35 protein-coding genes and 3 tRNA genes (1 of these 38 running past the window's edge) are annotated in these 42318 nt (G+C 38.9%); 17 read left to right on the forward strand and 21 right to left on the reverse strand.

Going from position 1 to position 42318, the window contains the following annotated elements; genetic code table 11:
- Window positions 1–202, reverse strand: the 5' portion of a protein-coding gene (locus tag AC1M9M_RS03720; protein ID WP_092765941.1) for an SCP2 sterol-binding domain-containing protein. Its footprint begins 182 nt before the window's first position; only the first 202 of its 384 coding nucleotides appear in the window; its start codon is at window positions 200–202; its stop codon lies beyond the left edge, outside the window.
- A 339-nt stretch (window positions 203–541) separates the two neighbouring features.
- The gene (gene ttcA, locus AC1M9M_RS03725) at window positions 542–1465 is read right to left on the reverse strand and encodes a tRNA 2-thiocytidine(32) synthetase TtcA (RefSeq protein ID WP_035266955.1); all 924 of its coding nucleotides are present in this window, start codon (window positions 1463–1465) and stop codon (window positions 542–544) included.
- A 514-nt stretch (window positions 1466–1979) separates the two neighbouring features.
- Here ttcA and AC1M9M_RS03730 point away from each other — a divergent pair.
- Window positions 1980–2837, forward strand: coding sequence for a lytic transglycosylase domain-containing protein (locus AC1M9M_RS03730; RefSeq protein WP_481595671.1), 858 nt, complete (start codon window positions 1980–1982; stop codon window positions 2835–2837).
- A 124-nt stretch (window positions 2838–2961) separates the two neighbouring features.
- Entirely contained in the window at window positions 2962–3867 is a 906-nt protein-coding gene (gene htpX, locus AC1M9M_RS03735; protein ID WP_035266954.1) for a protease HtpX, read from the forward strand.
- A 61-nt stretch (window positions 3868–3928) separates the two neighbouring features.
- Here the strand turns inward: htpX and AC1M9M_RS03740 are convergent, their stop codons facing one another.
- The 3 genes from AC1M9M_RS03740 to AC1M9M_RS03750 form a co-directional block, all read right to left on the reverse strand.
- Window positions 3929–4504 (reverse strand): DUF4112 domain-containing protein, encoded by a 576-nt coding sequence (locus tag AC1M9M_RS03740; RefSeq protein ID WP_481595642.1) that lies wholly within the window; start codon window positions 4502–4504, stop codon window positions 3929–3931.
- Window positions 4505–4544: 40 nt separating this feature from the next.
- On the reverse strand, window positions 4545–5882 hold the full coding sequence (gene mgtE, locus AC1M9M_RS03745; protein WP_481595672.1) for a magnesium transporter: 1338 nt from the start codon (window positions 5880–5882) through the stop codon (window positions 4545–4547).
- Window positions 5883–6040: 158 nt separating this feature from the next.
- Complete coding sequence (locus tag AC1M9M_RS03750) at window positions 6041–9148, reverse strand: multidrug efflux RND transporter permease subunit (protein WP_481595643.1); 3108 nt, start codon at window positions 9146–9148, stop codon at window positions 6041–6043.
- Between the two features lie 329 nt (window positions 9149–9477).
- Here AC1M9M_RS03750 and AC1M9M_RS03755 point away from each other — a divergent pair, with 329 nt between their 5' ends.
- Window positions 9478–10707: a hypothetical protein gene (locus tag AC1M9M_RS03755; RefSeq protein WP_481595644.1), complete on the forward strand. Its 1230-nt coding sequence runs from the start codon at window positions 9478–9480 to the stop codon at window positions 10705–10707.
- Between the two features lie 35 nt (window positions 10708–10742).
- Here the strand turns inward: AC1M9M_RS03755 and AC1M9M_RS03760 are convergent, their stop codons facing one another.
- From AC1M9M_RS03760 to AC1M9M_RS03780, 5 genes are all read right to left on the reverse strand, one after another.
- Window positions 10743–11912, reverse strand: a complete 1170-nt coding sequence (locus AC1M9M_RS03760) for a LuxR C-terminal-related transcriptional regulator (RefSeq protein WP_481595645.1) — start codon at window positions 11910–11912, stop codon at window positions 10743–10745.
- A gap of 149 nt (window positions 11913–12061) precedes the next feature.
- On the reverse strand, window positions 12062–13696 hold the full coding sequence (groL, locus tag AC1M9M_RS03765) for a chaperonin GroEL (protein WP_035266940.1): 1635 nt from the start codon (window positions 13694–13696) through the stop codon (window positions 12062–12064).
- A gap of 69 nt (window positions 13697–13765) precedes the next feature.
- On the reverse strand, window positions 13766–14056 hold the full coding sequence (locus AC1M9M_RS03770; protein ID WP_004810787.1) for a co-chaperone GroES: 291 nt from the start codon (window positions 14054–14056) through the stop codon (window positions 13766–13768).
- A 169-nt stretch (window positions 14057–14225) separates the two neighbouring features.
- Entirely contained in the window at window positions 14226–15002 is a 777-nt protein-coding gene (locus tag AC1M9M_RS03775) for a metallophosphoesterase family protein (RefSeq protein WP_481595646.1), read from the reverse strand.
- The gene (locus tag AC1M9M_RS03780) at window positions 14999–15922 is read right to left on the reverse strand and encodes a diacylglycerol/lipid kinase family protein (protein ID WP_180028129.1); all 924 of its coding nucleotides are present in this window, start codon (window positions 15920–15922) and stop codon (window positions 14999–15001) included. The genes AC1M9M_RS03775 and AC1M9M_RS03780 overlap by 4 nt, the downstream gene beginning before the upstream one ends.
- Before the next feature lie 407 nt (window positions 15923–16329).
- Between AC1M9M_RS03780 and AC1M9M_RS03785 the strand changes: the two genes are divergently transcribed.
- Complete coding sequence (locus tag AC1M9M_RS03785; protein WP_481588545.1) at window positions 16330–18159, forward strand: phosphoenolpyruvate carboxykinase (GTP); 1830 nt, start codon at window positions 16330–16332, stop codon at window positions 18157–18159.
- A 143-nt stretch (window positions 18160–18302) separates the two neighbouring features.
- On the forward strand, window positions 18303–18734 hold the full coding sequence (locus AC1M9M_RS03790) for a hypothetical protein (RefSeq protein WP_035266928.1): 432 nt from the start codon (window positions 18303–18305) through the stop codon (window positions 18732–18734).
- Window positions 18735–18745: 11 nt separating this feature from the next.
- On the opposite strand, the gene AC1M9M_RS03795 is transcribed toward AC1M9M_RS03790, so the two are convergent.
- Together AC1M9M_RS03795 and folD are read right to left on the reverse strand one after the other, a co-directional pair.
- Entirely contained in the window at window positions 18746–19426 is a 681-nt protein-coding gene (locus tag AC1M9M_RS03795) for a class I SAM-dependent methyltransferase (RefSeq protein ID WP_481595647.1), read from the reverse strand.
- A 173-nt stretch (window positions 19427–19599) separates the two neighbouring features.
- Entirely contained in the window at window positions 19600–20448 is an 849-nt protein-coding gene (gene folD / locus AC1M9M_RS03800; protein ID WP_481595648.1) for a bifunctional methylenetetrahydrofolate dehydrogenase/methenyltetrahydrofolate cyclohydrolase FolD, read from the reverse strand.
- A gap of 153 nt (window positions 20449–20601) precedes the next feature.
- Between folD and AC1M9M_RS03805 the strand changes: the two genes are divergently transcribed.
- The 3 genes from AC1M9M_RS03805 (at window position 20602) to AC1M9M_RS03815 (ending at window position 21621) form a co-directional block, all read left to right on the forward strand.
- Window positions 20602–20675, forward strand: a tRNA-Cys gene (locus AC1M9M_RS03805).
- Between the two features lie 9 nt (window positions 20676–20684).
- A tRNA-Leu gene (locus AC1M9M_RS03810) sits at window positions 20685–20770 on the forward strand.
- 119 nt (window positions 20771–20889) lie between these two features.
- Complete coding sequence (locus tag AC1M9M_RS03815; protein ID WP_180028125.1) at window positions 20890–21621, forward strand: hypothetical protein; 732 nt, start codon at window positions 20890–20892, stop codon at window positions 21619–21621.
- Window positions 21622–21629: 8 nt separating this feature from the next.
- Here AC1M9M_RS03815 and AC1M9M_RS03820 read toward each other — a convergent pair whose 3' ends face one another.
- Entirely contained in the window at window positions 21630–23393 is a 1764-nt protein-coding gene (locus AC1M9M_RS03820; RefSeq protein ID WP_481595649.1) for an alkaline phosphatase D family protein, read from the reverse strand.
- A 217-nt stretch (window positions 23394–23610) separates the two neighbouring features.
- Here AC1M9M_RS03820 and AC1M9M_RS03825 point away from each other — a divergent pair.
- Window positions 23611–23696: transfer RNA gene (locus AC1M9M_RS03825), tRNA-Leu, on the forward strand.
- Between the two features lie 108 nt (window positions 23697–23804).
- Here AC1M9M_RS03825 and AC1M9M_RS03830 read toward each other — a convergent pair.
- The 4 genes from AC1M9M_RS03830 to rlmE all read right to left on the reverse strand — a co-directional run bounded on the left by AC1M9M_RS03830 (window position 23805) and on the right by rlmE (window position 27913).
- Complete coding sequence (locus AC1M9M_RS03830; RefSeq protein WP_035266912.1) at window positions 23805–24116, reverse strand: DUF5713 family protein; 312 nt, start codon at window positions 24114–24116, stop codon at window positions 23805–23807.
- Between the two features lie 162 nt (window positions 24117–24278).
- Entirely contained in the window at window positions 24279–25133 is an 855-nt protein-coding gene (folP, locus tag AC1M9M_RS03835; RefSeq protein ID WP_481595650.1) for a dihydropteroate synthase, read from the reverse strand.
- Between the two features lie 102 nt (window positions 25134–25235).
- The gene (ftsH, locus tag AC1M9M_RS03840; protein WP_035266907.1) at window positions 25236–27125 is read right to left on the reverse strand and encodes an ATP-dependent zinc metalloprotease FtsH; all 1890 of its coding nucleotides are present in this window, start codon (window positions 27123–27125) and stop codon (window positions 25236–25238) included.
- Between the two features lie 137 nt (window positions 27126–27262).
- Window positions 27263–27913: a 23S rRNA (uridine(2552)-2'-O)-methyltransferase RlmE gene (rlmE, locus tag AC1M9M_RS03845; protein WP_035266905.1), complete on the reverse strand. Its 651-nt coding sequence runs from the start codon at window positions 27911–27913 to the stop codon at window positions 27263–27265.
- Between the two features lie 196 nt (window positions 27914–28109).
- Here rlmE and yhbY point away from each other — a divergent pair, with 196 nt between their 5' ends.
- From yhbY to greA, 5 genes are all read left to right on the forward strand, one after another.
- Window positions 28110–28433, forward strand: a complete 324-nt coding sequence (gene yhbY, locus AC1M9M_RS03850; RefSeq protein WP_035266903.1) for a ribosome assembly RNA-binding protein YhbY — start codon at window positions 28110–28112, stop codon at window positions 28431–28433.
- A 15-nt stretch (window positions 28434–28448) separates the two neighbouring features.
- Window positions 28449–28985 (forward strand): DOMON-like domain-containing protein, encoded by a 537-nt coding sequence (locus tag AC1M9M_RS03855; RefSeq protein WP_092765927.1) that lies wholly within the window; start codon window positions 28449–28451, stop codon window positions 28983–28985.
- Between the two features lie 806 nt (window positions 28986–29791).
- The gene (carA, locus tag AC1M9M_RS03860) at window positions 29792–30934 is read left to right on the forward strand and encodes a glutamine-hydrolyzing carbamoyl-phosphate synthase small subunit (protein ID WP_035266900.1); all 1143 of its coding nucleotides are present in this window, start codon (window positions 29792–29794) and stop codon (window positions 30932–30934) included.
- Between the two features lie 14 nt (window positions 30935–30948).
- Window positions 30949–34182: a carbamoyl-phosphate synthase large subunit gene (gene carB, locus AC1M9M_RS03865; protein WP_481595651.1), complete on the forward strand. Its 3234-nt coding sequence runs from the start codon at window positions 30949–30951 to the stop codon at window positions 34180–34182.
- A 95-nt stretch (window positions 34183–34277) separates the two neighbouring features.
- Complete coding sequence (greA, locus tag AC1M9M_RS03870) at window positions 34278–34754, forward strand: transcription elongation factor GreA (RefSeq protein ID WP_035266896.1); 477 nt, start codon at window positions 34278–34280, stop codon at window positions 34752–34754.
- A 49-nt stretch (window positions 34755–34803) separates the two neighbouring features.
- Here the strand turns inward: greA and AC1M9M_RS03875 are convergent, their stop codons facing one another.
- Window positions 34804–35421 carry an FMN-binding negative transcriptional regulator gene (locus AC1M9M_RS03875; protein WP_481595652.1) on the reverse strand — a complete coding sequence of 206 codons (618 nt, stop codon included), beginning with the start codon at window positions 35419–35421 and terminating at the stop codon, window positions 34804–34806.
- Window positions 35422–35525: 104 nt separating this feature from the next.
- On the opposite strand from AC1M9M_RS03875, the gene AC1M9M_RS03880 reads away from it, so the two are divergent.
- The gene (locus AC1M9M_RS03880) at window positions 35526–36155 is read left to right on the forward strand and encodes a CatB-related O-acetyltransferase (protein WP_481595653.1); all 630 of its coding nucleotides are present in this window, start codon (window positions 35526–35528) and stop codon (window positions 36153–36155) included.
- On the opposite strand, the gene AC1M9M_RS03885 is transcribed toward AC1M9M_RS03880, so the two are convergent.
- Window positions 36139–36702: a hypothetical protein gene (locus AC1M9M_RS03885; RefSeq protein WP_481595654.1), complete on the reverse strand. Its 564-nt coding sequence runs from the start codon at window positions 36700–36702 to the stop codon at window positions 36139–36141. The genes AC1M9M_RS03880 and AC1M9M_RS03885 overlap by 17 nt on opposite strands.
- A gap of 442 nt (window positions 36703–37144) precedes the next feature.
- Here AC1M9M_RS03885 and AC1M9M_RS03890 point away from each other — a divergent pair, with 442 nt between their 5' ends.
- Window positions 37145–37585, forward strand: coding sequence for a universal stress protein (locus tag AC1M9M_RS03890; RefSeq protein WP_481595655.1), 441 nt, complete (start codon window positions 37145–37147; stop codon window positions 37583–37585).
- 32 nt (window positions 37586–37617) lie between these two features.
- Here the strand turns inward: AC1M9M_RS03890 and AC1M9M_RS03895 are convergent, their stop codons facing one another.
- Window positions 37618–37941: an MGMT family protein gene (locus tag AC1M9M_RS03895; RefSeq protein WP_035266885.1), complete on the reverse strand. Its 324-nt coding sequence runs from the start codon at window positions 37939–37941 to the stop codon at window positions 37618–37620.
- A gap of 105 nt (window positions 37942–38046) precedes the next feature.
- Between AC1M9M_RS03895 and AC1M9M_RS03900 the strand changes: the two genes are divergently transcribed.
- On the forward strand, window positions 38047–39009 hold the full coding sequence (locus AC1M9M_RS03900; RefSeq protein ID WP_481595656.1) for an alpha/beta fold hydrolase: 963 nt from the start codon (window positions 38047–38049) through the stop codon (window positions 39007–39009).
- Window positions 39010–39106: 97 nt separating this feature from the next.
- Here AC1M9M_RS03900 and AC1M9M_RS03905 read toward each other — a convergent pair.
- The coding region (locus AC1M9M_RS03905) for a BapA/Bap/LapF family large adhesin (protein WP_481595657.1) at window positions 39107–42318 on the reverse strand (3212 nt) is incomplete at its 5' end.

The raw sequence follows: 42318 nt of genomic DNA on the forward strand, positions 1-42318 counted from the left end.
AGTTTAAAGTTGTTTTAGCATTCGCAGAAGCGCCTTTTTGGATCTTACCGCTATCAAGCGCTAATTCAGTCGTTCCTTCGCTACCTGTTACTACAAGATTCAATGCTAGATTTGCTAATGATGGTGGTAAGTTCAAATCACCAGCTTCAGCTGTAAGTTTCTCAACGTTTGCAAACCAATCATCAGTTAAAAATGCAGGCATGTTCTTTCCTCGATGTATTTATTCAATTTATTGCGTTACCTATCCAAGATAACAACATGTAGAAGCTTTACGCTTGAGAGAGTTATAGCATGATATTTTCCAAATGCGATACGTTTTTTTGTACTCTGCGTTCGATTTTTTTTGTAAATAAAACTAATCGCCTAAATATCATCAAATCTTTATTTTTTCACAAGTTTGTCAATGATTTTTTGTATCGGTACTACGACCTAAAGTGACAAAAAACATCATTTTGTAAATCGACTCAACACCTTCATTAAAATGTAAAAATCTAAGAAATAAAAAAAGCACTTCGAAAAGTGCTTTTTTTATTAAGACGAATTACTCAGCAGCAAAACCGAGATTGACCATGCTAATACGCTTATTTGGTGTGTCCCCTTCGGCTGTTGAACAAGTTACATCAAAATCAACTTCACGTTGTCCATCTAAGGCTTCAAAATCGAAAAGATCTCGGTCAGCCAATTGCGATGGCGAGACATTCTGTAACGCGCCAAAAATGCTGTGTAAACGTTTTGGATGAGCTTTATCCCATTCACGCAACATATCATTGATGATTGCGCGCTGTAAGTTTTCCTGCGAACCACACAAGTTACATGGAATAATTGGGAATTTGCGCATTTCAGCGTATTTGATGATGTCTTTCTCTTCAACATACGCCAAAGGACGAATCAAAATATTCTTTTTATCCGATGAAAGTAGTTTTGGTGGCATCGCCTTTAAACTACCGCCATGGAATAGGTTCAAGAAGAACGTTGCCATAATATCATCACGATGATGACCTAAAGCAACTTTGGTCGCGCCAATTTCTTGAGCAAAACCATATAAAGAACCACGGCGCAAGCGTGAGCACACTGCACAATAGGTTTTACCTTCAGGTGTAAGCTTTTTGGTAATGCTATATGTATCTTTTTCTAAGATGTAGTACGGAATGTTATTTTCTTCTAAATAACGGGGTAATACATCCTCAGGGAACCCTGGTTGTTTCTGATCAAGATTCACAGCTACAACATCAAAATTGATTGGTGCTATGCGTTTAAACTGCAGGAGAATGTCCAGCATGGTATAGCTATCTTTACCACCTGAAATACATACCATGACCTTATCGCCATCCTCAATCATTTTGTAGTCACGGATTGCATGACCTACTTGACGACGAAGTTTTTTTAATAAACGATAATATGCAGAACTTGTAGGTGGCTCTGGCTTAAAATTAAATCCTTGGTTGGATTCAACTGGCGAGTACATAGACGACATTAACCATAAAAAAAATACTGCGCAATTTTAGCCGATTCAGTGCTTAATCGCATCTAAAGAATCTGTTTTTTACATCTAATTTTTATTTTTTCATAACACTGTCTTATTCACACATCTAAAATGGACGCTTGGGTTCATTTTTTAGTCGAATTGCTTATCTTTTGGACTTTTCCACAGTTTTCCACAAAACCTGTGGATAAAATTGTGGACTTTTTAGGGGTTGACAAAGGTTTGGCAAGATAAGATGGTGCTTTCCCTTAGATTGATCATTTTTTAACCACTATTCTATATCCTTAAAATTCAATAACTTATATGTGTCAAGCAGTTGTTTATAAATAAAAATAAATAATTTTTTTGGATATTAAGCCAACAATTAAGACTTGATTTTTTTACAACGAATTGTTAAAAAACATTACATAGTCGAGAGACATCTCCATTGCAGAAAATCACCCACATATCATTTAGGGACAAAAATAGTGTTCGAATGATGAAAACTACAAATAAAATAAAAGTCATAGCGTTATTTGGGTGTGTGAATTTTCTAATATTCTCGCCACAGGCTTCTGCAGGTCAAACAATCTATCAGCTGAAAGATTCAAACGGCACTACCGTACTGACCAACCGCAAAAACAAATACAACCATCTTAAAGTTGAAAAGAAAACCTACTATCCAGATAGCAATATTCATAGTTACAGCAATTGGGGAAGCAACGAAGCATCTGTTCTTCCAAGCCATAGTAAAAATCGAAATGCCTTTGATGGCTATATTCGCCAAGCAGCTCAACGACACGGCATTTCTGAAGGACTCATTAAAGCGGTGATGCACACAGAGTCTGGTTTTAATATACATGCACGCTCCCCTGTTGGTGCTCAGGGTCTTATGCAATTGATGCCTGCGACTGCACAACGATTTAATGTCAATAATGCATATGATCCTGAACAAAATATTTTCGCTGGTGCAAAATATTTGGCTTGGCTATTGAAACGCTTTAATGGCAATACGCAATTGGCATTAGCGGGTTATAATGCTGGCGAAGGAAATGTTGCTAAATATGGTGGAATTCCGCCCTTTCGTGAAACTCAAGACTATGTCAGACGTGTACTCAGTCGTTACAATAATTTATACGCCAATGGTGTAGGCTCAAATCCAACCAATAGTTATGCAGCTTCAGCATCCTCTAAGTTAAGTTCACCGAGCTATAACAATCAGAATTTATCAGCTCAAGTGACTGCACCATCTAAACCAAAGTCACCTCCTCGCCAAATTATTGTGGCCGCTGATGGCAGTTTTACTGACGCACCAGCTGGTTCATATTCTACAAATAATGCCACAGCATCAGCGAAGATCTATATTTCGAATTAATCTCAATTTTTTTCGTTATATTTTTTATTTTTTTCTTGAAATTTTCCCTATTCGAAAGCATATTTGACGTAGGTTTTTTAATTCAAAAAGCTTATTAAATTTTATTTATAAGAGGATTTTCTCGATGATGCGGATTGGTTTGTTTTTGCTGACCAACCTCGCGGTACTGGTGGTAGCTGGCATAATCTTGTCACTCTTCGGTGTCGGTAGTTACCATGGCGCGGGTGGCTTGAATCTAGGCAATTTACTTGTGATCTGTTTTGTCTTTGGTATGGTGGGTTCTTTAATCTCCCTATTCATGTCAAAGTGGATTGCAAAGAAAACCACAGGTACAGAGTTAATTGATCCCAATGCTCCACGCAACCAAGCGGAAGCATGGTTACTCAATGAAGTGGCACAACTTTCTCAACGTGCTGGTATTAAAATGCCAGAAGTTGGTATTTTCCCATCTTATCAATCAAATGCTTTCGCAACTGGTTGGAACAAAAACGATGCTTTAGTCGCTGTTTCAACAGGCTTATTGGAACGCATGAATAAAGATGAATTACGTGCAGTTTTGGCGCATGAAATTGGTCACGTTGCAAATGGTGACATGGTCACCCTTGCTTTAGTCCAAGGTGTAGTCAACGCGTTTGTGATGTTCTTCGCGCGTATCGTCGGCGACTTTGTAGATCGCAATGTATTTGGTCGTGAAGAAGGTGAAGCACCGGGCTGGAGCTATTTCCTCATTACAATCGTGTTAGATATCGTATTCGGTATTCTTGCTTCGGCAATTGTGATGTGGTTCTCTCGCTATCGTGAATATCGTGCTGATGAGGCTGGCGCGCGTTTAGCAGGTAAACAAGCCATGATCAGTGCATTACTTCGCTTGCAAGCAGAAACTGAAATGCCAGATCAAATGCCTAAAGAAATGAAAGCGTTCTCAATTTCATCAGGTCGTGAAGAAGGATTCAGCCTTGCTGCACTCTTCCAAACACACCCAACAATTGAGCAACGTGTAGCAGCATTACAACAACTTGATTGTCCTTAATCTGCTTCTAAAAAAAGCCTCCATAGGGAGGCTTTTTTAATGGACTCAAATCTATAACACTTTAAATAGATTGGAACCATTGCCATAAGAACGTGACACCAAACCATAGGGCAACAGCAAAAATAATTAAAAACAGAAGACCCAGTAAATCAGGAATATGAATCCAAATCCATGCCACGACAGGATTTCGCCAGAAGGCAGAGTTCTGCTGTTTACGCTCTAAGTTTTCATGTAAAAATGGGTGTACCACATGATGGTCAGAATGAATCTGATATTCTTCACGGATATGATCATGAACCACATCTAAAGCCTTGCGACTCGGTCGAATAAACACATCAAAGAGTGTACCTGCAACAGGGATTAAACCTACTACACCATCCATCACAGCAAGTTTAAGCACGCCATTCAATTTAGATTGGGGCACACCGATTTTTCGAGCTTGTAATACTGCATAACACGTAAGCACAAATCCAGCTAGGTCACCCGCCACAGGAATCGTACTCAATGCTGCATCAGCCCCTACCCCTTGTTTAGTGAATGGAATTCTTACGACGGAATCCATCATGTTTGCGAACTTGGCAAGATCACGTTCCATTTTGATGACTTCAGCTTGGGTTAATCTATTTTTATTTGTCATTTACGCAACATCCTGCAAAGATTCTCCATCAGTCATAGCCTTAGAATAAGAGTTGTGAAGCAATAAATAAATAGACCAATACACCTGTTGCATCACATATTGAAGTGACCAAGGGTGCAGATGCGCTTGCAGGATCGAGTCCTAGTTTATTGAGTACAAATGGTAAACTCATCCCAATCAGACAGCCCATCATGACAATACCCATCATACTGATCGCAAGCACTAAAGCGACCATCATATCTCCACGGATATAGCCAAGAATTGAAACAGCTGCAGCCATCGTTGCACCCAAACATAGAGCAACCATCGCTTCACGACCAAGCAACACAAACCAATCCTTGGCTTTTACATCTCCAGTTGCGATTGCTCGAACCATCAAGGTTGCAGATTGGGAGCCTGCGTTACCACCACTCCCTACCAATAGCGGTAAAAAGAAAACCAAAACAATATGCGCAGCAATGATGTCTTCATAATGGGCGATCCCAATACTCGAAAGTAGGCTGCCAAAGACCAGAAACACTAGCCAAAAAACACGTTGTCTAAATAACAATAATATTGGTGCTGAACGAATACTGATATTTTCTTTAAGCTCTACTGCCCCACTTTTCAAAAAGTCTTCGGTAAATTCTTCTTGGAATACATCCATAGCATCATCATAAGTGACGATACCGAGTAGATGATCATCATGATCTAAAATGGGTAAGGCGATAAAATCATAGTGGCTTAATTTTTTTGCCACTGATTCCTGATCTTCATCCACCCGTCCGTAAATGACCTCAGTGGTCATGACTTCTTGTACCGTTTTATCCAAAGGTGCTTGCACAATTTCTCGAAGAGAAATTACACCCTCAAGTTTCTGAAATTGATTGGTAATATAGATCAGATATAAGGTTTCAGTATCTTTGGCGGAGTGGCGCAAAATCTCTAAAGCTTGTTGCATTGAGATGTCTGATGGCAAAGTGACATAATCAGATGTCATGATCGCACCAGCTGTTTCCTCAGCATACAATGCCAAAGATTGAACTTGCTGCTTCGTTTCTCGATCTAAATTCGCAAAAATAAATGTTTTAATTTGATCCGGTAAAGCTTTGTACAAATCTGTTCGAGCGTCTGAATGCATTGAACGAATTAACTGGACTGTACTTTTGCCGTCCATTTTTTTAACCAACTGTACTTGATGATTGAGTGGCAAAAACTCAAATACATATGCCGCGTTTTCTAAATGGTGGATAAGTTGTATTTGTTGATCGATTTCTAATTGCTGTAAAAACAAAGCCAAATCTGCAGGATTAATCGTATCCGCAATATGATCAATCTGAGCGACATCAGAATTGATCAATGCTTGTTGTAATGCTTCAATTTTATGATCTTGTTTAATTTGATCCATAATCGCTTCATTTATTATCGTTTAGAATTACGCAAGGCATGCTAACACTAATTGAACATGTTAGTGCGTATTGGTCTTGTCAAAAACTAATATTTAAAAATGGATTAGATCAACCGCAGTACAATATTCGCTGTACTGCGGATACCATATTAAGTTTCAGATGCTGATTTTGATTTATATTTGAAAATATTCCGAACGATAACAAACATAAAGGGAATAAAGACAAGAACTAAAATTGTGCCGAAAATTACCCCCCCAAGGACACTGACACCAATTTCTTGACGACTGGCAGCACCTGCACCTGATGCAAATACCAAAGGTATAACCCCTGCACCAAAAGCAAGTGAAGTCATTAAAATTGGACGTAAGCGTAAACTTGCACCTTGTAAAGCAGCAGCAATCGCATTAGCTCCACGCTCCTGAGCCATTGCCGCAAATTCAACAATTAAGATGGCATTTTTACATGACAACCCAATCGTCGTAAGTAACGCAATTTGGAAGTAAATATCATTTGGAAATCCGACCAACCAACTAAAAATAATATTACCGCCAATACCCAATGGAATAGCAGCAATCACAACAGAAGGTATCGACCAACTTTCATATAAGGCAGCCAAACATAGAAAGATAAAGCCAACAGAGATGAGATAAAGCCAAATGGCTTGTGTACTCGATTGTTGCTCTTGAAACGATAATCCACTCCATGCTAGCCCAACCCCATCTAATTGATCAACCATAGACTTGATATCACGCATTGCAGCACCACTGCTCACATTTTTTGCAGTGTCTGCTTCCATTTGTAGCGCGGAATAACCTTGGAAACGAGTCACCACATCAGGGCCTCCATCCCAATCCACAGTGGCAAAATTACCAAATGAAATCATTTGATTTTGATTGTTTCGTACAGACCATAAATTGAGATCTTCAGGCTTTGAACGATACTCGGCATCACCCTGCATCATGACGCGTTTAATACGTCCGCGATCAATAAAGTCGTTCACATAGGAACCACCCCAAGCTGCAGCCAAAGTGCTGTTAATCGCAGATTGTGAAAGACCATTCGCCATCACTAACTTTTGATTGATATTCACTTTCAATTTGGCTTTATCTGGATTAGAGCGTTTGCCCAAATTTTCAAAAGTCGTGAAGTTGATTGCCTGTCGTTCTAGCGCTTGAAATTGATCTTCTAAATACTGTCGTCCTTCTCCATTTAAATCTTGCAGCCAAAACTCGATGCCGTTGGTATCGCCAAGACCACTTACAGAACCTGGCAAACTCACCATAATCCGAGCGCGACTGTCTTTTCTAAAGAACTCCATCGCTCGTTCACGAATGGATTGTGCAGAGTTTGCCTCACCTGGACGATCATCCCAATGATGTAATGCTACAAATCCTGTTCCTAAATTTTGACCCGTTCCTGAAAAATTTCGTCCATAACGAATTTGAACCAACCTAACATTCTGTTTTTCTTGTTCAAGAAAATACTCTCGAATACTTTCACCAACAAGCTGACTTTCTGTCATAGGTGCGCCTTCAGGTAAACTGAATTGGATACTGATAAAACCTTGATCTTCACTTGGAATAAAGCTGGTTGGAAGCGACTTATAAATCAAAGCAAAAATCACAATTAACCCAGCAAAACTGGTTAAAACGATCCATTTTAGTGACAGGCTTTTCTCAACCCACTTTAGATAATGCAATCGTAATGATTCCATTTTTGTATTAAACCATGTCGCCCATTTTGCTTCTTGTTGTTTAGGTTTAAGAATAATCGCACACAATGCTGGTGTGAGAATTAACGCGACCAATAATGACAGTGCCATGGCTGCAATCAAGGTAATTGAAAACTGACGGTATATAACTCCTGTCGATCCTGTAAAAAAAGCCATCGGAACAAATACTGCAGTTAGCACCACTGTAATTCCAATTAAAGCCCCCGTCATCTCTTGCATAGATAAGATGGACGCTTGCTTTGCAGATAGCCCCTTTTCATGCATTAAACGTTCGACATTTTCGACCACCACAATTGCATCATCTACAAGTAATCCAATCGCAAGAACTAATGCAAAAAGTGTCAATGTATTGATGGTCATTCCGAGCGCAAATAAGACGGCGAAAGTGCCCAAAATAACAATTGGAACCGTGACCGTTGGAATAAGTGTTGCGCGCCAGCTTTGTAAAAAGATAAACATGACCAACACAACCAAGATAATGGCTTCAACTAAGGTCTTTACAACTTCTTTAATGGACTCTTGAACAAACGGCGTGTTATCTCGTGGGTATACAATTTGGTAGCCTTCAGGAAGTTTTTTCTTGATGTCTTCAAGGACTTCTTTAATTTTTGCAGAGGTTGCCAAAGCATTCGCACCAGATGACATTGAAACAGCCAAGCCTGCTGAAGGTGATCCATTAATGGTATTAAAAGCTTGATAATTTTCAGCACCTAACTCAATGCGTGCTACATCTTTTAAATAAATAAAACTTCCATCAGGGGTCGCTTTGACAATGATATTTTTAAATTCATCGACTGTTCTTAGTCGTGATCCAGCGGTAACTTTTGCATTAAGATACTGGTCTGCTACTGTCGGTAAATCTCCGATTCCACCTGCAGCAACTTGTGTATTTTGTGCTTCAATTGCGGCACGAATATCACTAGGCATCAACTGATATTGTTTCAATAAGTTCGGATCTAGCCAAATACGCATGGCATATTGAGAACCAAAGACATCAACCTCACCAACACCTTCTACACGCGCAATTTCTGGTTCAATGTGATCAGCCAAATAATCTGACAACGCAATATTATTACTTTGGTTCGTAGTGTCATATAACCCCACCACCATAAAGGTGTCACCTAAGGATTTATAGACATTGACCCCTTGACGCTGCACGTCTTCAGGCAAACGATTGATCACCCCATTAATGCTATTTTGAACTTGGACTTGTGCTGTGTCTGGATCAGTTCCGTTTTCAAAACTTAAACTAATTCTACTATTCCCAGATGCATTACTGGTAGAGCTAAAATAAAGTAAGTTATCAATTCCTTTAATTTGTTGTTCTATGACCTGTGTGACACTTTCCTCAACTGTTTCGGCATCAGCTCCTGTGTAAGTTGCTGATACAGTAATTCTTGGCGGAGCAATATCAGGATAGCGTTCTACTGGTAAGCTCATCACCGCAAATATACCAATTGCCATGACAATGATCGCAAGTACGCCAGCAAAAATAGGTCGTTCAATAAAGAACTTAGATAACATAGTCGTAAAGCCGTCAAAAGAATTCTAGAAAGTGTTTTCATTAAAATATATAAAAATTTAATTGATATTCAGTGACTATGAATAAAAAAACAAGAACTAATAACAGAAACGATCAACATTGATTGAATTAAGAAGAGAATATGAAGCCCTCACCTATGAACCGCTTATCTGATCCTTCAAAAAAAATATGCGCAATTTCTCAAAAGTAAAAAACTTCTAAAATTACGCAGCATTAATGCCATCACCCCCCTCCCAATTTGAGGATAGTCATATTCAATTTTTTAAAACTATATTCGAGGTACAAAAATACGAATGATTTGGGGGAAATGATGAAAAAAGCTCTTCTAACACTGGCGCTCAGTACCTGTTTAGCAGCTTGTGGTGGTTCGGATAAATCCGCAAAAAATGATGATCAGATTAAAATAGGAATACTGACTGACAGCCCAGTAGCAGGTGCGACGTATATCGTGAATGGCAATAATGACAATGCGAAGAAAACCAATGCAAATGGGGAATTTGAATATCAAGATGGAGATGTCATTACATTTAAAATTGGTGATATCGAAATTGGTACTGTACAAGGTTTAGCTCGTGTGACACCAAATGAACTCGTGGATGAAGATTTAAATGCAGATGAACGTAACAAGAGAATTATCAATCTACTGATTTTTTTACAATCACTGGATATCGATGAGGATAAAGAGACCATACAAATCCCTGATGATGTTTCAACTCTCTCGCCTTCAGCGATTGATTTCAGCAACACGACAAGTGATTTTAGAGAGCGACTTCAAGCTCAAATTATCAATATTCCTGAAATTGCCTCCAATACAGTAGTCAGTGAAGAGCAAGCTAAAGAACATTTTAGCAGCTCACTGCTCAAAGACATTCAAGGCGTATGGTATGCAAAAAACAATGAGTCTGAAATTGTGTTATTTATTGGAGAGAATGGCGAATATATGCTTGGTGAACCAATCCCAAGTGAGCCCAATAGTTCTTCAAATGGCATGGAATACGCCAAGATTAATCTAGATGCTTCGAGTGGTAGCTTTTATACTTCTTCCATAAATAGTACTACGCCTGTGATTGACACAAATGAAGATTGGGGACTTCTCGATGATGGGGAATCACGTTCATTAAGGCTATCTTTTAATGGTTCTAAACTCAAAATTTTTGATGATGATAATCTTGATGAAAGTGCAGAATTTACGCGAGTTCCTCGAAATAATAGTGGAATTGTAGGCGCATGGCAGTCCTCAAGTGGTAAACAAATTTTCGTATTTAATTCTAATAACACTTTCATTATGGTAGATGCTATTGGCGATGATCAACCAGATTCATATGATGGACCTTGTGGTGGCCCTGGTATTGAGTATGGTCGTTATCAATTACGCGACAACAAGCTCTTTGTTACCACGCCCCTCAGCATTGATACAAATGGTTGTGCTGGATTATCCGATACAGACGCGCATTTAGGCTTACCATTACAAATTTCTACTCAAAGTTTAAGCTTTACCGTAGCAGATGAAGGCACATTTACACTGACCAGAATGAATTAATTTTATCCCCCTTCAACATCTTCGTTAAAGGGGGATTATTCAATATGCTGAAAAGCATCAATAAATTCGATCAAAATCCGCATCATTTCAGCTTGTGAGGAGCATCCTAGCTTCTGATAAATCGTTTTCAGATATGTCCGCAGTGAACTCAGCGTAATCCCACATTTCAAAGCAATATTATCAAGATGCTGATCGTCCATAAAATGCTGACAAATTTCAATTTCTCGAGCTGTCAGTTGGAATGTTGATTTCAGTAATATTTTAGACAAGCGTTTTCGATCCTGCATTTTTGATAAGAATAATGCAACTTGATTATTGTCTAAGATCATTGAATCTGACAGCACCTTAAGTGGTGAGACTGTGATGAAGTAAGCTGATTGATGTCGATCGCTATATAACTGCATTGCACCCCCAACTTCTTCTTGATCATGCCTCTCTAATGAATAACGCTCATTCTTTTTGAATGTGCTCTGCACCAATTTTTTTAATTGAGTATTATAAGGCTCGATTATTTTTAATCTGTTATGCAAATCTATTTCAATCATACTCGTATCATTCAAACAATCCTTCGCATACTGATTCACAAATCTAACTTCTAAATCAGATTGAACAATGAGTACACCCACATTCAACTTATCTAAAATTTCGGTGTAATTACTTCTATCATGTTGAAGAAACTTAATTTGTCGATGAATTTGAATCGCTCTTCTAAAGTGTTTTGCGAGTCTTTCTAAACTTTGTAATTCAGCAGTATCATAAGCAGCTTCATCTGATGGTCGATGTACCGCAAGCACGCCCCATTTATATTTTCCATACTCTAACAATACCCCACTGAGATAACAGATGTTTGAAGGAACTAAACAATATTCATAAAAGTTCTTCAAATCCTCATTATCTGTTTCAGCATATGATCGACAATCAATTTGATAGGCATGCTCTAATCCATAGGTATTCATTAACTCACCATGAATACGCATGTCTACGACATCTAAGTTATACGTTTGATAATTTTGAATTCCATCAATCGGGATATTAATGGTGTAAATAAAATTTTGTTCGGGCCGAAGCTGATCCAAGTAAGTAAAGATCGCCGTTGAACTCTGTGTAAATTCCACGACCTGTTTTAAAACATTTTCCCAGTGATGTGGCTTTAAGGCAGCCTCATAAATTTCTTCTATGATTTGATTTTCTTGAACAGTTAACATCATCACCCCCAATCATGGTGTTAATGTTCCTTTAGATTAGCGCTCTACGAGGCTTTTATTCAATATTTACAATAGTATTCAAATATTTATCAGACAGATGACAAAAAAATCCCCGCTTAAAGCGGGGATTTTTTAGGCTGTGGGATGAATTACATCATACCGCCCATACCACCCATACCGCCCATGTCAGGCATAGCTGGTTTATCTTCTGGGATCTCTGTAATCATGCACTCAGTTGTTAACATTAAGCCCGCAACAGACGCAGCATGCTCAAGTGCAGAACGAGTAACTTTCGCTGGATCAAGGATACCCATCTCTAGCATATCGCCGTATTCACCAGTCGCAGCGTTATAACCGAAGTTGCCTTCGCCATTTTTAACTGCATTAATCACTACAGATGGTTCGTCACCTGCGTTAGATACGATTTGACGAAGTGGCGCTTCAATCGCACGACGAAGGATGTTGATACCTACGTTTTGATCATCGTTAATACCCGTTACACCGTCAAGTGCTTTAGCTGCACGTACTAATGCAACACCACCACCCGCAACAACACCTTCTTCAACAGCAGCACGAGTTGCATGAAGAGCATCGTCTACACGATCTTTCTTCTCTTTCATTTCAACTTCAGTTGCAGCACCGATTTTAATCACTGCTACACCGCCTGCTAATTTAGCAACACGCTCTTGAAGTTTTTCTTTGTCGTATTCTGAAGTTGATTCTTCGATTTGCGCACGAATTTGTTGAACACGCTCAGCAATTTGATTCGCATCGCCTGCACCATCAACAATCACTGTGTTTTCTTTAGATACAGTTACTTTGTGTGCAGTACCTAAATGTTCAAGTGTTGTTTGATCTAACTGCATACCGATTTCTTCAGAAATCACAGTACCACCAGTTAAGATCGCGATATCTTGAAGCATTGCTTTACGACGATCACCGAAGCCTGGTGCTTTAACAGCACATACTTTGATGATGCCACGCATGTTGTTTACAACAAGCGTTGCGAGTGCTTCACCTTCAACATCTTCAGCGATGATAAGAAGTGGTTTACCTGTTTTCGCAACTGCCTCGAGAACAGTAATCAACTCACGGATGTTGCTTACTTTCTTATCAACAAGAAGGATAAATGGGTTTTCCAATTCAGCAGTCAATGTATCTTGTTTGTTTGCGAAGTATGGAGAAATATAACCACGGTCAAACTGCATACCCTCTACAACATCTAGAGAATCTTCAAAGCCTGAACCTTCTTCAACAGTGATTACACCTTCTTTACCCACTTTTTCCATCGCTTGAGCGATCAGTGAACCAACAGTCGTATCAGAGTTCGCAGAAATCGAACCCACTTGTTCAATCGCTTTAGAATCAGATGCTGGTTTAGCCGTTGCTTTAATATCTGCAACAACAGCTTTAACTGCAATATCAATACCGCGTTTCAAGTCCATTGGGTTCATACCCGCAGTTACTGACTTGATCCCTTCGTTCAAAATTGCTTGAGCTAAAACGGTTGCCGTTGTAGTACCGTCACCTGCGATGTCATTTGTTTTAGAAGAAACTTCACGAACAAGTTGAGCACCCATGTTTTCAAACTTGTCTTTTAATGTGATTTCTTTCGCTACAGAAACACCATCTTTAGTGATGTGTGGCGCACCGAATGAACGATCGATAACTACGTTACGGCCTTTAGGACCAAGTGTAACTTTAACCGCATCTGCAAGGATATTCACACCTGCGATCATTTTTGTGCGAGCTGAATCACCAAACTTAACGTCTTTAGCTGACATATTTGACTCCGAATATTATTAAAATTACTAAATCTGATTGATTAAATGAGTAGTATTAAAAAGAATCAATTAGCCTTCTAAAACAGCTAAAATATCTGACTCTTTCATGATTAATAGTTCTTCGCCATCTACTTTCACAGTTGTTCCTGCATAAGTACCAAACAATACCTTGTCACCTACTTTTACATCTAAAGCGCGAACGCCATTGTCAGTGATCTGACCATTACCAACTGCAATAATTTCACCTTGAGCAGGTTTTTCTGCAGCAGAACCTGGCAATAAAATGCCGCCAGCTGTTTTTGTTTCTTCTTCAACACGACGAATTACTACACGGTCATGTAATGGACGAATGTTGCTCATAAAAATACTCCATCAGACTAAGTCTTTTGATTAATAGTCGTGATCTTAATTTCCTTAGATCACCACCAAAATTATTTGATGTCACTTTTGTGGGGATGGAAAAAATTGCTTCAAGGGGAAAATGAAAAAAAATTTAATTTTTTGTATTTTTTTTAGGCATTTCGATAATTTAGCCTTCATTCCGATTTGCAACTAAATAAAATTTCTTGAATCTCGAATCAAAGCGATATTCACGCACCTTCAGTTTTTCATCAATTAGATTAAAACTATTAGAAAAGTCATGATGTAAACGATGTGACGTAGCGGTACCTGCATGAATATCCAATATTGGATGTTGAGCATTAAGTTGGAAAATCTTATTCAGATCATAAACAGCAGATACATGTAAATGACCATGTAGAATTGCATTCAACCCTGAGCTTGCCCATGTCTTTAGGGCTTTTTCAGTATTTTTAGGACGATCTTTAGACATATTTATACCGTGATCACCACTATAGAAAGGTTGATGCGTAAGCAGAATTTTTAATTTATCTTGAGGAGCCAATTTCATTTTTTGATCAACATCCTGAATTTGAAACTCAGTAATACGACCTTTGGTATGGTACTTAGGGTGAATTGTATTGATTCCTATAATATAAAAATGCTCAGTTTCTAAGGTCTGTTCCATCTCACCAAAAAACAACTTATACCGATGAAACGGACTTAAAAATCTGCGCCATAAATGAAACAAAGGAATATCGTGATTACCCGGAATCACAATATAAGGAACATTAAGTTCTTCTAGAAATTTTTTGCAGTGATAAAACTGTGAAAATCTTGCCCTTTGAGTGAGATCACCACTGACCACAACAGCTTCGATCAAATGTTCTGCAACAAAGTGAGTAATTGCATCTAAGCAATCTTGTTGCTCAGTCCCAAAATGCAAATCAGACAAATGTAAAATCATTGTGGCACCATTAAGGTCAGTGCATTTCTTTCAACATGAATATCTAATGGTGAATCCAGTTGAATAATTTCTCCATCGATTGCTACTGTCATTTTTTTTTGATGAGAACGTATTCGCACATGATCCGCACTAAAACTATATACGTCTGCTGCCTGATCTAATTTTCCACGAATGAGTTGGATGAGTGTTTTAAAAATACTCAGCTTATCCGTGCGAGCAAGTACAACTCCCGCAACCCGACCCTCTTCTGCCGTTTTAGCGATATTGAGGTTCATTTCTTTTAATTGAAGTTGGTTATTGCCTAAAAATAATAAAGGAGTTTTAACTGCATAATTCACACCATCCACCTCAATTTCTAACTTTAATTCTTTACGATCACGAATCAACACATCTAAGCCAGAAGTATAGGCATGTAATGGTAGACGCCCTAGTTTTTGGTTATATAACTCTCTTTTTTTAATAAACAATGGATAAAGACCCAAACTCGCATTATTTAGATAAATGGCATCATTAATTTTTGCCACATGTACCGCTTTAGGCTTACCTTCAACCACCAGTTTTGCAGCTTCGAGAATATCTAAAGGAATATTCAAAACCCGTGCAACATAATTGAATGTCCCTAAAGGTAAAATTACCAAAGGGATGGTTTGATGTAATAAATAATTAGCCACAGAATTTAACGTTCCATCCCCGCCAGCAACCACAATCACCCCCTGATTATCATGATTTAAATGTCGAAGATGAACTTTTTCGATGAGTGCTTGAACACTCATTTCTGAAGCAATATCAAAAACTTGTATTTCAAAACCTAGATCTGTCCAGTAATGCATAAGTTGTTCATAAATTTGATCATTATTGGTGGCATGAAATCCAGATTTTTCATTAAAAATCATAGACAAAGGCTTTAGCATTGAATTCATTTTATGGCTTTAAAAATTGAATTACTTTAAAATTTCGTCTATTTACTACTCAATTAAAAGCCAATTTATGTAATTTTTAAATGATGTTCATTTGATTTTTCGATGATGAGAATTGATCTCATATTTTAATTAAGTTTTTATTTTAAATGAATATTTTAACTATAAATACCAAACATAAAAATTAAAAATAAAAAATAAATCACTCATTTTTTAAAAAAATATCAAATAATTACATAAACTTAACACCAATCAAGTCTTAAGCACTATTTAAGCCTTTGGTCTTATTTTTTTTAAGAAAATATGCTTTAATACAGCCACTTTTTTTTCATACTGAATCTAGAGTCTGCAAACCAGCATCTAGATATTATTTGTACACCACATTGTACACTTTTGATATAGGCCTCACCATGACCCAAGTGAACGCACCAGAATTCGTTCGTCACCCTAAGCTTATTGCTTGGGTGGAAGAGATTGCTAAACTAACAAAACCAGCAAAAATTGAATGGTGTGACGGTAGCGCAGAAGAATATCAACGTTATATCGACTTGATGATCGCTAACGGCACAATGCAAGCGCTTAACCAAGAAAAGCACCCTGGTTCATATCTTGCAAACTCTGATCCTTCTGACGTTGCTCGTGTTGAAGACCGTACTTTTATCTGCTCTGAAAACAAAGAAGATGCTGGCGCAACTAACAACTGGGAAGCTCCAGCGGTTATGCGTGAAAAATTAAACGGTTTATTTGATGGTTCTATGAAAGGTCGTACTTTGTACGTTGTACCTTTCTCTATGGGACCTTTAGGTTCTCATATTGCTCACATTGGTATCGAACTTACTGACTCTCCTTATGTTGCAGTCAGCATGTCTAAAATGGCTCGCATGGGTAAAGCTGTTTATGACGTTCTAGGCACTGATGGCGAATTTGTTCCATGTGTACACACTGTAGGTGCACCATTGGAAGAAGGTCAAAAAGACGTGGCTTGGCCTTGCAACAAAGAAAAATACATCGTTCATTATCCAGAAACTCGTGAAATTTGGTCATTTGGTTCTGGTTATGGTGGTAACGCATTGCTTGGTAAAAAATGCTTAGCATTACGTATCGCATCATTCATGGGTCGTCAGCAAGGCTGGTTAGCTGAACACATGCTCATCCTTGGTGTGACAAATCCACAAGGTGAAAAACACTACATCGCAGCTGCATTCCCATCTGCTTGTGGTAAAACAAACTTTGCAATGTTAATTCCACCAGCAGGTTATGAAGGCTGGAAGATTGAAACTGTAGGTGACGATATTGCTTGGATCAAACCAGGTGAAGATGGTCGCTTATATGCAATCAATCCTGAAGCAGGTTTCTTCGGTGTAGCTCCTGGCACAAATACAAAGACGAACCCGAACTGTATGGCTACGCTTCATAAAGACGTGATCTATACAAACGTTGCCGTGACTGACAACGGTGAAGTATGGTGGGAAGGTCTTTCTAAAGAAGCACCTGCCAACCTAACTAACTGGAAAGGTCAACCACATACTGGTGAAGAAAAAGCAGCTCATCCAAATGCGCGTTTCACAGTTTCAGCTGGTCAATGCCCTTCTATTGATGCTGACTGGGAAAATCCAGCAGGTGTTCCAATCTCTGCGTTCATCTTTGGTGGTCGCCGTGCGGACACAGTGCCTCTAATTTCAGAAGCATTTGACTGGGTTGACGGTGTTTATAAAGCTGCAACGATGGGTTCTGAAACAACTGCTGCTGCTGTTGGTCAACAAGGTATTGTTCGTCGCGATCCATTTGCGATGCTTCCATTTGCTGGCTACAACATGGCTGACTACTTCACACATTGGTTAGAAATGGGTGAGAAAGTTGGTGAGAAAGCTGCAGCTGCTGGTAACAAGCTTCCTGGTATTTACAACGTGAACTGGTTCCGTCGTGATGCTGAAGGCAACTTTGTATGGCCTGGTTTCGGTCAAAACATGCGTGTTCTTGAGTGGATTATCGATCGCTGTGAAGGTCGTGCTGACGCTGTTGAAACTCCAATTGGTCGTGTTCCAACTTACGAACAGTTGAACTGGACTGGTTCAGACTTTACGAAAGAGCAATTTGACCTTGTGACTTCTCAAGACAAAGAGCAATGGATCAAAGAACTTGAAAGCCATACTGAATTATTTAACAAACTTGGTGATCGTTTACCAGAAGCGTTGAAAAAACGTCAAGCTGAGCTTTTAGAAGCGGTTAAATCTGCTTAATCATGATGAGAAAAAAGGTCACTTCGGTGACCTTTTTTTTACTTCAAACAAACTGAATAAAGTGTATTTAGTAACGTTTATTAGTACCAATAAGTTGTCACACTTATGGCATACTGATTTAAACAGCTTATTAGGATCAAATAATGAAAAAAATAGAAATGATTGGCTCTTGTTTAATCGCCCTTATGCTTACAGCCTGTCAATCTGTTCCGCGACAGCACAATGGAGCTACAGGATATCAAATTGAAAATAAATCAGAGAATTCTGCCACTATTTCGTATACCCTCTCTGCACGCGCCAACCAAAATATTGATGAACACAAATTACAACGTACTTGCCAACAAGTTCTAGGGCACACTCAACAATATAAAACCACCATTTTGAGTGTAAATGAAATTGCTAATCCCAATTATAAAACACAAGAAACTCAACAGGTTCAAATTGGTCAATCACGAACATCATTCGGACTCTCAAACACTCAAAGCCTATACAGCAATGAAGACTACAATACACGTCTTTCTTTAGAAACTAAGCCTAGCCTCTTACAAGTCGTTCGCTTTAACTGCACACTCTAAACTTAGGACACTCAATGTACTTCATTGAGTGTCTTATAAAAACTGACATTTCTAAATTCAGGTGATTCATCCAAGTCTGGCCATGTCGTTGCACTGCGTTCATCAAGCTTTTCATACTTCGGATGACTAAAGTTTTTTACACGACTATCCGCCACCCACACTTCAGGTGCAAATTTTAAAAACTCATCCAAGAAGAAACGATTGCACTGGTCATACAACACATCAGCCGCCAACAAGATATCAACCTGCTCAGCTTTATATAAGTCATACAAATATTCAAGCTCAACATTATTCAATTCAGCATTGGCACGACACGCATCCAAACTAACTTGGTCGATATCACAGCAAATGACACGCTTTGCCCCTGCCATTTTCGCTGCAATCGCGACTACGCCTGAACCTGCGCCAAAGTCTAAAACCACTTTGTCTTTCACATGATGCGGTTCAGCCAATAACCATTGTGCCATTGCTAAACCTGATGCCCAACAGAAAATCCAATATGGCGTATCATTCCATATACGACGAATAACTTCATCATCTAGCTTATCGGTTGGAAAAACAGGTGGAATGAGCCAAAGTGAAATTGGTGTATCAGGCAATTGCTGTGCATGAAGTTCACAACCTGGAATCACATCATGTAAGGCTTTTAGTAAATGTTCAGGCGCTTTAGGAAATTGGAAAGTACAGCTCATTGGATTTTATTTTTAAATATACAAAATTTGAGTTTCAAATACGAAACCTAAATTAATAAAGAGAATTCCCTCTCCTTTTAAAGGAGAGGGTTAGCGAGAGGATTTATCTAACTCAATACCCTCACCCCAACCCTCTCCCTGAGCCGTATACGGCGCAAGAGAGGGAGATAATATTAACCTAAAGCTTTTTCAGCTGCTTCAACTGTTTGACGAATCAACGTTGTGATTGTCATTGGACCTACACCACCCGGTACTGGTGTGTAAGCTGAAGCAATTTCTTCAATACCAACAAGTTGAATATCGCCCACACCACCGCCATCACGTGGATGGAAACCAGCATCAACAACTACTGCACCAGGTTTAATCCAATCTTTTTGAATCAATTCAGCTTTACCCACTGCACCCACAATGATATCCGCTTGCTTCACAAAGCTAGCAAGGTCTTGTGTACGAGAGTGACAAATCGTTACAGTAGCATTCGCCTCGAGAAGCATAGCTGCCATTGGTTTACCCAAAATTGCAGATCGACCTACAACAACCGCATGCTTACCTTCGATTTCGATGTTGTTTTCTTTCAGAATCGTCATAATACCAGCAGGTGTCGCAGAACCGTAAGCCGCTTCACCCATTGCCATACGACCATAACCAAGGCAAGTAACACCATCCACATCTTTTTCAAGTGAGATCGCATCAAAACACGCTCGCTCATCAATTTGCGCAGGTACTGGATGTTGTAAAAGAATACCGTGAACATCAGGATTTGCATTGAGTTTTTCAATTTCAGCAAGCAATTGTTCTGTCGTCGTTTCTTTTGGTAGTTCAACTTTAAGTGAATCCATACCAACACGGCGGCATGCATTACCCTTCATACGCACATAAGTTGCAGATGCACCATCGTCACCTACTAAAATCGTCGCAAGAATTGGAGTACGTCCTGATTTTGCTTTTAACGCTTCTACGCGAGTTAACAAATCAGCCTCAATTTGTTTTGCCAATGCACGACCATCTAAAACTAATGCCACGGCACATCTCCCAAGTGTTGATATGAATCAATTTCGCACATTCTACATGAATATTTTAAATAATTTCCGTTATATGCTGTTTTTCTGCACATACGAATAAAAGCACTATTGTTTTTTTTTCAGAGCTTGTTAATATACGCATCAACAAGACATGGCGGGGTGGCAGAGTGGTCATGCAGCGGACTGCAACTCCGTGTACGCCGGTTCGATTCCGACCTCCGCCTCCATCTTGTTAAGCCCGAGTGGTGAAATCGGTAGACACAGGGGATTTAAAATCCCCCGCCCACAAAGCGTGCCAGTTCGAGTCTGGCCTCGGGCACCATTCTTCTAATAGAGAATAATGGTGTAAATAAAGAACCCAGCGTAAGCTGGTTTTTTTATGTCTGCATTTTCTTTAAACTCATCTGCTATAATCACTCATCTTCAGAATTTCATATTCAAATGAATCAAAATCAGCAAGTTGCTCAATATCTCCAAGAACTAAAACAACAATATCCTCAAGCGTTTAAAAAAAACTTCTTGCTCTATAGTCAGTTAAAGACCAAAGGGATTCTAGATGAGCGTAAAGAACTGATCCCGCTTGCACTTGCATTAATGATTTTCCTCCCTTGCTCATATTTGTTAACCCTTTTGCTTAAACAACACATTGTTTTTTTAGAAGGCTTTCAATCTGGCGGGAGTGCTGTGTTGTGTATCATGTTATTTTTTATGCTGATTACGCCAATCATCCTCAAACAGATCAAGCATAGTAGCATCTCAACTTACCAGCAACTTAAAAATACCCCATTCAAACTGACCATCCTCATTCTTTTACAAAGTTTAAATATCGCTTTTATGGAAAGTTGGTTCTTACAGGGAATTTTGTTTTATTTCGCTATGAATTTTGGTTTCGTTAAATTTTATAAAGAGAATTTATTCCGAGAAAATACTTCTAAAGAAAACTATTACTACATTCAAGAAATTCGTAGAGTGGCTTTCTGGAGTTATAAACAAAATTTTAAGCTTTACTTAAAACTAATCTTTTCATCCAAAAACTCAAAGCAGCATCAATTATTGATTGAACAAAAACAAAAAAATGCGCAACTTTATGTTCATTTGATGAACTATGAAAACAAATTGTGTATGCGCTACAAGCATACCGATATAGAAAAATATATCGATAGCATCATGTAGCGCTACGATCAACTTGCTTGCTGCATTACTTTAATTATATTCAAATTGGTATCATACATTGTTGAGTGCAATCTGAGTTGATCAACTTGATACTTCTGTGAATGAATATCTGTTAAAAACAACCAATCTGCACTCAATTGCGTAGAATCAAAGCTCAATTTTAAATAGCCTCGTTGATTCAAATTACAAAAGCTTAATTCATCAATCAATTGGATAAACACTTGTTCAAATTGTTGCATTAAGTTCTCAGGTAAATTGAGATATTTCTCCATACCTGGTGAAGAAACTGAACTTGTTGCTAATTCAATCCCCACCTTCTCACCATTTTGTTGATGTAATGCAGACTCCCACGCATTATGGGTATCTCCAGCCAACACAACAACTTTCTTCTGATACTGCTCATACAAAGCATAAACACGCTCACGCTCAGCATAATAACCATCCCAAGCGTCTAAATTATAAGGAATCACGGTTAGGATTCTTAATAATTCAGCGTCAGTTAAGCTCGGGTCACTATTTTTATAACGCAATTTAATCGCGACCAACTCCATCAGACGTTTTTGAGCTTCTATTAAAAAGTTGTCATCTACCATTCCACTTTTGGCAACATTTAATATTTGCAATACTTCAGCAGGTACCAACATTTTCGCCATCAATACTTGCTGACCCAATACATTCCATATTGCACGAGAACTCTGAAGACTATTCGCCAACCAATTTAACTGATCTATCCCTATTAGCTGTCGCTGCTCATTCAATAATGCCGCTCTAAATTGCTCAACATTTAGATTTTCACCATCCATAAATGGAGCAAAAGCCAGTTGCTCATCACGTGCCAACATACGTGTATCTAGCATATTGAGTTGAACTAAATCACCAAAATTAAACTGACGATAAATATGAAGAATATCGTTATTGCTTTTTTCGCGGATTGGCATCCACTCAAAATAAGCGGTTAGGGCTGCTGTTCTTCGTGCTACGAAATCTCCCTCTAAATCAGGTTGATGATTCTGCGCACCAGCTCTCCATGCATCATTTGTCAGCTCATGATCATCCCAAATCAGAATAAATGGATGACGTTGATGAACCGCTTGTAAATCAGGATCTGTTCGATATTTTGCATAACGTTTTCGATAATCTTCTAGACGGTAAATCTCGTTTTGATTATCCACATCGAGTGTTCTACCAAGCTTTTCGGCTTGTTCAGCTGCATACCCATCTTTGCCATATTCGTAAATATAGTCACCCAGATGCAGCACAGCATCCACGTCCTGCTTCGCAATTTCACGGTACACATAAAAATAACCAGCAGGATAATTTGAGCATGAGCATACCGCAAAGTTAACCGCATTGGACTTGGTTGCTAAGGTCTTCGTACGACCAATTGGAGAATGTATCTGCCCATATTTAAATCGGTAATAATAACGAGTATCGGCACTCAAATTAAGTACATCGACTTTCAAGCAAAAGTCTTTAGCAGCAGAAGTCTTGATTTTCCCCATCTGAACAATATTTGAAAAATTCTCATCAAGTGCAATTTCCCAATCTAATTCATATGTTGCCGCCACATCTGTAGGTGTTATTCGCGACCAAAGAATTATTCGATCCTGTAATGGATCTCCACTCGCCACTCCATGCAAAAAATCAACTTTATGCTCATTGCTGGTTTGACCATCGCCATTACATGCTGTAATCAGAACAGGCAGTGAAATCGCACCTAATCCAGCCAATGAATTTTTAATTAATGCGCGTCTTGAGATTTTATTTTTCATTTTATTTACGAATTGGCGAGTTATTTTAACTTCGAACTTAAACCGTATTTATGAAGCTAAAATTGCAATCAGATGACAATTTAATGTACAAATATCATAAACCATCGCCCCAAAATTTATATTTTTTAATCTAATAAATGCAATTTGATTGAAAAGAAAGCAAATAATACGATTTTCTCTTGCCAAGCTTAAAAGTGTCCTCTATTATTGCGCACATGCCCGAGTGGTGAAATCGGTAGACACAGGGGATTTAAAATCCCCCGCCCTCAAAGCGTGCCAGTTCGAGTCTGGCCTCGGGCACCATTCTTCTGATAGAGAATAATGGTGTAAATAAAGAACCCAGCGTAAGCTGGTTTTTTTATGCCTAGCGTTTAGCCACAACAATAACAACACAAAAAAATAGAGAGCGATTTACCACTCTCTATTTGAAACAAGTTCTTCCATTTCGATATCTAAGAATCCCTCTTCCTGAACGACCATCATCATTGCCTCAGCAATATAGTCTGCTGCTGCATCATCAAGAGAAGAATCAAGATCTTCGAACTGAGGTTTCATCTCATTAATTTCCGCCACAATATCATTGGCGATTTGATAAATCTCAGCATCGGAATTCACCTTAGATACCTTCTTTGAGAATTTTTCAATGAGTTGCTGAATTTCAGCCACGAGAATATCAGGATAATATTCATCGTCGAACATCGGGAGAAGTACATCATTCAACATATTAAAGCTCAAGTAATAGCATTAACAAAAACCGAGCTTATATAACACAAGCTAGACATTAAACCAACAATAAAAACGAGGAGTAAATCTCACTTTTAATCAAAGTATAACTAAGCCAATATTTTCATTGATGATTTTAACCGCCTTAAATCTGCCTTTAATTTAACTAACACTATTCATTGCTGCCCAAATTTGAATAGCTTGCACCATTTCTTTTACATCATGTGCTCTGACCATACATGCTCCTTGCTGTATGCTTAACAGATGCCCCGTCACCGAACCCACTGCACGTTCATGTGCAGGTACACCACCTAAAGCTTCACCAATAAATCGCTTACGAGATAATGCAGAAAGCATTGGATAGCCCAACTCATTTAATTTATACAACTCTTTTAATAATTTCAGGTTTTGATGTGCATTTTTTGCAAATCCGAAACCCGGATCAATCATGATATTTTCAGGTTTAATTCCTGCATTTAATGCTGCATCTAATCGAGTTTGCAATTCTGAAATCACATCTAAAGTAATATCATCATATTGATCCAACTGGTTCATTGTGGTTGGCTCACCACGCATATGCATGATAATGACTGGAATATCTAATTCCGCAGCTGTTTCTAAAGCATGTGGCTTTGTTAATGCTCTGACATCATTCCAAATATGCGCTCCAGCTTTAACCGCCTTTTTAATCACTTCTGGTTGAGAAGTGTCGATTGAGATCACTACATTCAATTTTGACAACGCTTCAACGACCGGAACTACACGATCTACTTCATCTTGAACATCAACAGCAGATGCGCCAGGGCGAGTTGACTCACCACCTACATCAATAACACTCGCCCCTTCAGCAATCATTTGCTTTGCTCTCTCTAGTGCCGCCTCTACACTATTGTGTTTACCACCATCACTAAACGAATCTGGCGTTACATTTAACACACCCATTACATGAGGCTTTGACAAATCAAGTTCCAATGCATCACATTTAAGAATCTGATTAGGTAAAGAGATAAGTTGCATATTGATGTTCCTAGAAAATCTATTCACATGATATCAAGTAAAATTTAAACATGAGGGATAATTTCAACACAAAAAAAGAGCCTCATAAGAGGCTCCTTCATTTTAGCTTGCTGGTAAAGGTGGAGGCGTTGAAGGACCATCTGTAGGGGTTACATCTACAATTGGATTCTCAGCCACATATACCTTAGGTGGTTGAGGTTCACGACCTTCCATAATGTCACGGATTTGATCACGATCAATCGTTTCCCACTCAAGCAAAGCTTTTACCATCGCATGGGCAATATCTTTATTATTTTCTAAGATATCACGTGCAACTTTGTACTGCTCATCTAGGATACGGCGAATTTCACGATCAACTTCAAGTTGAGTCGTTTCAGAAATAGTACGACCACCTAGACTACCCATAAATGACTGTTGAGCATCTTCTTCATAAACCATGACACCCATCTTGTCAGACATACCGTACTTAGTCACCATTGCACGCGCCATTTTTGTTGCACGTTCAAAGTCATTAGAAGCCCCAGTCGACATCTGATTAATGAAAATTTCTTCTGCAATACGACCACCAAACAGAATAGAAAGCTCATTCAACATTTTGTCTTTGTAATGACTGGTTTGATCAAACTCTGGAAGCTGCCAAGTTACACCTAATGCCCAACCACGTGGCATGATCGTGACTTTATGTACTGGGTCTGTGCCTGGAAGCATTTCAGCTACAATCGCATGACCTGCTTCATGATAAGCCGTTGCGCGACGCTCTTCTTCACGAAGAACCATTGATTTACGCTCTGGCCCCATATAAAGCTTATCTTTTGCATCTTCAAAGTCATGCATATCGACCGTATTTTTATTACGACGTGCAGCAAATAACGCAGCTTCATTGACTAAGTTTGCCAATTGCGCACCAGAGAACCCTGGAGTACCACGTGCCAATACTTTGACATCCACACCAGTCACTGAAGGTAATTTTTTCAAATGCACATTCAGGATTTGCTCACGACCTTTAATATCTGGAAGTCCAACCATCACTTGACGGTCGAAACGTCCCGGACGAAGTAAAGCTTTATCTAGCACGTCAGCACGGTTAGTCGCAGCAATAACGATGATACCTTCATTACCTTCGAAACCATCCATTTCAACCAACATCTGGTTCAAGGTTTGTTCACGCTCATCATGACCACCGCCAGTACCTGAACCACGATGACGACCCACCGCATCAATTTCATCAATGAAAATGATACACGGCGCATGGCGTTTCGCTTGCTCAAACATATCACGTACACGTGATGCACCAACACCAACGAACATTTCTACGAAGTCTGAACCTGAGATACTAAAGAATGGAACCTTAGCCTCTCCAGCAATCGCTTTCGCAAGTAAAGTTTTACCTGTACCCGGTGGACCTACCATCAGGACACCGCGAGGAATGCTCGCACCAAGACGCTTAAACTTTGTTGGATCTTTCAAGAAATCAACAATTTCAACGACTTCTTGTTTCGCTTCGTCACAACCCGCAACATCTGTGAAAGTGACTTTGATTTGGTCTTCTGAAAGCATTTTTGCTTTTGACTTACCAAAACTCATCGGGCCGTTTTTACCACCAGCACCGCCACCCATGTTGCGCATAAAGAACATGAATAACAAAATGATTAAAAGTACTGGAAAGCTTGCGATCAAAAGCTGCATCAATAAACCTTGACGTTGCGGAGCAGTGCCTTCAACAACGACATTATTTTTGATGAGATTCGGCATTAACTCAGGATCTTGAACCGCAGGACGAATACTCTCAAATGGAGAACCATTTACTTTTTCGCCACTAATTCGTTCACCGTCAATGGTAACTTGTTTAATTTGACCAGCATTAACCGCTGCAACAAATTCTGAATAGTTCAATGCAGCAGGCTTATCACGGTCACTAATGTTGCTGAAAATTAATATCAGCACACCAAGTATAACAAGCCATAAAACGGCATTCTTAAAGAGATCGCTCAAAGCTTTATTCCCATATCAATCTAATTTGATCATGCCCAAAATTGGGTGACCTTTAACAAAAAGCGAGTAAATCAATTTCGCAATAAAATATTCAAAAGGTACAAAATGCACATTTTTTAGCGACTTGGCAAGTCACTTTATTGCGATTTCTTTTTACGGCCCTGTCCAATTAAAAAAACTTCCTTCGAACGAGCACGCGAAGCAGCAGGCTTTGCAGTTTTTAATACTTCAAAACTGTCTACAACTTCCTTACGGAATTCGTCAAAACCAGTTCCTTGGAAAACTTTGACAACAAACTGTCCTTTCGGACCTAAAACTTTATTGGCAAAGTCTAATGCAAGTTCACACAAATAAATTTGTCGAGGTTGATCAACGGCCTTATTACCTGATGTATTGGGGGCCATATCTGAAATTACAACGTCTACAGTTCGTCCATTTAAAATATTTAACAATTTTTCGAAAACTTCCTCTTCTCGAAAGTCTCCTTGCAGGAACGTCACATCTGGAAGTGCATCCATTTCCAAAATATCTGATGCAATCACTAAACCTTTATCACCCACTAATTTTCCGGCGATTTGGGACCAACTACCAGGTGCAGCACCAAGGTCCACGACAGTCATACCAGGTTTAATGATTTTGTATTTCTCTTGGATTTCAAGCAATTTATATGCAGCACGCGCACGATAACCTTCCTTTTGTGCTTTTTTCACAAACGGGTCATCTAAATGCTCTCTCATCCACGCACGACTACTTTTGGATAACTTCTGATTGGTAATGCGTGTTGCCATAACTCTTTAAATACACGTAATCTTCTAACTTTTTATTGTACGTGAATTTTATCCCCCTTGCAGTATTCATCTGTATCTAATTCAAGATTATCGTTTATGTTTTTTTGATTTAAGTTGATCGATTATTTCTGAGAAACATAAGCGTTTGATCACTTGATTTGCTATACTAAGTCGTTTTTAAAATTAGGTTATCTTTATGGCGGCTTTATCAATTCAGGAACGCAAACGTTTGCGTCAAATCGGACATGCACTTAACCCAGTGGTAATGTTAGGTGGTCAAGGTTTAACTGAAAATGTCATTGAAGAAACTCAACGTGCTTTAAATGATCATGAGTTAATTAAAGTAAAAATTGGCGGTGAAGATCGTGATGCTCGTGCAGCAGTCATTACTGAAATCGCCGAAGTCACTGGTGCAGAGGTTGTTCAAACCATTGGAAAGATTGCACTTTTATATAAGAAAGCGGCAAAACAAAATCCTAAACTTTCGAATCTTGTTCGCCACGCACATCTTTCTAATTAATTTGAGTTGCATTGAATGGCAAGTTACGAACTAAATTCTTTTGACCGTTACTTTGATATCTCCCTGGTTGGTGCAATTGAACAAGTGAGTCCATATACACTAAATGTGGGCTATTGGTTACGTGACCCAAATCAATACTTAGTCTATCCGGAAATTGTAGCTGGACATCCACGACGAGATTTTCTTTGGGAAGAAACCTGCTTTGAAATTTTCATTGGGGTGAAAGATCAGGACTTTTATCGTGAAGTCAATCTCTCCCCTTCTCAAGCTTGGCAAGCGTATCAATTTGAAGAGTATCGTTACCCTGAAGATATGCCACCTCAAGCAGCTTATGACATAGAACTGAATTCACTCAAAAAGACGCACTATGGTTTAAATGTGAGCCTTGATCTAACGGAGTTTATGTTAAAACATAAATTGAAATGGCAGGATATTTTTATTGGCTTATCCGCTGTATTAAACACATCGCAAGCTAAACATTATTATGCGATGCAGCATAGTAGTCCTGAGGCTGACTTCCATAACAAGCGCGATTGGTTGCATCAGTTTTAAAAAAAATAGTGAGATTTAATCTCACTATTTTTTTTACCCCAATATTTCAGTTCTATAGTTGTAGACTCTTCCCACCTCTTTTAGAGTTAAGTTTTATACAGCTGATCTCAACGTGTTATATCTAGTTATATTTGTAATTCCTGTTATTCATTTCTAATTTCAAAATTGTCCTTAATCACTTGAACAGCCCAATTTGCTCTTAAATATTTCTTCACAAACACCGAAGTAGCGTCAAATCTCTTTAAATTCGATCTCGGTTTAATTTTTAAAACCCAACATGCTAACTACCAATTTCATCTTTAAATAATTGAACCTACGCTTTTAACAAGCAATTCAATATTTACCTCTATTTTCCATATTTAATCAGTCCTTTCTAAAATACTTGTAAATTGACCTAATTAGTACTTTTTTCGAACTTTTAGGAAGCATTTGGAGCAACTTCAACATTTGTTCTATTTAACAAATCAGCTTTTCAGAAGCTTTGTTATTCTGTTTCAGAAACTTAGCTTATTAATTGTAAGTCTACATAAATTTTGATAAATCGTGATAAAACTTAACTTTTGAATTATTAAACAATTCTTACATTCTTAGACTTTTGTCCAAAGTTTAAAAAGCAGACTTTTAAACAAATTACAAGGTATATATCTGACGAATTCAGGTTTATTTACGTGGACTTTATCAAGGTGTTTGCGTATAATGCCGTGTTAAGTTCAAGCGAGCAGATGTAAGGAGGGTGGGTTTTAAAGTAGCCTTCCTTTTTTTTCGTCTACTCGCTTTTTTACAGCCTAAATTTCAGGAGCTTTGGTTTGAGCACCCCAGCAATTTTAGCCCTTGCCGATGGTACGATCTTTAAAGGAACGTCAATCGGTGCATCGGGTAGTACGACTGGTGAAGTCGTTTTCAACACTGCCATGACTGGCTATCAAGAAATTTTGACTGACCCAAGTTATGCACAACAGCTTGTTACGCTTACCTATCCACACATTGGTAACACAGGTTGTAATGATGAAGACGCTGAGTCAGGTCGAATTCATAAAGTATGGGCAAACGGATTGATCATTCGTGACCTACCTTTATTGCACAGCAACTTCCGATCTACGCAATCTTTAGGCGAATACTTAAAATCTCACAATGTTGTCGCTATCGCTGACATTGATACACGTAAACTGACACGTATTTTACGTGCTAAAGGTGCACAAAACGGTTGTATCTTAGCTGGTGAAAATATTACAGAAGAAGAAGCTTTAGAAAAAGCTCGTGCATTCGGCGGTCTGAATGGTTTAGACCTTGCGAAAGAATGCTGTGATCCAAACGGTTTCGAATGGACTGAAGGTTCTTGGAAATTAGGTCAAGGTTTCTCCCAACCAGAAGCAAAATTTCATGTTGTCGCATATGATTACGGTGTCAAAACCAACATCTTACGTATGCTCGCAGACCGCGGTTGTAAATTAACTGTTGTACCTGCACAAACTCCTGCTGAAAAAGTTCTTGCTCTAAATCCAGATGGCGTATTCTTATCGAATGGTCCTGGCGATCCTGCAGCATGTGACTATGCAATTGAAGCTGTAAAAACAATTGTTGAAGATGCTCGTAACGTACCTGTATTCGGTATTTGCTTGGGTCACCAAATTCTTGCTCTCGCTTCTGGCGCTAAAACGGTGAAAATGCCTCATGGTCACCATGGTGCGAACCATCCTGTACAAAACATCGAAGATGGTACAGTGATGATTACTTCTCAAAACCATGGCTTCGCAGTGGATGCAGAAACATTACCTGCAAACCTTAAAGCGACGCACAAATCATTGTTCGATCAAACTCTTCAAGGGATTCATCGTACAGATAAGCCTGCGTTTAGTTTCCAAGGTCACCCAGAAGCAAGCCCAGGTCCACATGACTGCGCACCATTGTTCGATCATTTCATCGAACTTATTGAAGCATCTAAGAAGTAATTGAGGAGCAAATAATGCCAAAGCGTACGGATATTAAAAGCATCTTAATTATTGGTGCTGGTCCAATTGTTATCGGTCAGGCGTGTGAGTTTGACTACTCAGGTGCACAAGCATGTAAAGCATTACGTGAAGAAGGTTACCGTGTAATTCTGGTAAACTCTAACCCTGCAACGATCATGACTGACCCTGCAATGGCAGATGCAACGTATATCGAGCCAATCACTTGGCAAACTGTTGCAGCGATCATTGAGAAAGAACGCCCAGACGCAGTTCTTCCAACAATGGGTGGTCAGACTGCATTGAACTGTGCCCTTGCCCTTGATGAGCATGGCATTTTAGAAAAATTCAATGTTGAATTGATTGGTGCAACGAAAGAAGCGATCGAAAAAGCGGAAGACCGTAAACTTTTCGACCAAGCAATGCGTAAAATTGGTCTTGAATGTCCAAAAGCAGCAATCGCTGAATCAATGGAAGAAGCTTTAGAAATTCAAGCACGTTTCGGCTTCCCAGTGATTATCCGTCCATCATTCACCATGGGTGGTTCAGGCGGTGGTATCGCATACAACAAAGAAGAATTCCTTGAAATCTGTGAACGCGGTTTCGATCTTTCTCCAACCAAACAATTATTGATCGATGAATCTTTAATTGGTTGGAAAGAATATGAGATGGAAGTTGTTCGTGACAAAAACGACAACTGTATCATCGTCTGTTCGATTGAAAACTTTGACCCAATGGGCGTACACACAGGTGACTCAATCACTGTTGCACCTGCACAAACATTAACAGATAAAGAATATCAGTTAATGCGTAATGCATCTTTAGCAGTGTTACGTGAGATTGGTGTAGAAACAGGTGGTTCTAACGTACAGTTTGGTATTTGTCCAAATACTGGCCGTATGGTTGTGATCGAGATGAACCCACGTGTATCTCGTTCTTCTGCATTGGCTTCAAAAGCAACTGGTTTCCCTATTGCGAAAATCGCTGCGAAATTAGCGGTTGGTTATACCCTTGATGAGCTTAAAAACGACATCACTGGCGGTACAACTCCAGCATCTTTCGAACCTGCGATTGACTACGTTGTAACTAAAGTTCCACGTTTCAACTTTGAGAAATTCCCACAAGCTGACGCAACTTTAACCACACAGATGAAATCTGTTGGTGAAGTGATGGCGATTGGTCGTAACTTCCAAGAGTCTATGAACAAAGCACTTCGTGGCCTTGAAGTGGGTGCAACTGGCTTTGATGAAAAAATCGAAGTGGGTGCTGAAGGCGCGCGTGAGAAAATCTTACAAGAACTTCGTGTTCCGGGTCCTGAGCGTATTTGGTATGTTGCTGATGCTTTCCGTCACGGCTTTACATTAGAAGATGTATTCCAAGCGACTAAGATCGACAAATGGTTCTTGATCCAAATCGAAGACATCATCAAAACAGAAAACCAAATCAAAACTTTAGGTTTTGGCGATCTAAATGCGGACAACATCCGTTCATTTAAACGTAAAGGTTTATCTGACCTTCGCATTGCGAACTTGATGGGTATTTCACAAAAACAATTCCGTAAACATCGTTGGAACTTGGGCGTAACCCCAGTTTACAAACGTGTAGATACTTGTGCTGCTGAGTTTGAATCAGACACAGCGTATATGTATTCAACTTACGATGACGAATGTGAATCAAACCCGTCTAGCAAAGACAAGATCATGGTGATCGGTGGTGGTCCTAACCGTATTGGTCAAGGTATCGAATTCGATTACTGCTGTGTACACGCGGCGCTTGCAATGCGTGATGACGGTTATGAAACAATCATGGTGAACTGTAACCCAGAAACGGTTTCTACTGACTATGACACATCTGATCGCCTGTACTTCGAACCAATTACACTTGAAGATGTGTTAGAAATCGTACGTATTGAGAAGCCAAAAGGCATCATCGTACAGTACGGTGGTCAAACACCACTTAAATTGGCACGTGCTTTAGAAGAAGCTGGTGCACCAATTATTGGTACATCTCCTGATGCGATTGACCGTGCAGAAGACCGTGAACGTTTCCAACAAATGATTCAACGTCTGCAACTTCGTCAACCAAACAACAGCATTGTAAAATCTGCTGAAGAAGGTATGGCTGAAGCAGCGAAAGTTGGCTATCCACTTGTAGTACGTCCATCTTATGTACTTGGTGGTCGTGCGATGGAAATCGTATACAACGATGAAGAGTTACGTCGCTATTTACGTGATGCTGTTCAAGCTTCTAACGATGCCCCTGTTCTTCTTGACCGCTTCCTAGACGACGCGATCGAAGTTGACGTAGACTGCGTATCTGACGGTAAAGACGTGGTGATCGGCGGTATCATGCAGCACATCGAACAAGCAGGTATCCACTCAGGTGACTCTGCATGTTCGATCCCTCCTTACTCTCTTTCTAAAGAGATTCAGGACGAAATGCGCCGTCAAACTATCGCGATGGCGAAAGAGCTTGGTGTTGTTGGTTTAATGAACGTACAGTTTGCTGTTAAAGGCGAAGACGTTTACATCTTAGAAGTGAACCCACGTGCATCACGTACAGTTCCGTTTGTATCTAAGTGTATCGGTGAGTCTTTAGCGAAAGTCGCTGCACGTTGTATGGCGGGTCAATCTTTAGAATCTCAAGGATTCACTACAGAGATTATCCCTGAGCACTTCTCTGTTAAAGAAGCAGTGTTCCCATTCAACAAGTTCCCTGGTGTTGATCCAATCCTTGGGCCTGAGATGAAATCTACAGGTGAAGTAATGGGTGTTGGTAAAACATTTGGTGAAGCGTTCTATAAAGCTGTATTAGGTGCAAATGAGCGTTTACCAGGTCTTCCAACGGAAGGTGAAGTTAAACATGCGTTCATCTCTGTACGTGATTCTGATAAACCACGTGCAGCAGGTATTGCAAAACAACTTGCTGACTTTGGCTTCAAAATACTTGCTACTGGTGGCACATACGATGTCATCAAAGCGGCTGGTATTGAATGTGAACGTGTAAATAAAGTGACTGAAGGTCGTCCAAATATTGTGGACCGCTTGAAAAATGGCGAAATACACCTCATTATCAATACAACAGAAGGTAAACAAGCTCAGCAGGATTCGTTCTCAATCCGCCGTTCTGCACTTCAAGGTAAGGTCTATCATACGACTACCCTTAATGGTGCAGATGCAGTTTGCCAAGCTTTAGCAATCAAATTGCCAATGGATGTATATCGTTTGCAAGACTTACAAACAGTAGGTTAATACACTACCAAGAAGTCCCGTCACCTCTTGGTGGCGGGCTTTTTTTCATTTATAGACTTAGTATTTTTTCATACTTACTTTTTTGAGGGACAACTATGCAACGTTATCCTATGACACCTCAAGGCAAAGAAGCGCTTGAGAAAGAATTACACCAACTTAAAACTGTAGATCGTCCTCGTATTACAGCAGCGATTGCTGAAGCGCGTGAACACGGAGATCTTAAAGAAAACGCGGAATACCACGCTGCACGTGAGCAACAAGGTTTCTGTGAAGGCCGTATCCAAGATATCGAAGGAAAATTGGGTGCTGCACAAGTGATTGACGTTAAAGAACTTGAGCAAAATGGACGCGTTGTTTTTGGCGTGACTGTCACAATTGAAAATTTGGATACTGAAGAACGTAAAACGTATCAAATTGTTGGTGACGACGAAGCAGATTTTAAAATTAACAAAATATCTGTGAATTCCCCTATCGCGCGTGGTCTTTTGGGTAAAAATGAAGGCGATGAAGTTAAAATTACGACACCTCAAGGTGAAGTTGAATACGAAATTGTGAGCGTAGAATATCTTTAATTCTTGATATTTTAGGCTATAAACCCCTCTGATGAGGGGTTTTTTATTTTCATTTTAATTGATTCATTGTTTTTGCTAGATGCACTTTTCCAGCTTCATGAAGCTTCGTAATAACATTACGAAAATCTTTTTCCTCTCTATTTTGACTTAGTTTTGATTTAGCAATGATTCTTTCAATTTTAATTTCAAATACAACAAAATGGTTGAGCATTTCCATCAAGAAATCTTTTGATGCATCTGCCATTTTCCAAGCATTTTTACCATTCGTGATACGTTCATGTTGTTGGGTGAGTTGACCTAATACTGCAAGTTTAGTTTTCTGATCATGATAAAACTGAATTTCACCATTAATGTGTACGACTTGATAATTCCAAGTAGGTACTTTTTTGTGATCTTCAAATTTTGAAGGATAATAATTCGGTGAAATATAAGCATCCTCTGCTTTAAAGATGCATAGTATTTGATTATTCAAAATCGAATGATTGAATAGTGTATTCTGCAATGAAACATGTCCTCTCAATGTTTGTTCATCTACTAATATGAGCGGGATATGTTCAGCAATTAACCCTGTTTGGGTCTGTGCGACCAAAGATGCAAGAGGATACTCCTTTATTATTCTATATATTTCTTCAGGTCTATCTTCTCTAAATTCTGTTTCAACAAACATAGCTTTTCCATTCTTCTAATGCTCAATGAATATAAAAGTTTTTATTCAGGATGTAAGTTTTAATTGGTATATAATGCCCTAAAATATTCTCCTTTTATTTCACCATGTCTGAAAAGCTGATCAACTCCCCTGTCAATCACTGGTGCGAATTCGAATTTATCTCTAAAACAGTCAAAAATCCGAATATTCATATTAAAGGCAATTACAGTTATTACTCAGCCTATTGGGATCAAGGTTTTGAGCGTTGTGTAGTGCGTTATCTACATGACAAACCTTCGACACCAGAAAAACCCATCGATCAGCTTTATATTGGCAATTTTGTCTGTTTTGGCGCTGAGTGTGTCATCATGATGGGTGGAAATCAGTTACACCGTACCGACTGGATTTCAGCATTTCCTTTTGATACGCGTAGTTTTGTGTCTGCTGGCGATACTGTCATTGGTGATGGTTGTTGGATTGGTAGTCGTGCCATGATTATGCAAGGGGTAAAACTTGGTGAAGGCGCAGTGGTGGCAACTGGTGCAGTCGTGACCAAAGATGTACCGCCTTATGCTGTAGTCGGTGGCGTACCTGCCAAAATTATTAAATACCGTTTTCCTGAGGAAGATGTTAAGAAACTGCTTTCACTTAAGCTCTATGATTTAGATGAAAAGCAGTTTTTAAAAATGCGTGAACAGTTGCAGGCAGGTGATGTTAATTCAATTTCAGATTATGTTTTTAATTTAGATCATTAAATGGCAATATTTTTTTTGAATATTTCACTACTTTTCGATTTTTTTCAGATTCGTGAGCAGGCCAAATATAATCAGTGTAATTAAGAGTCCAATGATAATATTGTTGATCACCGCGTTTAAAATGAATATTTAGAACAGTTCCAGACTCATCGTAACAATGTGCTGAAGTCTGATAATCATGTTCTGAAAAACATGCACGAATCATTTCAGAAGCATAAAAAAGTTGATCTGCTACTGCTAATCTATATTTTCCTTTATGATTCAATTGAACAAAGTCCGCATACTGCTCTGTTCTCCCTCCACCTGAGTAGCTTACAAACCTATCATCAATGATAGCAATTGCCAGATCATTTTGACTTAATGGATAAAGGGCTGGATAAATTTTGATTCCTGAGCTTTGAAACTCATCGTCTACGCTAAAACTTTGATGTGAATGTCTATAATTCTTAAAATCCCAACGATTAAGTTCAATATAGTGTTCACCCATTTTTTGAAATTTGACTAGTTTGGGAGAAGAATCAATTAGATAGTAATATGAATCCTTCATATTCTTCACACGATATAATTTTGTGTCTTGTGCTCGACATTTCAATTCGTTTTTTTGACAAATTGAGTTGACCAAACTCTCAGAACTTGGAATTTCCGCAAACGATTGTGCAGAGATTATATAATTTGCATAGAGATGAGATGTTAATAATGCACCAAAAATCGAGATGCATACAATTTTACAAAAATTTATCATTTAATTTAATTAATATTTGTTCTGAGGAACTTATACCAGAATATAGAATTGATGAAATAGTATATATAAAAATAAATAAAGATATAGTTATCAAATAAGTTAACCAATCTTAAATACCTGTTTAAAAAAATTCCAACAAATCCACTTGGTTTTATTAATAAAAAAAGCAGTATATGATCAATACGAAAGCATAATTTTTTAACTTTATTTTGAACTATTTTAATAACGGTTAAAAAAGGAGAACAACATGAATTATCAAAATATCCTCGTTCCAGTGGATGGTTCAGAAGTAGCACTCAACGTCGTTCAGCATGCTGTTGAATTGGCTAAAGCATTTAATAGCAAAATTACCGTTGTTCAAGTGATGACACTCGATCCCTATATCGCAGCCGAATATCTCTCAGATGGGCAGTCAAATCTTTTAATCGAACGAGCACGAAAATTTATTGAAGATAACCTAGCTCAAGCTAAAGCAAAATTTAATGAATATGGAATAGATGTAGAGACTAAAATACTCGAAGGAGAAAGTATTCACCGCACCATAATGAAAGCGATTGATGAGCTTAATATTGATCTGATTGTTATCAGCTCACACGGTCGAACAGGATTCAAGAAATTAATTATGGGTAGTGTCGCACAAAGCCTCATTACCGAAGTCAATGTACCTGTTTTTGTCGTAAAGCAATAATAACTGATAGCTCCGTATACCGTCATACGGAGCTACTCGAACCATCCAAAAACCTTAAAATCTATTTTGCCATTGTTAAACACGATCCCCTCTTCAAGTAATCTAGCTTGCTGGCAATTAAAACCTTGATCATCCAAACGCTGATGACTAATTTTACCTTGCGCATTAATGACACGATGCCAAGGCAAGTCGCTACTCACATCTAATTGATTCAAAACACGACCAACCAAACGGGCATGTTTAGGCAGTCCTGACATCGCAGCAATTTGACCATAACTGGCTACTTTCCCATAAGGAATTTGTGATACTGTGGCCAAGATCAACTGTGCCATTTCCGCTGATACTGATCGATTCATCAATAATTGACCTATAGTTTATCGGATGATTGATTTGAGCAAATGCATTTCATAACAGACTCACTTAATCTAAATTTGCACAATAACAATACACAGAGAAATACAATGAATAGGATATTTTCACACTTACTTGCTGCTTCAATTGCAGTCGGTACAATCTCAATTACATCGACAACTCAAGCCGTGCCAAGCAGTATAAATATACAAAATATTTTACAACAAGAACGTGCTTGGGCTGGACTGAATACCAAGCGCATTAAAGTCTCCGACATCGATTGGGCTTACAGTGAAGGTGGAACCAAAGGCAAACCAGTACTTATGCTTGTGCATGGTCTTGCAGGCAGTCGGGATAATTGGAACCGAGTCGCTCGCTATCTGACACCACATTATCACGTCATTATCCCTGATTTACCTGGACAAGGTGATAGTAAAGTAACTGCAGATTTTGATTATTCAATTCCAAATCTAACTGAAAAATTACGTCGCTTTGCGGAAGCCATTCATGTTGATCAAAATCTAAATGTTGCCGGTCACTCCATGGGCGGTGCTGTAGCATTACTTTATGCAGCTCAGTATCCAATCGATACTAAATCATTACTACTCATTAACAGTGCAGGTGTATTTAAATCAGCCAATACGCCTTACTTAAAAGACCCAAACTTACTCAAAAATTTTATCGTTTCTAGACCTGGAGATTTTGATCGGTTATTTAAAATTGCTACACAGCAACCTCCATTTATACCGAACGAACTGAAAGTCGAACAAGAAAAGCTCATGATATCCAATGTTACGAATAACACGAAACTCGTCGAGCAACTTATTCTCATGTCCAAATCATTTACACCTGAAACATTTGCGCTAGCGGCTCGTTCAATCGATCAACCAACACTCATCATTTGGGGAGATCGTGATCAAATTATTAATGTAGAAGCTGCAGCTGAACTGAAAGGATTACTGAAAAATGCTCAAGAGCCTATCATCTTAAAAGGTGTAGGTCATACACCAATATTGGAACAAGAACAAATCCTCGTACAACATTATTTAAATTTTCTTAATCTACTCAAATAAGTTATAGACAATGAATGGGACATCTTAGATGTTCCATTTTTTTTAATTCAAGAATAAAAAAAGAGGAACCGAAGTTCCTCTTTTTCACATTAGTCTATTAGAACAACAAGTGGTTTTTGTTCAACAAGTCTTGAAGTGAAACATCTGTATTGTTGAAAGTAATGAGGTCAACCTTGTTATAAGTTGTACCTGCGCCATCACGATCAATACTTAACTTCGTATTGTTTCCGTCTTTCTCGACAAAAATGAATTTATCAATGTTTTGAGCAGTTGCACTATCAGATAACAACTCAGAAACATCAATCTTCACATTGCTGCCTAATTGGAAGTCATTGATTGTGTCAACACCGTTACCACCGTTATGGCTGTTGTCATTTAACACATTGAAGATCAACTTATCCAAACCTTTAGCAGAAACTGTTTCATTCAAGTAAGTAGAGTTGAACTTACCAGCTGTTTCATTCGCCAATGCATCAGCATCATTCGCGTTTGCTTCTGGTGTGAATTTGCTCCAAGCCAATGGTGAACCTGATTTAGAATCAATTTGAAGTACTAATTGAGCTGTATCAGACTTACCAGTTACAGGATCAGTAATCGTGTATTTAAAGACATCCGTTTTACCAATCGCGTTTAGGTTTGCATTTGGCTTATAAGCGTATGTACCGTTTGCATCGATAGTTAATGTACCAAACTCGCCTTTAATTGTTGTTGCACCATTAATCGCAACACCATTTACAGCTTTCACAACAGCACCGGCAACTACAAGATCTTTACCATGTACAGCATCAAGATCAGTAATCACATTACCTTTCGCTTCAGTGATTGACTTCACAACAGGCGTTGTACTTGTATCAGTTTCTTTAATTACTAAATTAGTCTGTACATAACCTGGTAAAGAAGCAAGGTTACCATTACTCATTTCAATACGATATTTACCTGCAGGTAAATCATCTAAATTGATATGAGCAACCTCTCCAAATAAGCCAATGAAATCAAACAATCCTGCAGATTTATTATCGGCAATTGGTACCCACTTACCAGAACTATTTTGCTGGTAAAGAACAATTGATACTGAGTCTAATAATGTTCCCCATGATGCCGATTTTACTTGAAGCTGCACATCTGCAGTTTTGTTTGCACCAATTGTAAACTCTGTAGCACCACTCGTTTTACCAAGCGTAATTCCGAGGAAACCAATTAACCAGTTGTACGAAATCGCATCTTTAATGAATTTCTCTGTAACAGGATACTCGTACTCGATACCAGCTTTAGCAACATTATCAATGGCATCCAACGGAATGTTTGGAGCAGTCACTTGACGTGGTGCAGATTCACCCGCTACATCAGAAGCGGTCACAGATACATTTTGTCCATCATTCAAACTTGGTATCAACTTAATTGAGTAGTTTCCATTGCTATCCGCAGTGGTTGTACCAATCACGTTGTTGTTTGCATCTTTTACTTTAACAGTTGATAAAGCTTGTGCAGTACCTGTTACTAATGAACCATCTGCATTAAATGTTGCCGTTGGAGCATCTGGAGGAGTTACATCCAAATCGAAGCCGATGCTTGATGAAGGACCGATATTTCCAGCTTCATCAATCGCTTTAGCTTCAACGATAATTGTACCTTCTGGTAAATTATTGTTGATTGGATATGTCCAATTACCATTTTGATCAGCAGGAACAAGTGCAGAATCAATAATTCGACCTGTAGAGTCCTTAATCACTAATTCGACAGTAGTATTCGCTTCAGCTTTACCTGTTAATACTGGTTTCAAGTCACTTGGATCTGTAATTGGATTAATAATCACAGCATCAGGAGCTTGAGTATCAACTGTTAATTGCTGAGTTTCAGTTTTTTTGTTCTTAGCTAAATCAGTAGATGTTACTTCAACTGTGTAATTTCCATCCGCTAAATCTCTTGGCGGTGTAAATGTCCAATTGCCTGAGCTATCTACAGAAGCTGGTGCATCTACAACAGTATTTCCATTCTTATCTTTGATCACGACTTGAACTTTAGAATATTGTTCAGTTGAACCAGAAATTGCTGGAGTAGTATCGTTTGTAGGATATAACTCTTCAACTGACAAATCAGGTGAAAGCGTATCTACACCAAATTTTAAAGAAACTGTACGGCTAGTATTACCTGCAGCATCACGTGCAGTGGCTACAAGTGTATATATACCATCTGCTAAAGGTTCTGCTGGTTTATAACTCCAACGGCCTGTAGACAACACTGCTAAACCACTAGATACCACAGCACCGTTAGCATCTTTAATCTCTACAGCAACCTCTTTAGGATTATTTACTGTATTACCACTAATCGTACGTTGTGGATCATTAGTATAGTTAATACTTGGATCAACCGCCGTTACTTGAGCTGCTGTGACTACTGGTTCAGCTACAAATAATGAGCGTGCAGCGAAAGCAGAGAATGCAGCAATTTGAGGCTCAGCAGCTAATGATACTGCCTGTACAGATGCAGCTTCACTCACATCCCATGCAGCTTCTTCATCATCCCAAGGATCGATATCTAACCAAGGATCATTATCATCTTCCCACGGATCAATATCGATATCTGGTGGTGTCAAGTCGATTACAAAATCTTGTTCAGTTGGATTACCTACGTTTCCAGCTTCATCTTTAGGAGTAGCTTCGATTTTGTAGTCACCTTCTTCCAACTCAGCTTCTGGTTTATACGACCATTTACCATCTTCTCCAACTTCAACAGTGGCCTTCTCTTCGAAGCCATCTGGACCGGTGATCACGATATCCACTAGCGAACCTTTCTCACCTGTTCCTGTAATTTCAGGTTGAGGATCATTCGATTCGAAATCATTACCACCAATTGGATCAATAGTAATGTCAGAAGGAGGTGTTGTATCAACTTCTAACTGTTCTTTAGAAGTATCACCTTTGTTACCCGCTTTATCAGTCGGAGTTACTTCAATATCGTAATGACCTTCTGGTAATTCTTCAGTCGGTGTATACGTCCAGTTACCTTCTGGATCAACTTCTGCTTTACCTTCAGAGACAATTTCACCGTCTTTGTCTTTGATCACAACATCAACTATCGCTCCCGGTTCTGTTTTACCAGTAATTTCAGGAGTGGTATCGTTTGTTGGCTTAAGCTCATCGATGGTTAATTCAGGCGCTACTGTGTCAACCTCGAAGCTCTCTGGCTGAGATTCACCTGTGTTACCTGCTTGATCTGTCGCTTTTGCAACTACGTCATATTCGCCATCTGCCAATTCAACTGATGGTGTATATGTCCATGTGTCACCTGTAACTGTCGCTGGACCTTCTG

Source organism: Acinetobacter sp. ANC_7503, assembly GCF_056780035.1.

What these genes read in the sequence shown, in the direction of transcription:
- ttcA (WP_035266955.1), bottom strand. Translation starts at nt 1,465, where the DNA reads ATGTACTCGCCAGTTGAATCCAACCAAGGATTTAATTTTAAGCCAGAG.
- htpX (WP_035266954.1), top strand. Translation starts at nt 2,962, where the DNA reads ATGATGCGGATTGGTTTGTTTTTGCTGACCAACCTCGCGGTACTGGTG.
- AC1M9M_RS03740 (WP_481595642.1), bottom strand. Translation starts at nt 4,504, where the DNA reads ATGACAAATAAAAATAGATTAACCCAAGCTGAAGTCATCAAAATGGAA.
- AC1M9M_RS03750 (WP_481595643.1), bottom strand. Translation starts at nt 9,148, where the DNA reads ATGTTATCTAAGTTCTTTATTGAACGACCTATTTTTGCTGGCGTACTT.
- AC1M9M_RS03755 (WP_481595644.1), top strand. Translation starts at nt 9,478, where the DNA reads ATGAAAAAAGCTCTTCTAACACTGGCGCTCAGTACCTGTTTAGCAGCT.
- AC1M9M_RS03760 (WP_481595645.1), bottom strand. Translation starts at nt 11,912, where the DNA reads ATGTTAACTGTTCAAGAAAATCAAATCATAGAAGAAATTTATGAGGCT.
- groL (WP_035266940.1), bottom strand. Translation starts at nt 13,696, where the DNA reads ATGTCAGCTAAAGACGTTAAGTTTGGTGATTCAGCTCGCACAAAAATG.
- AC1M9M_RS03770 (WP_004810787.1), bottom strand. Translation starts at nt 14,056, where the DNA reads ATGAGCAACATTCGTCCATTACATGACCGTGTAGTAATTCGTCGTGTT.
- AC1M9M_RS03775 (WP_481595646.1), bottom strand. Translation starts at nt 15,002, where the DNA reads ATGATTTTACATTTGTCTGATTTGCATTTTGGGACTGAGCAACAAGAT.
- AC1M9M_RS03780 (WP_180028129.1), bottom strand. Translation starts at nt 15,922, where the DNA reads ATGAATTCAATGCTAAAGCCTTTGTCTATGATTTTTAATGAAAAATCT.
- AC1M9M_RS03785 (WP_481588545.1), top strand. Translation starts at nt 16,330, where the DNA reads ATGACCCAAGTGAACGCACCAGAATTCGTTCGTCACCCTAAGCTTATT.
- AC1M9M_RS03790 (WP_035266928.1), top strand. Translation starts at nt 18,303, where the DNA reads ATGAAAAAAATAGAAATGATTGGCTCTTGTTTAATCGCCCTTATGCTT.
- AC1M9M_RS03795 (WP_481595647.1), bottom strand. Translation starts at nt 19,426, where the DNA reads ATGAGCTGTACTTTCCAATTTCCTAAAGCGCCTGAACATTTACTAAAA.
- AC1M9M_RS03815 (WP_180028125.1), top strand. Translation starts at nt 20,890, where the DNA reads ATGAATCAAAATCAGCAAGTTGCTCAATATCTCCAAGAACTAAAACAA.
- AC1M9M_RS03820 (WP_481595649.1), bottom strand. Translation starts at nt 23,393, where the DNA reads ATGAAAAATAAAATCTCAAGACGCGCATTAATTAAAAATTCATTGGCT.
- AC1M9M_RS03830 (WP_035266912.1), bottom strand. Translation starts at nt 24,116, where the DNA reads ATGTTGAATGATGTACTTCTCCCGATGTTCGACGATGAATATTATCCT.
- folP (WP_481595650.1), bottom strand. Translation starts at nt 25,133, where the DNA reads ATGCAACTTATCTCTTTACCTAATCAGATTCTTAAATGTGATGCATTG.
- rlmE (WP_035266905.1), bottom strand. Translation starts at nt 27,913, where the DNA reads ATGGCAACACGCATTACCAATCAGAAGTTATCCAAAAGTAGTCGTGCG.
- yhbY (WP_035266903.1), top strand. Translation starts at nt 28,110, where the DNA reads ATGGCGGCTTTATCAATTCAGGAACGCAAACGTTTGCGTCAAATCGGA.
- AC1M9M_RS03855 (WP_092765927.1), top strand. Translation starts at nt 28,449, where the DNA reads ATGGCAAGTTACGAACTAAATTCTTTTGACCGTTACTTTGATATCTCC.
- carB (WP_481595651.1), top strand. Translation starts at nt 30,949, where the DNA reads ATGCCAAAGCGTACGGATATTAAAAGCATCTTAATTATTGGTGCTGGT.
- greA (WP_035266896.1), top strand. Translation starts at nt 34,278, where the DNA reads ATGCAACGTTATCCTATGACACCTCAAGGCAAAGAAGCGCTTGAGAAA.
- AC1M9M_RS03875 (WP_481595652.1), bottom strand. Translation starts at nt 35,421, where the DNA reads ATGTTTGTTGAAACAGAATTTAGAGAAGATAGACCTGAAGAAATATAT.
- AC1M9M_RS03880 (WP_481595653.1), top strand. Translation starts at nt 35,526, where the DNA reads ATGTCTGAAAAGCTGATCAACTCCCCTGTCAATCACTGGTGCGAATTC.
- AC1M9M_RS03885 (WP_481595654.1), bottom strand. Translation starts at nt 36,702, where the DNA reads ATGAAGGATTCATATTACTATCTAATTGATTCTTCTCCCAAACTAGTC.
- AC1M9M_RS03890 (WP_481595655.1), top strand. Translation starts at nt 37,145, where the DNA reads ATGAATTATCAAAATATCCTCGTTCCAGTGGATGGTTCAGAAGTAGCA.
- AC1M9M_RS03895 (WP_035266885.1), bottom strand. Translation starts at nt 37,941, where the DNA reads ATGAATCGATCAGTATCAGCGGAAATGGCACAGTTGATCTTGGCCACA.
- AC1M9M_RS03900 (WP_481595656.1), top strand. Translation starts at nt 38,047, where the DNA reads ATGAATAGGATATTTTCACACTTACTTGCTGCTTCAATTGCAGTCGGT.